Below are 57671 nucleotides of genomic sequence, written 5' to 3' on the forward strand. Positions count from 1 at the left end.
TCGAAGCGGTGTTGCTTGGATGGGAAGAGGTCATCATGGAGGTGATGAAGACTCGAAGCGGTGTTGCTTGGATGGGAAGAGGTCATCATGGAGGTGATGAAGACCTGAAGCGGTGTTACTTGGACGGAAAGAGGTCATCATGGAGGTGATGAAGACTCGAGGCTGTGTTGTTTGGTAGTGAAGAGGTCATCATGGAAGTGATGAAGACTCGAAGACAGTTAGATTGCTAGAGGTTAGGTCATCATGGAGGTGATGAAGACTCGAGGCTGTGTTGTTTGGTAGTGAAGAGGTCATCATGGAGGTGATGAAGACTCGAAGACAGTTAGATTGCTAGAGGTTAGGTCTTCATCAAAGCGATGAAGAGGAAAACACAGCAAAAGCCGGAAAGAAATCCCCTTCATCAAGGGCATGAAGGGGAAAACACAGCAAAAACCGGATAGAAATCCCCTTCATCAAGGGCATGAAGGGGAAAACACAGCAAAAGCGAGATAGAAATCCCCTTCATCAAGTCTATGAAGGGGAAAACACAGCAAAAGCCGGATAGAAATCCCCTTCATCAAGTCTATGAAGGGGAAAACACAGCAAGCATCAATCCGAAACCCTTCCACTAGTGCCCATTACAAATCAACCCACAAAACACCGCATAACTTACCACACACACTCCCAACCACAAACCAATACAAAAAGACAGATAGGAAGATTCCTTAGAACCTTTCCTATCTGTCTTTTTTGACGTTCTACAACTTTCATAAGTTACTAGTTTCGGCTGATGACCATCATCTTCTACCATTACTAGTCATCCAAAGGACACAGCTTAAAGCTTACCCTTTTACAGAACCAGCTGCCATACCTTCAACGATTTTATCGCTTAAGAATAAGAAGGCAAGTAGGATTGGTACGATACTGATAACGAGTGTTGCACCAATTGCGCCCCAGTCCGTTAGATATTGACCGACGAAGTTATTGATCCCAACTGTTAGTGTTTTCCACTTATCTGAACTGATGAATGTATTTACAAATACGAATTCGTTCCAGTTGTAGATCATGTTGATAATTGCTGTTGTTGATAGCACGGGCACTGTCATTGGAAGTGTAATTTGGAAGAAGATTCGGTGAATCGAACATCCATCCATAACCGCTGCTTCTTCAATTTCCCGTGGGAATGTTTTATAAAAACCGAGTAAAATCATAATTGTTAACGGCAAGTTAAATGCTGTATAGGATAATACAATTGATATCGGGTTATCTATTAAGTTTGCACTATTATACATTTTGAATAGTGGGATAATAGTTGAATGTAACGGAATCATATAAGCGACTAAGAATAATCCAAGTACAAGGCCGCTAAATTTCCAGTGCATTCGTGTTACTGCAAACGTTACAAAACTCGCAAGAATGATTGTTAAAACAACTGATAATACTGTAATCCAAACGCTGTTAAAGAAGTAGACTCCGATATTTCCAGAAGTCCAGGCTTTCGTATAGTTTCCCCATTGTGGGTCTTGTGGTAAAGCGAATGGAGACATACCAAAAACTTCTTTGTTTGATTTTAGAGAAAAGAATAGTAACCAAACCAATGGGTAGATTTGAATGATGGCAAATCCACCTAGGAAGAGATAAAGAAGTCCAAAGCCGATTTTGCTCAATAGGGATTTCTTTGGTTTTTCCATAGAAAGGTTTGGTGTTGACTGTTGTGTACGAACCTCACTCATTTTGATTCACTCCCTCTTATAATTGAACATCGTCTTTAGATTTCGTTAATTGAGATGTAATAAATGTCATGACTAGACAGATAACTAATAGTCCAAATCCGATTGCACTACCATATCCGAAGTTGTTTAATTTAAACGCTTCTTTGTACATGTAAGAGGCCATTACTTCACTTGCTCCGTTTGGTCCTCCACCAGTCATAACGTAGATTAAATCAAAGTATTTCAATGATCCCACAACTGCAAGCATAATCGTTACTTTAAATACACCAGAGATTAGTGGTAATTTAATTTTATAGGCAATTTGAAATGGAGTTGCGCCATCGATTTTTGCAGCTTCAATGACTTCATCAGGTACATTTTTTAATGCTGCATAGTAAATTAAGATGTAAAAACCTGCGTATTGCCAAATGATTGGAATGAAGATTGCATACAGCGCAATTTTCGGATCAGCTAACCAAATCGGTGTGTTTTCAACACCAAAGAACTCAAGCAATTTGTTTGCCATACCGTTAGTTGGGTCGAAAATCTTCATCCAAAGCTGAGCAATTGCAACTGAAGATAATAGCATTGGAATTAAATAAATCTTACGTAAAAGATCAGAGCCTTTGATTTTGCTAGCAAGAATAAGAGAAATCCCTAAGTAAAGAATTAAGCTAGCAGTAGAGAAGATTGCTAATAAAAATGAATGCCAGGTACTAGACCAAAATAATTTATCTTGTACTAAAGTAACGTAGTTGTCTAATCCGATAAACGTCATCTCACCAATTCCGTCCCAATCCATGAGGCCATAGTAGCCAGATAATCCGATAGGGATATAGATGAGGACAAGAATGAGAAGTAAAGCAGGGAGTGTATAAAGGGCGATAACGAATTTATTCGACATCACATTTTTCATAGTTTTGCCCCTTCCTTTCTATAAAGAAGAGGACATATTTACAAGCAATATGCCCTCTCTCTTAAGCCACAATTATTTTTCGGCAGCAAGAGCTTCCTCTTGTGTTTTTGCAAAATCCTCTGGAGTTGTTTGACCGCCAAATAATGCTTGAATTTGATTTAAGTGAACATCAGCTACACCAGCAGACATTTGAACATCTGCATAAAGTGTTAAGTTAGTTGCTTTTCCTAAGTCGTTAAGAATATCAATATACATTGGGTGAAGGTCACCGTTCGATGTATCTACAACTGTTGCTGGAATTACACCAGCGTCTACAACTGAACGCTTGCCCCACTCATCAACTAGGTAAGAAACAAAGTCTTTTGCTTCATCTTTTACTTTTGATTGTTCAGATACGAATAAACCAACACCAGGTCCACCTACATAGCTGTCGATATCACCTTTACCGCCTTCATAGGTAGGGAACTTGAAGTAACCAACTTTGTCTTTGAACGCTTGATCCACATCTGGAGTTGTTGTGTAGTTTGGTAATTCCCAAGTTGCCATTAAGTACATAGCTGCTTGTTCGTTCATGAAATAACCTTTTGCTTCATCATTAGATAGACCATTAAATCCTTTAACGAATGCATCCATTTCAACAAGTTTTTCGATTTCTTCAGCTGCTTTTACAAGTGCTGGGTCTTCGAAGGTACCAGTACGGTTGATTGCATTATTTAATGTTTCAGGACCACCGATTCTGTCAGCAAGGTACATATACCACATAGAACCTGTCCAACGGTCTTTGTTTCCTAAAGTGATTGGAGTGACACCGTTATCAACTAGTGTTTCAACAACATTTAAGAATTCATCATATGTTTCTGGTACTTCTAGGTTGTTTTGTTCAAAGATTTCTTTATTGTAATAAACTGGAGTAATGTTAAGTTCTAATGGTAGAGCATATGTCTGTTCGTCAACTGAGAACGCATCAAGTGTACCAGCTACGAAATTGTCTTCTTGAACAATATCATCAAGTGGTGCAAACATATTTCCGTCAACGAAAGGCTTCATATAACCTGCAGCCCACGTAATACCTACGTCTGGAAGTTCATTTGATGCAGATAATACTTTTACTTTTTCTTTGTATTGCTCGTTACCTAAGATTTCAGTTTGAATGTCTACATCAGGATTCTCTTCTTCGTAAGCTTTAATAATGTCATCCACAATTGTGAACTGAGCATTAGAGCTACCCTCAGGCCATAAATGCATCATTTTCACTACTGTTTTATCGCTGCTAGATCCACCTGAATCTTTAGATGTGTCATCTGATGAGGAACATCCTCCTAAAATTAATCCACCAGCTAATGCCATTGACATCATGGTAGCAAACGCTTTCTTTTTCATTAATCAAAACCCCCTTGTTTTGTTTAGGTCTTTTTACTTACAAATTAAGTCTATCATCGAAGGAATAATCAAAAAAGGGAACTATGATTGGGAAAAGTACTACTATTTTTAGAAAGCCCTTTCATTGCCTGTCTTTCGGTATGTTGTTGGTGTCATATCCTCATATTCTTTAAAGATTTTAATAAAATACTTAGCTGTTTTATACCCAACTTCCTCTGCAATCTCATTGATGGTTAGCTTGGTAGATAGAAGTAATTCTTTGGCGCGTTGAACTCTACGTCTCGTTACATACTCGCTAAAGTTAACATTCATTTCTTCTTTAAAGAGTACGCTAAAATAACTAGGGTTCAGGTGAACGTGAGCCGCAACATCTTTCTGGGTGATTTCATCTTTTAGGTGGAGGTCGATGTAGGCGATTGCGTCACGAATTGCATTAGATGTAGTTTCTATTTTCGTGGTTGCGTCAACAATTTTTTTGTCGACTACTTTTTCGATCATTCCAGCTCTAAACTTTTTCTCTAAGACTTGTAATGCTTCTTCAACCGCTTCAATCAATTTAGTTTTGCTAATGGGCTTTAATAGATAGTTTACTACGCCAAGACGAAGTGCTTCTTGCGCGTACTCAAATTGTGAATAGGCAGATATAACAATGACGACAGGGGACATGCCTCTATCCTTAATCGTTTTTAAGAGCTGAAGGCCTGTCATTTCGGGCATCCGTATATCTGACAGCAAGATATGAATCTTTTGTTTTTCTGCAATTTGTAATACTTCCTCACCGCTTTCAGCAGTGAGGATATTATATTCACCATTATTCCAGCTTTCCAACGTTCTTTGCAAACCTTGTCTTGTTCTTGGTTCATCATCAACAATCACAATATTTTTGATAAACATGTTATTTCCCCCCACTCGGGATTTCAAATGAAATCCGTGTTCCTTTGTTTGGTTCACTTTCAATTAGTAGTTCGGAATGCAAGTTCTCGTTGTAATACAATCGTAAGCGTTTATTTACATTTGAGATGGCAATGCCAGTTCCTCTTGTGGACTCGACACCACCCTTATTCGTTGATTCTGTAATTTGGTGAATGCGTTCTTGATCCATGCCTGGGCCATCGTCCTGAACGATTATTCGTATCCTATCGGTACTTACAGGTTCAACTGTAACCGTGACTAAGCTATCGCCGACCTTATTTCCAGCCCCGTGTAAGATTGCATTTTCCACAAGTGGTTGAATGATTAATTTGGGGATTTGGACTTGCTTGAATTCTTCTGGAACGGATACCCTCCAATGGAGTCGATCTCCAAAACGCATCTTCATAATTTCCATATAGTCGCCGATGTGCTTAATTTCATCTTTTAAGAAGACCCAATCATCATCTGTTTCTTTTGTAATGGTGTATCGAAATAAATCTGACATCGCAATGACCACTTCAGATAGCTCTTCTTCATTTTTTTCCTCCAGTGACCAGTGAAGCGCATCTAAGGTATTGAAGAGAAAATGTGGATTTATTTGAGCTTGAAGGGCTTTTAGCTCACTTCGGCTGCGTAAAATCTCTTTTTGATAGACCATTCGGATTAAATGATTTGTCTCTTTTACTAATTGGTTGTAAGTACTGTTAAGTTCATTAATCTCATTGACTGAAGAAACACTTGGGTTCAGGGTTAAGGCCCCTTGCCCGGCGCGTTGCATGGTCTTAGTAAGTCGAACAATTGGCCTAGTAATAACCGTTGACAAGAATAATGAAAAAATCATAAATATTATCGCTCCAGCAACACCAGATAAGATGATACTTGTCCGTATCCCTGCGAGCCCCTTGGTGAGTTCACTGACCGGAGTTAAAATAAAAACCGTCCATCCGGTGAGGTCCGATGTTTCCTTATTCACAATATAATCGCCTTTATCTAAGTGAACAGTGCCTTTCGGATTAGAAATAATCTCTGCAAGGTCGCCATTGTAATTCTGAACAATTGGCGTATCGTTTTCGTCTAATAGAATTGAATATCGATTATTTGGTGTTGCGAATTGAAAATGCTCGCGATTAATACTGACTAATAGGTAACCGCCATTTATATACTTACGTTCAATTAAACTAACCCTTCGAATGGCCAGAAAGAAATTTTTATCATGTGGGTCTTCTCCAATCCAGACTAATCCACCCTTAGCCACGTCAGCTTTTTTAATCCAATTTCTATTGATACGATTTTTCAGCAAGGCTTCATCAAGTGGTATTACACGCTTCTGGTCCTTTGAGAAAAGTTGAAACTCAAAAATACCATCAGTGTTCCCCATAATCCGGTTAACATGGCCCACTAATTGTTGTCGTTCCTGAAACGAAACTTCTGTACCGTCGTAGGTTTTCCTTAGGACTTCCTGAACGCCTTCGTCCGTAATGACGAGCTTAGATGACATATTAATTTGCTCGAATAAAGACTCAATTCTACCGTTTGCTTCAATTGCTACCTGATGGATTTGTTCTTCAGCATTAATCTTTAATAGATTAGATACCTGTCTTAAGGTTAATGAACCGACAATCAATAGAACAATAATCATCACAAATAAGAAGATGAGTAAAATTTGGTTACGTAATGTGTTCCATTTTTTTATTTTTTTAAGCATTGGTAGTTCGCCTCTTTAATCAGTCGTTGTTTCAATTATAGCGTGAGAATTTGTAAACGTTGTATTTAAGGCAACTCAATTTATTGGAAAAGTAGGGAATAAGGCCCAGTGTCATTTTATCATTAATAGATCTTTATTGGAATGATTGTATAACGAATAAACAAAGTTTTTAGATGTTTTTAGCGCGATACTGCGATAAAGAAAAAATACTACGAATTCTTCAGGATAGCGTTATAATAAAATAATTATTTTGAAAAATTTTAATTTTGAGGTGCAGCATGACAAAACGCATAAGTATCTATTTAGGAGGACTCGCCCTTACCGCCCTTGGTATTGCCCTTGTTATTTTATCACTTATCGGGGCAGGGCCATGGGACACGGTTGCCGTCGGGCTTAATAAGCATTTAGGGTTAACGATTGGTACTTGGTCAATTTTAACCCAGGTGATTTTCACATTGATTACTTGGGGACTTGAGAAGACGAGGTTGCGAATTGAATCGGTTATTCCGATTTTCATCCGAAGTGTTTTCGTTGATTTTTGGTTTTATATCGTACTAGGAAACATTAATTTTTCTACTTCATGGGAGTTGCAGGTTGTCAGTTTCCTATTGGGGCTCTTTTGCGCTGGAATTGGAATAGGCATTTATATGGAAGTGAATTTGCCTAAGACACCAATTGATGGGATGATGGTGGCAATTAGCAACCGGTTTGAGTGGAGCTTTAACAAAGTTAGAATGGGGATTGAATGTACGGGTGCTATACTTGGTTTTATTTTAGGGGGGCCTGTCGGGATCGGTACTTTGGTGATTGCTTTGTTGATTGGTAAAATCATTCAGGCTGTAAATAATAGAATGAAGAGAGTGATGCAAGTTTCGGATACTACCCATTCTTTTTAACTCTAACAGTCAACTAATAATAGGTACTTTGTGATATTCAAACTAGTATTAATTTGGTAAAATGAACGTGAATCTAAAATAGAGGTAATGCTATGAATCCTTTTGCGAACTACATCGAATTTAACAGAGAAAAATGGGCGACACTGCGCAATAAAACTCCATTGTTGTTGTCTGAGGAAGAGCTAGAGAGTATTCGGGGGATAAATGAGGAAATCTCACTTCAGGAAGTTGAAGAAATTTATCTACCGTTAACACGACTGATTAATTTAAAGGTGAAAGCATCTCAGCAATTGCAAGGTGCAACTAATTCATTTTTAGACTATAAAGCTAAAAAAATTCCGTACATAATTGGGATTGCGGGCAGTGTAGCGGTTGGGAAAAGTACCGCAGCAAGAGTGATTCAGACCTTATTATCACGTTGGGATGAGCATAAAGAAGTAGGTTTGGTTACAACTGACGGCTTCTTATATCCAAATGCAACGTTGGAGAAGAAGGGCCTCATGAGTCGAAAAGGTTTTCCCGAGAGTTATGATACTCAGAAGTTAATCAAGTTTATGATGAAAGTAAAATCTGGAAAACCAAAGGTCGAGGCACCATTATATTCGCATTTAACGTATGATGTACTGACCGATAAAGTTGAAGTTATCCGAAATCCGGATATTTTAATCGTTGAAGGGATCAATGTTTTGCAAGTGAGTAAAACACATTCCGTATTCGTAAGTGACTTTTTTGATTTCTCTATTTATATTGATGGGGATGTTAAAGACATCAAAAAATGGTACATAGAGAGATTCTTAACATTACAGAAGACCGCTTTCCAGGATCCGATGTCCTATTTTCACAGATATAAAACGTTATCCCAAGAAGAAGCCGTTCAAAAAGCAACTAACATCTGGGAAGAAATCAATGCTAAGAACTTGCGTGAGAACATTCTGCCAACCCGACGTCGTGCTGACACCGTATTTAAAAAAGGACAAGACCATCGAATGGAAAAGGTCTATCTTAAGAAATTTTAAATTCTTACTTTGGCCAACTATAATAAAAGGCATGGTTTCGACCATGCCTTTTAAATATGTTTCTTGTATACATTCGAATCGGTTAAATAATAATTACGAGTTAACTCCCTTATCCAATGTTCGATTTGTCGGATGAGGTATTTGCCCTTCAGACTCATGTAATACACTTAATCCTGTCCATTTCAGGTAGGTGCCGACTCGCATGATCTTTTCGAATGGGCCAACTTTCCATATTTTGAGATAGTAGTGACTCGATAGGATTTGGGCTAAGTAGATTACAATTCCTAGTAATATTCCATTTAGTACTCCTAGTTCCCCGAATAATCCGAAACCATATCCATAAAAAATAATAGTACAAATCACACTTTGAGTTAAATAATTCGTCATTGAAAGACGGCCTACGTTTTCAAAGAGTGTGAGAAGGGTGAATGCTTCTTTTGTATAAAAATAGGCAAATAAAAAGATGTAGCCGATAGAAAGAAGAGGAGCACCTATCGTATATATTGATTCTGTCCAACTGTATGCTGGAAACAGATAAGGTAAAGTTTTCAATACTAAACCAATCGGCAGAAAGATCCATACAAACGTAAGATATCTTCCCTTTTCTTCTGATGGATGAGTGAACCAACCACTTTTTGCGGTATACATTCCAAATAAGAACATTGGACAAACCATAAGTGGCATTAGAATTAACATTATCAAGTACACATAACCTGGATAACCATAAGGATCTTCACCACTATTTCTAAAATCATAAGCCTCCCAATAACCTCCATTTGAATAGGCGTCGTATTCCTTTTGAATATAGGAATGTAAATTTGGTGGCTCCTCTACTTCTTCGGTAGCCCCGATAACACCTAATGAAGTAAATAATGCAAAAAGTGAAATAGTCCATATTAAAATTGTCTTTTTCTTTCGTTTAACAAACACAATCATGAACAGGCCAATTAGTCCATAGCTGAATAAAATATCTCCTTCCCACACGAAAAAGGAATGAAGTAGGCCAAATGTTATTAATATAATGAAGCGACGTACTAAGTGCCGTTTTACTTTTTTACCACTTCTTTGGAGTTTATCCGATAGCTTAATCATCGAGTATCCAAATAAAAACATGAAAATTGGCATAAAACTGCCTTCAATAAATACTTTTATCCATATATAGGATGCTTGATCAGTAGCTAATGCTTTATAAGTTTCCATTTGATCTTTTCCAAACATGCCAAATTGAAAAATAAGCATATTAGCTATTAATATACCAATTAAACTGAATCCTCTCAGTCCATCAATTAATCGAACTCTTTTTTTCATACTCGTCTCCCTTTCATTCTTCATTACCTATAGTGTAGAGGGAGGAGTTTTCCATATTTTGACCACTATCTTACAGATATATAAAATTTTAGTTGAATCGTTCAACTGTTCGTAAAGTTGCTTTGGTATGATATCAATGAGGTGAGACCATGAATGAAAATACAACTATTTTAATAGTAGATGATGAGAAAGCTATTGTAAAAATGTTAGAAATGATGCTAAAGAAGGAAGGGTTTCACGCTATATATACGGCCCATACAGGTAAGGATGCACTTGCCATTCTTAATAAGAACCAGATTGATATTATTATCCTAGATGTCATGCTTCCAGATGGTAGTGGGTTTGACTTTTGCCCTAAAATTCGAGAGCTATCCACTGCGTATATTCTATTTTTAACAGCTAGAGTATCAGATTTGGATGTTTTAACCGGATTTGCAACAGGTGGGGATGATTATGTGACGAAACCATTTAATCCATTGGAGGTCGCTGCAAGAATAAAAGCATTCTTGCGAAGAAATTCTAAAGTAGTTATACAAACCAACGAAGCGATATCAAAGAAGTATGATTTTGATCGATTTTTATTAGATGAGAGCGCAGGTGAATTATTTGTAAACGGGGAATCTGTCCCATGTCCTACTCAGGTTTATATGCTATTGCTTTACTTATGCAAGCATCCGAATATTGTTTTTTCTAAGTCCGCACTTCTTGAAGCAGTCTGGGGCTATGACAATTACGTAGACGAGAATACGGTTTCCGTACATATTAGAAGAATAAGAGAAAGAATTGAAGAAGATCCAAGTAATCCACGCTATTTATTAACGGTAAGAGGACTTGGGTATAAACTAGTAAAAGGAACTCGATTATGAAAAAACTAAGATGGCGTTTATTTCTTCATTTTTCATTACAATTCATATCAGTCGCTGCGTTAATGGTAATTGTCATTTTTCTAACTCTGTTTATTGTTATTGGTATTTATGCAAAGGATGTTTCTTCATTTAATTACTATCAGGCAAAACTAGAGATGATTTCAGTAAATACAGGAGCTTCATTTACGAAGTTCAAGATGAACGAGGATTGGGATCGTGAGTTTGAAAAGGAAAAGATTTGGGTGCAAATACTTGACCATGAAGGTAATGTGATTGAATCAGGGAATGTTCCGGATGAACTTCCAAAGAAATATACGTATCAAACTTTAGAGAATATGAAGGAAACAAAGCAATTACAAGATTATTCTCTAGCCTTTTACTTAGAGACTTTTTATGAGACCCCGTACTTATTTATTCTAGGCTATCATGATGAAGAATTTTTATTTCTGAAACAACTTGTTGAGGATTTTGGGACGAGGGGCACAATAGTAGAAAAAGATTTACCTAAGGTAGAGGCGCTTCTTACCAATCAAAATGGAGCATTAAAAGTATATGGTTCTGATAAAGTAGTTCGCCAAACGATTGGTAGAGCTAATAATCTAGAGGAAAAAGCATTGGATGTTTTTGTAAGAGATGCAGCCCCTGATATTTTCTCGACTAAAAAAACAACCTATGTAGATACAGATAATGGGTTCGTATGGGAGTTGTATACACCAGATGAAAATAAAGAGGTTTTGAAACTAGATGCTTACATTGATCTTGCAAAAGGATTTATCATTACTGGAGCGATTATCCTCTTTATTACAATCGTAATATCCATATGGAACGGGTTTCGTTATGGGAATCCACTTTTTGTCTTTGCGAACTGGCTAGGACGAATGGGGAATGAAAATTACAGTGAAGTTCTTACAGAACGCGAAAGGAAGAAGATTTATCGGAAGAATGGGAAGATACGATTGAAATTTAAATTGTATCAAGAGGTATTTGAGGCCTTTCACGATATGGCTGGTAAACTTGATGCTTCTAGAAAAGAACGTGAACAATTAGAAAAAACTCGAACTGAATGGATGACTGGAATCTCTCATGATTTACGAACACCTTTGACTACTATGCAGGGGTATGGAAACCTATTAGAAAGTGGACAATATGATTGGACCATTGAAGAGATAGAAGAAATAGGAAAAACGATCCGTGAGAAAAGTGATTATATGTTACATCTTATCGAGGACTTCTCACTAAGTTTTCAATTGAAGCATGGCGGTAACCAGATTCAAATGGAGACAGTGGAGATTAATCAATTATTGGATGGTATGGTAGAAAAATATAAAAGAGACATAACATTTAAAGACTATATACTTTCCTTTGTCCCTATACAGTCCCATCATTTCCTATATGTAAACAAACGATTGTTTGAAAGATTGTTAGATAACCTTATCTATAATGCATTGAAACACAACCCACCTGGAACAAAAATTTCGGTTATCTTAGTGGAAGATTATAAAAGGAAAGAGATACAAATAGTTGTAAAAGATAACGGGGTTGGTATGGATGAATCGACAATCGAACATTTATTTGACCGCTATTATCGAGGAACAAACACGGAAGAACATGTAGAAGGAACAGGTCTTGGTATGAGTATAGCCATGCAAATTGCTAAATTGCACGGTGGTGAGATGGCGGTTGCATCAACTAAAAACATTGGAACAGAAATTACAGTGAATCTTCCGGCAAAAGGAGCAGAGGTAAAATCTATAAGTGTGTAGGGCTTCACGTGTTTGAGTAACCAGGTTACCTCACTTAACTGGACAGCTCCTTCTTTCTTTTTTATCCTAATAGATAGAAGATGCAGATGAGAATGGGGGATGATGATGGAACGAAATAAGGCATATTTATCAAGGGAAAATGGAGATCTTTGGCTTACTGAGGATGAATATGACAATCTCAAAGTAAGCTACCGAATTAAAGATGTGATTGTTGACCAACAATCACCATATCAGGATGTCATGATTTTAGATTCCTATCATTTTGGAAGAATGCTAGTGTTAGATGGTATTGTTCAAACAACATCAGTTGATGGCCATATCTATAATGAAATGATTTCACATGTGCCTTTGTCTATTCATCCAAATCCGCAAAAGGTGCTGATCATTGGCGGTGGAGATTGTGGTGTAGCGAGGGAAGTAGCTAAGTACGATGAAATTAATCAGATTGATATGGTGGAAATAGACGAACTTGTCGTAAAAGCTTGCATCGAGCATTTACCTGAAGTATCTGGTGGTCTCTCAGACTCGCGTGTTCAGTTTATTTTTGACGATGGCGTTAAATTTGCAGCAGGAAAGAAGAACGAATATGACGTAATTATCATAGATTCATCAGATCCAATTGGACCCGCACAGGACCTCTTCGAAAAAGAGTTTTACCAAAGCTTACATAGTGCTCTTAAAGAGGATGGAATTATGGTGTGCCAGAGTCAATCGCCAATTTTTCATCCTGAAGTAATGAAAAAATCGTATACAAGAATTTCAGAACTATTCCAAGCGGTTAACCTGTATACGGCAGTAGTTCCCACATATCCTGGTGGGCTATGGAGCTTCACGATTGGGTCAAAGAAATACACCAAAGCAAATCCAAATAGGCTAAGTAGTAAGGACACAAAATATGTGAATGAACAAATAGTAGAGAGCTGCTTTTCGTTACCGCAGTTTATAGGAAATCTACTGAAATAAATGAGACAGGTACATTTTATTTACTGCACTTCGGATAGTGCAGTTTTTTTATGCAATAAATAATTGGAAAAATTGTGAAACCGGTAGGCGTGTAAAATCGTAGTACTAAGGAGAGCTTAATTTTGGAATGTAATAAAGGGGAATTTAAAGGAAAAGAGGAATACAGATGGAGCCAAAAGAAATTCGAAAGTTACGGATTAATCAGTTACTTTTAACTAACGTGATGTTGTTAATTATACTAGTACTCTTTTTCACATTGAGTAGTTTATTTACGATTACATTTTATCATTTTTTCTTTACAATAGGAGTCATTATCCTCATTCAGACAATTTACGGCTTCTTGAAGAGGGATTCCACAAAATCTATTATTCCGTTTCTCGAAAAAGTATCAATCTATGAAAAACAAAAAATGGGTATTGAATGGCTTAAATCAAGGAGAGCAAACACCGGATGGAGCATTGTACTAAGTGGATTAATGTTCATTCAAGGATATATGAGCCTTGGATACGAGGACAATGTTTTTTATTTTGAGCCGATTTTCATGATAATCCTGACTAGCTTGATTTTGCTTGTCATTAATATCAGTATGCTCATCCATTTCAGGAAAGTTGACAACTCAACCTCTGAATCAGAACTGAAGGGCTATACATGGAAGTATAACGCAATTGCAGTAGTTATTGGAGTCATCTTAGCATTTGTAATCTCTATCATTACTGTTTACATGGTTATATCGTAATTACAACACAAACAACACATAAGACAAAGAACTTGGAAGGGGTCAGGTTCTTTGTCCTAATAAAGGAGTGTCTAGTGTGGATAAAAGAACACAGGAAATCATCGATTTTACAAGAGAAAAGTTTGGCTTATGGGACTATTACCTAGAAAGACATAGCTTTGATCGTACTGTAACGATTTTTAATGAGACTGTTTATACAATGACAATGGAGTGGTTTCCTAATGAGGCTAAGGACCAAGTGATTGAGGATGAAAATCCAGATGGCACGGCCGTCATTACACTAGATATACATAGTAATAGATTTGAAAGTGTTATTTTTGTAATGGGTCAGACATTCGCAAAGGATGGAGTCACTTTCAAAGATAAGAATGATAGTATGAAATGGATTGAAAAGGAAACAGGTTTGACTTACGGACAACAATTTGAGCTTCATAAGGAAGAGGAAGGAGAGTTGCATTTTCGAGAATGTATCGAAGGTGTTGCCCTTTCACCTTCTGGCCTGATAGAGGTGAAGTATGATCCTGAAGGTAGACTCACCTTGTTTACGGTTCATGGTCATTATCCTGCTCATGATATGGTTAAGAAGGAACCATACTCATTGACTTTTAATCGAATTGAGGACATCGCAAAACATCAATTGAAGTTGCTTGAATTTCCAAACTTTGATGAAAAGCGGCTTGTGAGTGCTTATGCAATTGAAGAGGTTTATGTTAGGAATGACAAATTGTCCACAATACCATTTGAAGTCATTGTGGATGTAAGGGGATATCTAAAAATTGATCAACCATTATATTGGAATCAACCTCTTACTGCATCAGTAGAACGCAAACAAATTAAGTGGCGTGATGAGGTCACTGCGGAGCAAGCATTCTCAGGAGAACCTTCACCCGACTCAGTTCCAATTACAGAAGCGGAGCAAGAACAAATTATACACGGGGTTCGGGACTTTTTACGGAAGGAATATCCAAACGAATCTGGAATTTGGATCTTAAAATCACTTCATCGTGAATCGGGCTATATTCATGCAATCTTGAGGGCGAGCAAACAGGACAAACGTGTCTTTCAACGAAAAATAAATGTCATAATGGATCCAGAGAGCCTACAAGTTGTAAATTATATGGACAACCAGATGATGCTGGAGATGTTTGATAATTTCAAAGCTAGTGAAGCTAAAACAATTAGTAGAGAAGAGGCTTACGAAAGACTCAAAGAACACTTTGAGTTATCACCATATTACGTTTATGATTTTGAACAAAAACAATATGTACTTTGTGGTAAAATAGACTGCCAATTTGCAGTCCATGCAACAACAGGAGAAATTGTATCATTAGATGAACTATAAATAAGATATAGGTGGGGTTGACCCGTGTCCAAACCAGACGAGGGCCAATCCCACTTAAAACTCTATCCTATCAATGATCGGTATTTCTCAACGATGACTTCTGAGAGAACTCCATTTTGGTAGAAGTGATTGACATAAACGGTAACGAGCATTTCATTTTCTTCCGTAATCTCCAGCTTTGAAAAGATATGATTTATAATATCTGTTAATTCTTCGGGATTAGCGTACATCGTATTCCAAGCACGTACTTGTAACTCAAGGTCTTTGCCTAGAGCTGCAACTTCAATTTTTTCAAATGGTAGTGGCTCATTCAATTGAGCATACGGATCTTCATATTTATCCGTATAAATAAAGCTAATAGGATTATTCTCTTCCATTTCATATGTAAACAGCTGATCTCCTAAACTTACAACGATCTTATCTGGATTAAATTCAACCTTACCGTTTTCTAGTGTAATAGTATCCGAAAAAGACTTAATAGGTCGGATAAAGTGTGGTGTGCACAACCAATAGCGAAGGTCTGGGTTTAATTGTTGGGTATACTCCTCAAACGTTGTTTGTGCCAATTTATCTTCGATATTCAATATAGTATAGAGGGCCGGACGATAGTAGTATTGAGCATCCATGTTCCTCATAGCAATTGTCCATTGGGCATCAGGACATTCAAACAATACTCGAAACGCAAACCCCTCTTCGGTTTTCTGCAATTCATTATAAATAATCCATTGGCCAACTTCTAATGGTTCATCAGATTCTTCAGAGATCACATCTTCAAACATAAGATGAATGAGTGCTTTTGATGAGAAACCACTATCGGTATTGATGTAAAGATGAAGAGAATTGCCGTCTCGTTTAATGCGCTCAATGATTGAATCATGAAGGCTTTCCGCGAACATATCTTGAATCTCCGTTGATAAGAAAGATATTGCTTTTTCCGTTTGCTCATATGCAGCATCTAAAACCTGTTCGAATTCCTTGTCTGCTTCTCGCATCCATTGTAAGTAGTCATCACGAACTGATTTAGGTAATGATGGTTGATTTAATGTGCCATTTTCAATATATGGAATGAACCTGGTCGGTACAATTTGAAGCAATGCCGCTTTTACTTCCTCTAGCTCCTCTTGTAACTGAGATAGAAGATCTGCTCCCTCTTCCTTTGCTTCGTTTAATGTCATTTCCCATTCTTCATCTGTTTCAGGAATAGGAAGTGTATTACATTTTGCGAATTTCTCCTTGGCCTGTTTGGATAGATTCCACATAACCTCACCTCAAAATAGTTGATGAAATTAGTATAGCAGTAATTTCCTAAATTAATAGATATGTTTTTTGTGGATGTAATGGGTTACATTCACGATTATTTCTGCATAGGATACTTTATCAATCTGTGGAGGGATTTAGAGAATGTATTATCCAACATATCAATACCATTATCATTATCCGTATTATATGAACTATTTGAATGCGCCGATGTATGGCTGGAACTATTGGGGCTATAATCAATCACCGATGTTTAGAGAAATGGAATTAAAAGATCAAGGTAAAAACCCATTTGTAATTGATATTAATGAAGCGACAAAACAAAATCGTACGTTCCGGACAGCGATTTGGACAGGCGACCACTTTCAGGTTACATTAATGAGCCTACTTCCTGGTGAAGATATTGGCTTAGAAATGCATTCAGATGTTGACCAATTCTTACGTCTTGAACAAGGCTATGGAGTTGTGCAAATGGGAAATAGTAAAAATCAATTAGATTTTGTACGAGAAGTTAGAGATGATTATGCGATTGTGATTCCAGCTGGCACTTGGCATAACCTCACAAATGTAGGAAACGTTCCGTTAAAGCTATACTCGATTTATGCGCCACCAAATCACCCATTCGGAACTGTCCATAAAACGAAAAAGATAGCAATGGAAGCAGAAGAACACCACTAACCAACACTAAAATTGTTAAAATTAGTGTAGATTAAATGGGACTTCAATTATGTTATGAATTAGACAAAAAGGGCAGACCCTAGAGAGTTCTGCCCATATCTTATTTATCCTTTTCATTTTCAAAATGAGCGTCAATTGGCCCTTTCTGCTTCTCTGCTTGTTGGTCTTTTGCTTTCTTCTTTCGGCGTAAACGCTCTAGGATTTTCCGATAATTCAACTCGATCTTCTTTGATTCATAATAGTCAGATGCCTTGATGTCCCTGGTCGATGCCTTCATGAAGGACCACCCAAGCATAACCATAATAAATAAAAGCGGAAATCCTCCAACAATACTAGCAGTCTGTAGAGTATCTAGACCACCGATAAACATTAATGTTAACGGCATTATACAAAGAGCAAACGCCCAAAACAACCGGTTCCATCGGATCGGTTCATCCTTGACCTCCTTTTGAACGACTGCCGCTAGCACGTACGAACTAGAATCGAATGTTGTAGCTAGAAAAACAATTGCAAGTACAGTAAAAACCAAAATGATAAACCAAGACATTGGAAGGCTTCCAATTACATCAAGGATTGCGACTGGTGCACCTTCCGTATTTAATGTATTGATTATGTCCATTTCTCCAGTTAATTGCAGATGCATTGCGTAATTCCCTAATACACCGAAGAACAGTATACTTCCGATTGTTCCATAAATCATGGTCCCGAGCACCATTTGTTTAATTGTTCGTCCACGGGATATCTTGGCAACAAACAAACCTACGAACGGTGCATAGACTAACCACCACGCCCAGTAGAAAACGGTCCAGGTTTCAGGAAAGGACGTTGAATCAAATGGTCCTAAGGAATTAAAAGGCTCTGTCCATGTACTCATGTGAAAGAAGTTATCTAATAAGAGTCCAATGCTATTTACAGTTGTTTCTAGAATAAATCGGGTTGGACCAAAGAGAAAAACAAATGCCAAAAGAAAGAATGCCAGATATAGATTTACATCCGAAAGGATCTTAATACCCTTTTTTAAGCCGGTATACGAGCTAACAGCAAAGATGACGGTTACGAACAATAAAATAATGGTTTTAACTGTCATATTTACATTAAGACCAGTAAGGCGATTAATCCCTTCAGCAATCATTGGTGTACCCAAGGCAAGGGTAGTCCCAGCACCACCAATAAGACCAAACATAAATAAAATATCTATGATGGTGCCAAGAGGACCGTCTGCAAGTTTACCTATTAATGGTCGTGTTGCTTCACTAATTTTTAGGACAGGCTTTTTCCTTACATAATAGAAATAAGCAATAGGTAAAGCTGGTAATGTATAAATGGCCCAGGCAATCGGTCCCCAATGGAAAATACCATAGGTTGTTGCCCAAGCGATAGCTTCCTTGGTGCCAGGTTGAACTCCAAAGGGAGGTCCTTGAAGGTAATAAGCCCATTCTATGGTTCCCCAGTACAAGATGCTTGAGCCAATCCCTGCGCAAAACAGCATCCCAGCCCAAGAAAAGTCATTGTATTCTGGTTTTTCACCTTTATCTCCGAGCAAAACCTGCCCGTTCGAACTAAATGCCACATAGATAAGAAAAAAGAAAATCATAAGTCCGACCAACAAATATAAAACACCAAAATTTGTGGTAATGTAGGTATTCGCAACACTAACCATCTCTTCGCCTTTTTCAGGGAAAATAACGAGAGGGATGGTAACCAATAGTAACAATGTAAAGGCACCAATAAAAGTCGGCCAGTCAATTAACCTGTTCCTCATTACAAAAACCACCTTATCTAAACTGTATGTGGTAGTTTTTGCAAATTGAAAGGAAATATACGGGTAGGTTGATATGTGTTCCGCTTATTGATTATTCTTGAACCCATCGATTTTAGTATTCTCAATTATGGTTATGAAACGTCTCACTATATAACATGAAGTCCTCAATTTTTTCATGGTTCGGTTCGAAACCAATTCCTGGGGTTGTTGGCACCTCTATATATCCGTCCTTCATTGTTACCTCAGGCGTTATAATATCCTCTCTCCAGTAATGGGAGGATGGAGCTGTATCTCCTGGTAGAGTGAAGTTTGCTAGAGAAGTAATGGCAATATTATGTGCACGACCGATACCGGCCTCGAGCATTCCTCCACACCACATCGGGATATTGTTTTCCGTGCAGAGTTTATGAATCTTTAACGATTCCGTAATTCCGCCAACACGGCCGATTTTTAGATTAATAATTTTTCCACTTGTAATCTCAATGGCTTTTCGAACGTCTTCAACTGTGTGGATGGATTCGTCCAGGCAGATAGGGGTGTTCAATTCTTTTTGAAGTCTCGCATGATCAATTAAATCGTCATAGGCGAAAGGTTGTTCAACCATCATTAAATCAAAGTCGTCTAATTTCTTAAGGTAAGGTATATCATCGATGGTATATGCACAGTTCGCATCTGCCATTAGCGGAATCCTAGGAAACTCTTTGCGAATCGCTTTTAAAATATTTATATCCCAACCCGGCATTATTTTTACCTTGATTCGTTTATACCCTTTGGTTACAAATCCTTCGATTTTTTGTAGGAGCTCTTTTTCAGACTTTTGAATACCAACGCTTACACCTACTTCAATTCTATCCTTCACACCGCCAATAGCCTTTGCTAGAGAAATTCCCTTTTCTTTCGCATATAAGTCCCAAATCGCACCATCTAATGCAGCCTTCGCATTGTAGTTTCCTCGTAAATCCTTGAATGCTTTTGATACATCATCAGGGTGTTGAATCTCCGTGTTCATAAGCTTAGGAATTAAAATATCCTTTAATAGATGCCAATTGGTTTTAACCGTTTCTTCATGATAGATGGGAATTGGATCAGAGACGGTTTCGCCCCAACCTGAAAGACCGTTCTTCGATTTCACTTCAACTAATATAAAGTCTTTATCTGTTAAGGTTCCGACACTTGTTTTAAAAGGGTGAAGCAAGCTCATTCTCATAAAACGTAGCTTAATACTTTTTATCTCCATGATTAATTCTCCTCGTAAAAGTTGTTATTTTTCTAGTACGTAAAAGTACTGATTGTTGCACTCAGGAGCTTTAATTAAGTCTGTGACGATCCAGCCTTGGTTCAAATAATGTCTAAACACTCTCTTCGTTTTTTCTCTCCACATTAAGGCAGTTTCAAAGTTATTAGTCTTAATCTCTTGAAAATTTCCTGGTACAGGAACAAATAAATATTTTCCCGACTCTTCCAAATAGATATCACCAGGTTGTAAACAGCCATTTTTTATTTCGGTATTAATTAAGACAGGAGAACCATTTAAATCATTGTGTTTTATGGCTCGTCCAATTTCGTTAACAGACCACTCTACTACAAACCGATCCGTAGAAATACCATCGTTCATGCCATCATTCATATCTCCATATGCATTTTCAATATACGAAGTGCAAACTGCACCTAATTTATGTAGATTCAAATTTCCATTCACTGTTTCTAGCGGATCATAGGTCCATGATATTAAGTCATAGCCTTTTTCAGACGCTACCTTACGTTGTTCTAGCTTTAATTTTTCACCGATTCCCAGCTTCCGGAAATCAGGGTGAATCCCTAGGCTATGAGAAACTAGGTAAGGTTTTGTACCATCAAAGCCTGGAAAACTATATTGAAAGCCAATTAATTGATCCTTATAAAAGGCTCCTAAAATAAACCCACCGTTTTTTACCGTAGCAGCTGTATGGCTGATAGGGACCGTATCTTCAGGACTCCATACCAGAGATTCTAATTTGTGAACTTGCTGTAATTCCTCTATGGATTTTATGTTTTTTATAATAACGGATGATACTATCTCTTGTTGCATCATTTGCCTCCTACATATTCTGACTACATTTCATTATAGAATGATAAATAAAGTGGGACAAGGAAGGTCCATTGTCCCAACTCAATTAGATAATATTTGATTCAGGTGTACCTACATCTACAATATGAGCAGGCCAATAATGGTAGACACAATAAGCCCTATTGTGACGGGTATGAAGCTTCTTCGGACTAGTTCCATGACCGGCACTTTTGCAAAGCCTGCAACGGCTATGAGTGATGACCAGGCAATTAACGTTCCGCCACCTACCCAAATGGAGCCCATTTGCCCTATGGCAGATAATGTTTCGACGTCGACACCAACACTCCCGCCTAATGCCCCAGATAATGAACCAACGAGTGGGAGGCCTGAGAACCCGGAACCGTCTAATCCTGTAATAACCCCGATTAAGAGGATTCCAAACCCAGCTATAAACGCATTTTCAGGTATAAAATGCTGACCTGAAACCACTAAATCAAATAAGAAAGAAGGAGACTCCTCAGGATTCAAACCAAATATTTTACTTGTTAATTCTCCGCTACCTAAGAAAAAGAAACCTGCAATCGGTATGACAGGACCCATCGCTTTAAAAGCGAATAGGAATCCTTTTACAATATTGTCGCTTACAGCGGTTAGGGCCAAACGTGGACTTTTAAAGGTTGAAGCAGCTATAAGGAGTATTGCTGAAGCCCCACCAATTAAGGCTGCGCCGGTTCCACCTTCGACTGAAGGGATGAAATTGGAAAACTTAGCAAGAAACATATATCCGATAATAATTAAAAATGTAACAGGAACAAGGATTGAAAACAGAAGACTATATTTACTTTTCTTCGTCTCTTCAATAGTGATTTCACCGTTTTCTTGGTCAAAATCAGCATTACTGTTCTCCCATGTATGCAAATGATCTTCTGATGGAGGTGAAATATACTTTCGTAAGGTTAGGTAAGCAATAACAATTGCTGTAACACCAGTAATAACGGATAGTATCATGGCTCGATCCGCTACAATACTTACATCTGCTCCTGCCGCTGTTGCTGTTAGAGTTGGAGCAATTTGAATGATATAGTCAGAAGATAATGCCATTCCCTGACCAGCTAGTGAAATCGCAATTGCTGCCCCAATAGGTGGTAGCCCGGCACGAATCGCCACTGGGATAAGTAACGCCCCAACTAATGGAACGGCAGGTGTTGGCCAAAAGAATAATGAAATAACATAGGTGACAAAAATGAGGACCCAGAAGGAGATATGCCCGTTTTTCATCAACTTCTGAAACGGTGTGATCATTTGTTTGTCAGAACCGAGTGACTTTAAAGAATGCAAGAGTGCGGTCATAATGGCTATGATTAGAAAGATGTTAAATAATTCTCCAGCTGCAACTAAACTCGCATTGAAAATGGTCTGTAGACCTGATGAAAACGACCCTGTAAAAATCCAACCAACTAAAAAAGTGACAATAATGGAAGGGACGACAACATTTTGCCGAAATAACATTGTTACGATAATGATACCGGTCCCCACTAAATACATCCAATGAGCCGCAGTAAGTTCCATTTATATAAAACCCCCTTAGAAGTGAACGAACAGCATAAGTTATTCGTGAATTTATTTTATGCATCCGTATGGGCTTCGGTGAAAGGGGGAGGGGACTTGATTAAAATAAAGGTAACGGAGAGCTTATCTCGTAAAAAAGTGCCTGCATCTCACAAGTGATGCAAGCACTTTTTAATGTATAACATTTATTTATCTAAGAAAAACAGTGAAAGCTCAGGAATAAAGCTGATAATGATAATGTCAACAATTAATATGATGAGAAATGGGATGATGGCCCGAACGATTTTTTCTAATCGCAGGTTTGCAATATTGGACGCTACAAAAAGATTAATCCCAACTGGTGGTGTGATGAAACCAATCGCAAGGTTAACAACCATGATAATACCAAAGTGAACAGGATCAATACCAACCGCTGTTGTTACTGGAAGCAAGATTGGCGCCATGATAATAATTGCAGCCGATGTTTCCAAAAATGTACCTACAATTAATAAAATGACATTAATAATCAGTAATACGATAATTGGGTTTTCCGAAATAGCAAGTAATGCATTTGTGATTGAAAGTGGGATTTGCTCTCTTGTTAAGATAAATCCAAAAATCGATGCACAAGAAATAATAAACATAATTACCGCAGAAGTAACGGCTGATTGAATAAAGATTTCCGGTAGGTCTTTCCACTTAATTTCACGATAGATGAATAGACCAACAATTAATCCATAAACAGCAGCTACGACGGAAGCTTCTGTAGGAGTAAAAATCCCACCGTAAATTCCACCAAGAATGATAACAGGCATTAAAATTGCCAGAATCGCTCTGTTAAAAGATGTGAAAACATCTTTAAGGGAGCTCTTTTCTCCTTTTCCATAACCGCGTTTTCTAGAAATGAAGTAGGCAACTGCGATTAAAGAAAGACCAACAAAAATTCCAGGTACGATACCTGCAATGAATAAATCGCTAATTGATGCTCCAGCAATAACACCAAATAAGATCATTGGTACACTTGGTGGAATCATTACACCGATTGTTCCACCTGCGGCTTGGATAGCAGTAGAAAAGCTTTTATCATAGCCTTTTTGTACCATTGCTGGTATCATGATGGCCCCAACCGCTGCTGTTGTCGCCGCACCAGATCCAGAGATAGCAGCAAAGAACATACATGTTACTACCGAGACCATTGCCAAACCTCCGTGCATTCTTCCTACAATCGTCATGGCAAAATCTACGAGTCTTTTAGAAATACCTCCAACCTCCATTAACTTTCCAGCAAGGATGAAGAAGGGGACAGCCATTAATGTAAACGAATCTGTGGATGTAAACATTTTTTGGACAATAACCATCAGTGGAACATTATCTTGAATCATCAGTACAATCATAGAAGCGAGTCCGAGAGCAACAGCTATTGGGATGTTAATTAAAAATAGTACGATTAATAAACCAAATAATAACCAAGCCATTAGTTCTTCGCCTCCTTTTTCCATTCAGTTATTACGACATAAAGTAGATTGATAATAAATAAGACACTTGATATCGGAATTACTGTATAGATGTATCCCATCGGTATTTGTAGGACAGGAGACTTTTGGATCATGCTACGTTCAATAAAGTCAAAGCTGTGGACGATAACCTGCCAAAAGAAGAATGTTACTAGAAGCGCAATAATTACATTAAGTATTTTCTTTAAGGTTGGTCCCGAAGTATCATAAATAATCTCGACACCGGGATGAGCCTTTACACTCATTCCATAACCAGCACCAAGGAATGTAGTCCACACAAGTAAGTAGCGACCTAATTCCTCTGTCCAAGCCAACGGCTGTTCGAATACAAAGCGGAAGAGGACCTGCAAAAAGACAACGACAACTAATGCAAAAAATAAAATGATGAGTACCCATTTGAAAAATCCATTTATACTATCTACTATCTTTTTAATCACCTGTATTTCCCCTTTTGATGGTAAAAAAACTTGGATTGTGCTAGGCACTCACCAAGTTTTTTTATTTAGATTAATTTCCGTTTAAAATGGCTTCAATATTTTCCTTACCAAAGTCTTCTTCATATTTTTCAAAAACTGATTGGATTGCGTCACGGAATGGTTGTACATCTACATCTTCAATAACTTCCATACCTGCATCTTTGACAACCTGTAGTGATTCTGTGTCAGCTTTTGTGCTCAGTTCGCGAACTTTGTCACCAGCTGTTTTAGCTTCTTCTTTAAGGATATCTTGGTATTCAGCAGGAAGTGTATCGAAAACAGATTTACTAAACATAACAACAGCAGGTGAATAAATATGACCTGTTAATGTCATGTACTGTTGATTTGCATCATATAGCTTGTACGTATCAGCAATGATTAATGGATTTTCCTGTGCATCAACTACTCCTTGTTGAAGGGCAGTTAAGGCTTCGTTCCATGCCATTGGTGTTGGTTGAGCACCAAGTGCGTTGAAAGCGTCAAGGTGAATTTGGTTTTCTTGAGTTCGGATTTTTAATCCTTTTAAGTCTTCTGGTTTGGTAATTGGATGCTTGCTATTTGTAATATGACGGAAACCATTTTCAGCCCAAGCTAGACCAACAAGTCCAACTTCTTCCATGCCAGTTAAAAGATCTTGACCAACTTGTCCATCAAGTACGCTGTATGCATGCTCTCTTGATTCAAATAAGAATGGTAGATCAACAATTCCAATCTGTGGATAGAAGTTAGCAATTGGTGCTGTAGATGAAATAGACATATCAGCCGTTCCAAGTGTAAGAGCTTCTGTTAATTCTCTCTCTGCTCCTAATTGGTTTAGTGGAAAAATTTCAATCGTCACTTTTCCATCTGTACGTTCTTTCACATTTTCAGCTAAATCTAGTAATGCAAGATGGTAAGGGTGTTCCTCTGTTTGAGAATGCCCTGCTTTAAAAGTATACGTTTTTCCTTCGTCTTTAGCGCCATCAGATGCTGATGATTCGCCCTCGTTACTGGATTCTTTACCTCCACATGCTGCTAAAACTAATGCAAACACTAAGAAAAGTACCATCCAGGAAAGTTTTTTTCCCTTCATGTTGAAGCCCCCTATTGTGTGTAAAATTTAGATGATATTGAACATTATAACAGCTTTTAATTATTTTTCTACAATATTTAATCTTTTTCGATAATTTTTTTCTTAAAAGCGTTAAAGTGTGACAGGATTTTCGTACTGATTGAAATAGATTTAAAGTTGATGCCACAAAAAGGAGGTTAAACTGAAGAGAAAACTTCGATAGAACTCCATGATAGTAGTACCGAAAACTAAGCGGAAATTTTAAAAAAATGTAAGCATGATTCTTGTCATGTTACACAATCTATGCTAATTTTATGTTATGTAACATTAGTTGAGGTAAGTGGAATTTTTGGGGTGCAAAAAAACCTCCGCAATAAGCGGAGGTGTTATAAAAAGTTATCATCGTCTAAGTTTGTATTCATATCTACATTCGTTAAATCAGTTACGATATCCTCGTTAACCTGGACCTGTAAAGTTTTCTGGTCTTTCATGAATTTAAAGATTCCGTTGTTAAAGTCTGTACCGAATTCCTTAAAAAAGATTCCTTCGAATATAACATTTTTAGTGTGTTTAAAGTTGAGACGATAGTGATCTCCCTCTTCTACTAAATAAGCACGAACTCCTTTATCAAAATGCCCCTCTGTGTTTTTTAGGAAGCGGGCAACTGAAATAATATGGAGGTCAACAAAAGGAATTTCCTTTAATAACGAATTAATAATTGAACCTTTCGTCATTTGCTCCCAACGACTTTGTGCGGTTTGGCCAAGAACAATTTGCGTAACGCCTTTATCCCTGGCAACATCTGCAATTACCTTTGAAATGGGTCTTTTTTCATTGTCCTTAATAATAAAGGCATCTGCGCTATGTTGGTCAGCTAATTCTTTCCACCTCGTAATGTAGTTAACCTTTTCTGGGTCAAGATCATCAAAAGGCTTCGGATCAACAGTTAGAATGTATAGTGGACAATCAAGCATTGTTGCAATTTTGCAACCACGTTGGATGAGACGCTCACCATTTGGACCATAATATACACAGACAAGAATACTCTCGTCCATTCTTTCTTTTTTCATTTTCATAGTTACTCACCCCAAAATTTGATGTGAACTCGTAGGCCAAAACCAGATTTATTTATAAATATCCTGAAAATAAGGAACCATTATAGATAGTTCTTTATTTAGCTGGGGGCTCGCATGTACACACCACCTATAAAAAATAATTGTAAATGAATCTTTTCTTTAAACTATGTCTGACTATAGCGCATGCTACAAAATGAGTCAATCTATTAAACTAAATTGTAAAAAATACCTTTCAAGAAGGAGGCGATTCCAGTGTATTGGTTTCATCTGTTAATTATGTTGCCATTTATATTTGCTGTATTTGTTCCTATATTATATAAAAAGTTTTCCTTTCGCATACATACGGGCTGGTTCGTATTCATCGTACCACTCGTGGTATTCGCCTATCTACTTACATTTATTCCCACAGTTGCAGATGGGAATACCATCATCTCTAGCTTACCTTGGATACCTGCCTATGATATTAATTTCTCAACCTATATCGACGGTTTAAGTTTGACGTTTGGTTTATTAATTTCTGGTATTGGTGCATTAGTTATCTTGTATTCCATCTTTTATTTATCAAAGGAACGTGAAGCACTTCATAATTTTTACGTGTATTTACTTTTATTCATGGGAGCAATGCTCGGTTTAGTTTTTTCTGATAACGTCTTTGTACTGTATGTATTCTGGGAAATCACAAGTGTGTCTTCCTTCTTATTAATTGCGTATTGGTATGAGCGTGAAAAATCACGTTATGGAGCACAAAAATCGATGCTAATTACGATTTTTGGAGGACTTGCAATGCTCGCAGGTCTCATTATGATTGCTAGTAGCTCGGGAACGTACAGTATACGTGAAATGCTTCTTAATGTAGAGGCAATCACTTCGAGTTCATTGTTCATTCCAGCCATGGTATTGATTTTGCTGGGGGCTTTTACAAAGTCAGCGCAGTTCCCATTTAGCATATGGTTGCCAGATGCGATGGAAGCTCCTACTCCTATCAGTGCTTATTTGCATTCAGCAACAATGGTTAAGGCGGGAATTTATTTAGTTGCTCGATTAACCCCTATTTTTGGAGGTACTTCTACATGGTTTTGGCTCGTTACAGGCGTCGGAATCATCACGTTGTTGTATGGATCTGTAAATGCAATTAGGCAGACTGATTTGAAAGCACTATTAGCATACTCAACAATCAGTCAGTTAGGTCTAATAATGAGCCTTTTGGGTCTAGGTTCTGCTGCTCTGTATTTTGATTTAGGGAATGAGACGACTATTTATGGTACAGCCGTCTTTGCAGCTATTTTTCATCTGGTCAACCATTCTACCTTTAAAGGAAGCCTCTTCATGGTGGTCGGTATTATTGACCATGAAACAGGAACCCGTGATATACGTAGACTAGGTGGGTTAATGAGTCTGATGCCTGTTTCCTTTACACTTACTGTAATCGGGAGTTTTTCTATGGCAGGACTACCTCCATTTAATGGTTTTTTAAGTAAAGAAATGTTTTTTACGGCAGTTAATAATGCCTCAAGCATGAACTTCTTCCACATGGAGACAATTGGGATACTGATTCCTATTGTCGCCTGGATAGCCAGTGTATTTACGTTTATTTATAGTATGATACTCGTATTTAAGACGTTTAGAGGGAAGTATAAGCTTGACAATACCCGTGTTGTTCATGAAGCGCCAATTGGAATGTTGATTTCACCCATTATACTAGGAGCGCTTGTCATTATTGGTTTCTTTTTCCCGAATGTACTTGCGACCTATTTATTAAAGCCGGCGTTAACATCAATACTGCCGGTGCTTTCAGAGGCAGCTGTTTTAGAACTTAAAATATCAGCCTGGCATGGCTGGAATCTAGAACTTTGGATGACAGTTGGTGTTGTCGTACTTGGTACCATCCTATATCTCAATTTAAGGAAATGGTATAAAGTCTATCAGTACTATCCACAGTCGTTAACAATAAACAATATATATAATCGTGCTCTTGATAAAATGGAGCAGTTTTCTGGAACAATTACAAACTCTTACATGACAGGGTTTATACGTGATTACCTCGTTTATATTTTTGGTTTCATGATTCTAGCTGTCGGTGGGGCCATTTGGTTACTCGATGGAATTTCATTTGACTCCCGTGATGACGCATTAGTCACCCCCTTTGAAATAGCAATAATGATTGTTGCTGTTGTAACTGCAGTCACGGTTCTTTTTGCGAGGACAAGAATTACAGCAATTGTTGCGGTAGGTGCACTTGGTTTCATAGTTGCATTTTTCTTTGTGATTTTCCGTGCGCCTGATTTAGCACTGACACAATTAGTTGTGGAAACTGTAACGACGGCACTATTCTTATTGTGTTTTTATCACTTACCGCAATTACGCAAAGAAATTAGTCGAATTCCGTTCAAGTTAACCAATGCAATTATTGCTATTGGGGCAGGGAGTGTTGTCACAATCGTTGCTTTATCAGTGAATGGAAATCGCCTATTTGATTCGATATCCGATTACTATGAAAATTCGTATGAACTAGCGGGAGCAAAAAATATAGTTAATGCAATTCTAGTGGACTTTCGTGGGATTGATACGATGTTGGAGATTCTTGTCTTGAGTATTGCAGGTCTGGGTGTTTATTCATTAATCAAGTTACGTTTAGCGAAGGAGGGTTCAGATGAAAGAGCCGAATGATGTCATTATACGAAGTGTCACAAAGGTTGCTGTCATTATTATCTTCACCTTTGCCATCAACTTGTTTATATCTGGTCACCATCATCCGGGCGGCGGTTTCATTGGAGGCTTAGCCTTCTCGGCGGGATTGGTTCTTCTGTTTCTTAGTTACGATATAGAAACGGTTCGAAAAAATTTACCGCTCGATTTTAAAGTAGTAGCTGCAATTGGTGTATTAATTGCTGTTGGTACTGGAGTGGGCAGCCTGTTATTTGATGCTCCGTTTTTAACACAAACATTTGGGTATTTTGAGATTCCTGTTTTCGGAAAAACAGAACTGGCTACTGCGGTATTATTTGATGTAGGTGTTGCTCTGGCAGTCATCGGGACATCGCTCACAATTATTATGAGTATAGGTGATGATCGATAATGGAAACATTAATGTCTATTCTTGTAGGAATCCTATTTGCAATTGGGATTTATCTCATATTAACGAAAACTCTATTACGAATCATTCTAGGAACCTCTGTACTCGGCCATAGTGTGAACCTGCTTATTATTACCATGGGGGGGCTTGAAAAAGGGGGACCTCCCTTATTAGGATTAAAGGGTTTATCCTATGTAGATTCATTACCACAGGCGCTGCTGTTAACAGCGATTGTAATTAACTTTGCGACAACGGCATTATTTTTAGTGCTAAGTTACCGTGCATATAAGGTCTTAGGCACGGACGATACTCAGGCATTGAGAGGTAAAAGCGATGGGTAATTTAGTTATATTTCCAATCATTATCCCGATTATTCTTGGGATGATCATGGTTATTTTTCGAAAAAATATAAGGCTGCAAAAAGTACTTAGCATAGCGGCAGTTCTGAGTATATTTGTGGTTTCTTTGGTACTTATGCACCGAATTAAAATAGAAGGGATTCAAGTTCTTCAATTGGGGGGCTGGGAAGCACCTTTTGGTGTAAGTATGGTTGCCGATATGTTAGCGGCCATATTAGTGATGGTAACAAGTGTCGTTACGTTTTGTTGTCTACTATATGCCTTTAATAGTATTGGGAAGGATAGGGAGTCATTTTATTTTTATCCACTTGTCCTGTTTTTAATTACGGGTGTTAATGGTTCCTTCTTAACTGGGGATATTTTTAATTTGTTCGTCTGTTTTGAAGTAATGCTTGTATCATCCTATGTCTTGATTTCACTTGGCGGAACGAAAATACAGCTTAGGGAATCAATCAAGTATATTTTGGTAAATCTTATTTCTTCCTTCCTATTTTTAGTGGCAATTGCGTATTTATATGCGATGACTGGGACATTGAACCTTGCTCATCTGTCTGTCCGTATTGCTGAAGTTGGTCAGGATGCTGTCATGACAACAGTAGCAATTTTATTCTTAATTGTATTTAGCTTAAAGGCAGGTTTATTTTTATTTTATTGGTTGCCAGGATCATATAGTGCACCACCCACGGCAATTGCAGCTATTTTTGCAGCACTATTAACAAAGGTTGGTATCTATTCGATTATGCGCGTATTCACGCTTGTGTTTTACCATGAACCAGAGGTAACGCATTTATTAATCGGAATCTTAGCAGCAGCTACAATGCTTCTAGGATCAATTGGTGCCGTGGCGTTCTGGGATATAAAAAGAATTATTACTTACAACGTGGTCGTGGGGATTGGATTTGTAATTGCGGGGATTGCCTCGTTTAACGAAGCAGGTATTACAGGTTCTATCTATTATTTAATCCACGATATGGTCGTAAAAGGACTTCTCTTTCTTTTAGGTGGAACCATTATTTATCTTACAGGTACAAGTAATATAAGAGAATTCAGTGGACTCATGAGGCTGCATCCTAAATTCGGTTGGATGTTTTTTATAGCAGGTCTCTCACTAGCTGGATTACCACCCCTAAGTGGCTTTTTAGGGAAAATATTTATCACTGAGGGTACATTCGATTCCGGTTATTTATGGCTAGGTGGCATTGGTTTGTTCACGAGTTTACTGGTGCTCTTCTCGATTATGAAAATCTTTATGAATGGATTTTGGGGTTATACAGATGTACCAGAAGATACTGAAACCAAATCATTAAAAGGTTTACTATTACCTATGGGAATTCTAACTGCCTTAATGTTTGCACTCGGGCTGGGATCGCAGGGAATTAGTGAATATGTGGATATTGCGGTTGAGGTTATTCTGGATCCTACCATTTATATCGAGGCTGTTTTAGGAAGTACCTTTATAGATTAAGTGTAAAAGTTTACTTATGTGATACAGAAAAAATACCGAGGTTGCGTATAGTAGAAAGGGGTGGTTTCAATGCCCATGCAGGTTCTAATCAATTTATTAATCGGATTTATCTGGATGTTCCTACAAGATAGCTGGTCTGTTTTAACTTTTTTTAGTGGTTATTTATTTGGTTTAATCGTGCTATTTATCTTGCGTAGGTATTTCCCGCATAAATTTTATGTAGTGACATTACTTGCTATTTTAAAGTTATTTATTGTTTTTATCCATGAATTATTTACTTCAAGTGTGCTAGTAGTCAAGCAGGTTATGCGTCCTAAAATCAATATCACACCAGGTATATTTACCTTAGAGACAGAACTGGAAGGTGACCTTGAAATAACCTTACTTGCGATGTTATTAACATTAACTCCGGGTTCGGTAGTTGTTGAAGTTTCGCATGATCAGAAAAGGTTCTATATCCATGCCATGGATATTCCAGAATCAAGTGATGCCGTGCTGCGCTCAACAGCGAAATTTGAAGAGGCAATAAAGAAGGTGACACGAAAATGATAAAGACAATTTTACTTATTTCGTTGGGGTTTCTAACTTTCGCTATTTTTGCGACAATCTATCGTTTAGTAAAAGGACCATCTGCCTCTGATCGAATTCAGGCTCTTGATGTATTAGGGATTAATATTATCTCAGCAGTTGCTATTTTTTCTGTGTTCTTAAAGAACACCGGATTTTTTGAGGTTATTTTATTAATTGGAATTCTATCTTTCATTGGAACGATTGCCTTTGCAAGGTTTATTGAAAGGGGTGTTGTTATTGAGCGGCGTAAGTAACCCAGTTGAGGCAATTGAAGTCTTTGCGGTTTTATCTATATTAGTGGGAGCTATCTTTAGTTTCTTTTGTGCAGTGGGGTTAATTCGGTTACCAGATGTATATTCTCGTACACATGCAGGATCAAAAGCATCTACAATGGGAGTCCTTTTTATATTAGTAGGAACCTTTTTATTCTTCATAATGGAAGGTACTTTTAGCATTCGCTTATTTCTAGGAATCTTCTTCGTATTCCTTACCGCCCCAGTCGCAGCACACGCCATCGCTCGTTCCGCCTATCGAGCTAAAGTTCCTCTCGCCGAACAAAGTGTAAAAGACGATTTAAAAGGAGTCTTTGAGGGGGAACACGAGGAGGAACACGGGGACGGTTCTGGTGTTTCAAGTGACGAGGTTTCGAGTAAGATGTGATGAAGGACCAAATCAAAATAACAATGGTGCGGTAAAGTCCTTCAAGAGCCTTTAAATTGGAACTGATTAAACTTTTATGTACTTTACAAAAGGAAACTCACTGAGAGTTTCCTTTTGCATTATTCTGGTGCTTAAGAATAACCTGATACGCATCTTCTGCACTTAACTGAGCTTTTTCAGCATCCGATTTCGAGATTTCGATGGTTGTTATGTTAACAACAAGTTCCCCCTTATCATATGTCAGATAGAAATGACCTTTCGAATCATATATTTCAATCCCATAGTCTGAAAATATTTGTTTCATCTCGTGCTCCTTTCTTAAAAGTAAAGTCAGTCTAATTAAAGAAAGACGAGAAGAGGGACTATTTAATAAATAATTCAATGTCCTCATCCTCAAAATTCTCGTCTAAAAGATTTTGTTTGATGAGCTTAATTTCAAGTTCTTTCAAGACAGTTAAGGAATATGTTAATCGATACATGACAAATAGACCTCTTTCACTACTTAATGGTATTGTTGTAAAGCTTTTTTTGTTGCTTGAATTAATATAACTGATTACCATTTTATTACTACTATCAACCTCATAGCAGATGGTCTGTGGTTGTATCGTGTTAAAACTTGAGTAGCTGATAGGGACACCAAGTTTTAGAAAATAGTCAGTTAGCTCATTAACATTTTTAAAATCGTGGACAGGGTTATCAGCAGGGAAAATAGTAGGAAAATAGAATTTCTTAAGCAGTTTGATCAAGAAATATTTGGTAGCCTTTGCTTCATTAGTAAACGTTATGATGTTCTCTTTGTCTGAATTAGGCTGTCTTTCAAAGTTAATTTCGGCATACTCATATGCACCATTGTTAAACTCAAGTTGAGCATAATTTTCATATAATGACCTATTTTCCTTCAAAATTTGATGATCAAAAAGAATATCAATACCTACATATTTGCATATTTGTATTAGTTGGTTTTTGTCCATATGCTTCATTCCTTTTTTTATCTGATATAACCTTTATGGTAACATTATACAGTTTAGGGGCGGGGAAAAGCAGCTAATAAAGTAGTGGGAGAATGGGCATGTTTATCATGTTTATATCCATTTTTTGTACCAAATCATCAAATAGTACACATTATTTAATTTCCGGTCATAAAATGTATAAAAGACTGGGAAAGTTGTGATATGAATTTATGAGAAACAATTCAAACAATCACTACTTATTTAAAAATCTAATGGAAAAACGGATGTCATTTGAACGTGTTTTCGAACATATAAAAGAGTTCATGCGTTCTCAACCTAATGGGAGATTCAGGCTTATCATAGGTACAGATTCTCAAGTGCATCCAAGGCAAACCACCTTTATTACAGGGGTTGTCATACTTAATGAAGGAAAAGGTGTGTGGGCTTGTATCCGAAAAGTGGTTGTTCCAAGGAGAATGAATCATTTGCATGAGCGTATATCTTATGAGTTATCATTATCGGAGGAAGTTGTTTCATTATTTACTGAAGAGAAGAAAAATCAACTCATTGATATTGTGTTACCACATATTTACGATGGTGCCTCATTTACAATGGAGGGGCATATTGACATCGGAGCAGGAAAAAGAAACAAGACACGTGAATTTGTGAAGGAAATGGTCACACGCATGGAAGCAATCGGCGTAGAACCGAAAATTAAACCAAATGCATTCGTGGCCTCAAGCTACGCAAACCGTTATACTAAATAATTAGTATAGCAAACTACCAATATTAGTTTTCAATCGGTGCCTGGAGCCTAGTAAATTCGTACACTCACTGGAATTAGGCGCCGTTTTTTTGTGGGAATGAAGCGAAGAGGAGAAGTGGCGGCGAATCCTCTTCATAAGCGGTATGAAGGGGAAAAGTCGACAGGATGCAGCAGTGAATCCTCTTCATAAGCGGAGTGATGAGGAGAAACAGCAAGAAGAATGTTCGAATTCCTTTTCATTAACGCAAAAATAAACCAAGAAACAAAAACGCATCCACAAAGTCACTGAATCCCGACTTTATGGATGCTAATCATTATCAAACATATTAGTTGTTTATATACTTTTCAAATACATCTCCGAAATCTTTTAGATGGTATTGATCTCGTGCTGACGAAAGCCAGGAGAAACCATACTCGGTTAATTGCTTGTATTCTTCGGCAAGTTGAACTTCGGATAACCTTGAATTGTGCAAGACTGAAGCTGCTTTATCGAGGCTATTGACCGCCATATCGTACATGATGCTATTTTCATGAATAATTTCAGAAATATAAACGAGTGCTTTATATAAATCATTCAATTTATCAATCTGTTTTTTATCCACATCAATACTGTAAGATTGATTTCCTAGGCTGAATTTAATTTCAATATCTAAGTCGACTCTACCAGCTGTTTCAAGAAACACATTTGATATTTTGTACTGTGAATATGGATAACGCTTTAGCATTCTTTTTGAAGAAACAGCATTTGCGCCGTCAACATGGATGAAAGCAATGTTTGTGAAGCAATATTCATCAGCCTTTGTCTTTATTAAAAAGTAAATCTTTTCATTGTCCTCATGTCTTATGTAATCATCTGCATCTGTTTTATCATAGTCCTCAGGACCAATAATTTTTCCGATATCCGATAAACCTAACGCGTCTGCTGCGAACTTTTTTAACAACTTTCATTTCCCCTTTCTAACTTAGACGATAAACTCCAAACTTATTATATCGCGTTTGTCAGGTGAGTATAACCAAAAATATCTAGAATTCTTTGAAGCTTACCTTAAGAAATCACAACACATCGAAAGTTATGACATGGAAATCAATATAGATCACTGCTAACATTTATAGAAAAGAAAGTAATTTTAAGTCTACAAAAATGAAAACGAATTCAAAGCAACTCTATCAATCTCATCCAACATTGAACGAATATGAATAACTGAGAAAAATTTTGTTACTGATAGGGAAAGGAGAAAGAAATGAAAAAAGTAAGATTAGGCATAATCGGAGCGGGTGTACAAGGTAAGAACTATGCAAGATTTGTATCAGAAGGAAAAGTGAAGAATATGGAAATCGGAGCATTCAGCGATGTAGACCCATCACTTCAGGAGTATGTTAACGAACAATACCCAGGTATACCTTTCTATTCGAATTACATCGATATGCTAGAAAGTGGAGAAGTTGATGCAGTTGTAACCACAGTTCCTCATTATCTCCATCCAAAGATTGCGATAGACGCATTAGAGAGAAACATTCACGTACTTGTTGAAAAACCAGCAGGTGTGTACACAAAACAAGTGAAGGAATTGAATGATTTCGCGGCAACAAAGCCAGAACTTACATTTGCTGTATTCTTCAATCAACGAACAAATCCACTCTATCAAAAGGTGAAAGAAATTATTGATGGTGGAGAAATCGGTGAAATACGCAGTACCAACTGGATTATAACAACCTGGTGGAGACCACAAGGATACTATGATCAAAGTGCATGGAGAGCAACTTGGGAAGGTGAAGGTGGCGGAGTTTTAGTAAACCAAGCTCCACACCAAATTGATTTAATCCAGTGGATTTGTGGAATGCCTAAGAAGGTTTTCTCAAATTTAAAATACGGATTCAAACGAGACATTGCTGTTGAAGATGATGTAAAAGCTATATTTGAATATGAAAACGGTGCAACTGGATTTTTCGCAACATGTACACATGATGTCCTAGGTACTGATCGTTTTGAGATTTTAGGAGATAACGGAAAAATCATTGTAGACGATAGTAAGAAACTTACGGTTAGAAGACTGCGCAAGTCTGAGCAAGAGATGAGTGCTACCCTAGGCATGGGAGAACTTAATAAACTTATTAGAAGTAATGGGCCTGAGCAAATCTATGAAGAAGAAGTAATTGAGTTCCAAAGTGTATGGGGAGACCAGCATTGTAATATCCTCACAAATTTTGCAGCCAATATCTTAGATGGAACTCCATTAATCGCACCAGGAAGCGATGGCGTGCACGGTGTTGCATTAGCAAATGCAATTCACCTCTCAAGCTGGTTAGGTAAAGAGGTTGAACTTCCATTTGATGATGAGCTCTACTTAACGGAATTAAATAAGAAAATTGAAGAAGAAATACAATCTAATACGGTAAAACAATAAACTTATTAGTAAACCCCCTTTACTATAGATTTCAATTCAGCGAGGAGGTATTCCCTCCCTTGAGTTGGTACATAATCATTTTTATTACCATCATGCTCGAACAAACGACTAGGAGGTCTTTTGGAGAATGAAAAAAGGCAAAATTGCAGTTCAACTGATGACAGTAAAATCAAAGGTTGCCGAAATCGGCGTCTATGAAACATTTAAAAAGCTTAGTGAACTTGGATATGGTGCAGTTGAGGTTTCTCAAATTCCAATGACACCAGAAAATGTCGCTGAAATTAAAAGAGCGTCAGATTATTTTAATATTGAAATCGCAGCGCTCTCAGCTCCGATAGAAGCAAAACCAGGTACTACAAATGAAAACCTGACGGACCACTTTGAAAAAATCGTAAACGATTGCAAAACACTAAACAGTAAGTATTTACGTATTGGTATGATCCCAGTGCATATTCTTGGTGACAAAGGAAAAATCATGGAGTTTATCGATAAATTAGAAACGTTCACCAATAGACTTGAGGAAGAGGGAATTCATTACTATTACCATAACCATCATATTGAATTCCAGAAATATGATGGAGAATATCTATTGGACATTATTAAAAATAATACGACAAAGCTTGGCTTTGAAATCGATGTACATTGGGTAGCAAGGGCAGGAGTTGAGCCAGTAAGCTACATGAAGCAATATGCCGGAAGACTAGGATTACTTCATTTAAAAGATTACAAGGTCGGAGAAATCGATTTCAGTGCCATAACTGATCGAGCATCCTATGTCCAAAATGTTCATAATAATATAAAGTTTGCTGAACTTGGTGAAGGAAACTTAGATATTAAAGCCATTGTTGATGCTGGGCTAGAGTATGGTTCTGAGTACTTCATTATTGAACAAGACGATACATATGGAAGAGATCCATTTGAAAGCCTTGATATCTCTGCTAAGCATTTACGAAAGCTGGGTTATGGTGATTGGTTTTAATTCAATTTAAATGTAAAATAAAGGGTTGTCCGCTACACTGTGAGCATGTGGGATAACCCTTTTTAGGTATTCTTCTTCTTATTTATGATAGCATTTCGTACAACACTAATAATAAATAAGAAAGGAATATAGCCAAACAAGAATGCGGTACCCATAATGATTACTACCTTCTGAATTAAATGAGTATAGTATAAGTCAACAAGATTGGCATTAACAAGGACGTAAGCAACTAATAAAAATAATAAAATATAGGTTGGTTTTACCTTTGGAAAAGTAAATTTAATGGCTCGAACAGCTGACCATAGATAGATACAAATAACCGGCATAATGGCTAAGAGCCACGTGAAAATAAAGATAAATTCAAATCGCTCAAGAAATGGAAACTGAATGATTTTAATCATGGTTAAGGTTGGCCATGTTAAGTGCTCTAGTTTGCCCTGTATAAAATACATAAATGTGACGAGTGCTATGATTGTATAAGCGAGTGTTGTGACTAATATAGCTAGGTGTCCCCATTTGCTCGCCTTTTTACTATCCTTTATAAAGGGAAAGTAAACAAGCACCGTTTCAAAACCTAAAAATAAAGTGACGGATGCTTTTACTGATATAAAATGGTCTTTTAAACTATGATTGAACAGTGGTTGAAGATAGGAAACGTCCAAATAGCCAGCAATATAGAATATGGTACTAAGTAACAGAGCAGGAATGATGACACCCCAGAATGCAATTCCAGTTATCACTCGAAATCCCCCTGAGACCAGGTAAAAAATAAGGCAACTTAAAAGAATGGCGTATTCCCAGCTCGCGATACCGTCAAACACCCATATTTGAAGCGCGTCAATATAAGAGTATAGAACAGCTAAGCCTGCTATCGAAAAATAGCACGCTAGTATTATATTCAATACCCCTCCTAGTGTCTTTCCTAAAAGGGCTTTATGAAAAGAGAGGATATCACCAGCAGGTGCCTGTTTCATAATATATAACATCATAAAGAACAAAACATGAAGACTTAAGCCCAATGCCAATATGGACATCCATGCTTCACTTCCAGCCCCTTTACTTACCTTTCCCTGAAATGTTAATACAGCAATTCCTGTTTGGGCTCCATGAATTAAAAAAAAGATGAAATAGGGTGAAACGAGTTTATTTTCACTTATCGTACTGTTCATTATGACCATCCTAGTCTAGTTAGCCCTGAAGGCCTGAATGTATGATTTCTAAATTTAGCTTAATATTAATGGGTAATGTAGGGTATGTTTCTTCATAAAAGGATGCTTCATTCCAGTCCTTATCTTGTGAACGAATAATATTTCCAATACCAATAGGATCGACTCCGTTTTCTTGGAACTTCTTAAATAGATTTTCAATCTCCTCTTTCGCACTTTCTTTAATCACTTTTTTTATCGTTTCAAGATCCTCTGGATTTTCTAAATTAAGGTAGTCAGGATGATGGGTTATTGACCAAACGAGGTTTAACGTGAGGTTTAATTGTTGCTCATTTTTTACCCAATCCCATTTACTTTTATTTCGAAAAGCACGAACAAGAATAACATCTTTACGACTTTCCTTATTCATAATTATTTCATACGTTGCTTGAGAACGATAATTCTCGATTGTTGATAATACAAAAGTTTCTTTAGCATTTAGATGAAGTTTGAGCTTATCGTCTTTTAAAATACCGACCTTATCCACCTGTATTTTATCGTTTTTATCAATGGTAAGCATAGGCACGTACGGATCAACTCCTTCACCATAAAAATTATTTAAAAAGGTATGAAGGTTCATCCTTGGGAGGAGTTGTCCCGTCATGTTTTGTTTGATTTGTTCAGCTAACGTTAAGCTGCCCTGTTTTTTAAAAGTAGTAAGAGTTTCCTTAGCAGAATGGGTAGATACGGCAATATGAATATTCGTAGCAATTTGTGGGGTTAATAGAAGTCTTTCTACCACATCATTAATCCCAGCTTCTGCGAATTCTTTACCAAATACTAAAACTCTTATTTTTGATAACTCGACAGGGGTACTTGTACGGGTCGTCATCTTAGGTCGTAGTAGTGCAACTGAAGCTGCCTCATCTTCTAGATAATAAATCTTATCATCACTTTTACTCTCCGTATACTCAGGATATAAGGCAGTTCCAATCACTTGTCCGTTATCATCTAAGTCAAAACCAAATACATGTATAATACTTAATTTATCGACAATCTTAGTTCTGGTACACCCTGTTAGACCTACTGCGCAAACAAAAATCAAGATAATTATTAGGCTGTTTTTCCATTTCCGCATATAAACGATTCTTCCTTTTCCACAAGATTTTATTCTGAGTTCAATCCATCATCTGGATCTTTATTTGTAGCCGGGGTGTACCGCTTTTTGCTTAAAGGTCTCATGAACTGCGGACGTGAGCTCGTTTTTGTAAAATTAGGTCTGATAAAGGAACCGATAGCCCAACTCTTTCTAAATGGATAAAGTGGAACTAAATAAGGGATACCTAATGATTTGAGTCGAGCCAAATGTCCAATTAAAAAGAGAATTCCAACATAGATTCCTAAGCCACCCCAAATTGCAGCTAGTATGATGAACGGGTACCGTAATAGTCTGACAGCATTAGACATTTTATAAATAGGTGTTGTAAATGAGGCTAAGGCAGCAAGTGCAACAAAGATTAATAAAATATTACTTGTAAGTGCTGCTTCGACGGTTGCTTGACCGATTACAATTCCCCCAACAATTCCTAGAGTTTGTCCAATTTTTGTTGGAAGGCGTGCTCCTGCCTCTCTTAGCAAATCAATCGTTATTTCTAAAAATAAAACTTCTACGACCGGTGGAAAGGGCACATTAGCTCTAGAGAAAATGAGTGGACCAAGTAGGTCTTTTGGTATAACTTCGAAATGGAAGGTTAAGATTGCTACATAAAAGGATGTTGCAAATATTGAAAATAACATTCCGAATATCCGAATTAATTTAAAAAAGGATGCAATTAAGGATGGCAGATAAAAATCTTCCGGATTTGAAAAAAAATCCATAAGATTGGCTGGTCCGATTAAGGCATAGGAAGATTTATCAGTAAATATTACAATTTGTCCGAACAAAAGGGATGCGACTGTTCGATCAACTCTTTCGGTAGTAATAAATAACGGAAAGGGCGATCTTGAATGATCAGTAATAAATTGTTCTAGCTGGGTGTTATCAAACACAGAATCAGCATCAATATCATTCAGCCTTTGTTTTGCAGTCTTTACAATCTCAGGATTTGTAACCCCATCAATGAAGGCAATTACAACCTTTGTCCTGGATCTGGTTCCAATAACCATTTCTTCAAGTATAAGGTCCGGCGTATCAAGATGTTCTCTTAGCATATGAAGATTTGTCCCGATATCTTCGATGAACCCAACTTTTGGGCCAATTACGCTAAATTCGTTATCCGTTTCATTGGTTTCCCGTTGACCTAATCTAGCGTTTCCAATTTTAAATAAAGCAAACTCATCCATTTGGTTCTTGAAATAAACAGTAACAGTGCCTTGGTGGAGAGCAGTATCAATTTCTTCAGGATCGTTTGTAAAGATAATTTCTTCAATTGGGATTACATTTTTTAAATCAGAAAGTGTCTCGATGTCCGTAACCTGTTTTTTTAAACTTGGTAATAAAGACTGTTGTAGTACTTTGGAATCAACTAGTGTTTTAAAGTAACTTAAGGTAATATTTTCATTATTTTTAATAGGAGAGATAGTTGAAAAGTCACTAGACTTTTTAGCCTTTTCAAAGATCTCATCCACTGTTTTTTCCTTCGTCTCATAATGATTATTTGTTTGTTCAACTTTCTTCTTTTTCTTCCACAACATACCCTACAATCATCCCCGCACAAAAAATAAATTCTCTTTGTGGTATTATCTAGCAAATTGGAAGGAAATATTCACCATTGTACTTACCATTAAAAGAATGTTAATACTTTCTAGGGTGTAGGGAATTCCAAATTTGTAGTTTGTGCATTATACTTGGTTAGTATGTTGTAAATTGGGATACAAAAGGAATATACTGTATTTTTAATCAACTAGGATAAATGAACTCCAATATAGATTTTCGTTTTTACCAAGGGAGGAACAACAATTGGCAGTAACAAAACCAGAAACGATGATTGTAGAAATTAAAAAGTTAGATGAAAAAGGGTCAGGGCAAGGAGTTGTGTGGCGTGAAAATGAGCACGGCAATAAAAAGAAGTTAAAACTAACAATTCCACAAACCTTAATCGGTGAACAAGTCCGTGTGACCGTTGACCAGCCAGACCGTAAACGAAGAAGAGTGGCGGCTGATGAAATTCTTTCCACAAATGAACAGAGGCTTGCACCTCCTTGTCCGCATTTTGAAAAATGTGGTGGTTGTGTATGGCAACATTGGGATTACAATGGCCAGCTTCAATATAAAACAGAGTATGTGAAACGACAGGTCGAATCTCAAGGCTTTAGTCCAGAACTTGTTAAAGATACCATTGGAATGGACGAGCCTTGGCGTTACCGTAATAAAATGGAATTTACCTTCTCACCTGAAGGCTTACTTGGCTTGCATGAACAAGGAAATTTCCGAAATATCATCTCTCTTGAAACATGTCTAATTGCAGGCGAGGACATGGTCGAGGGTGCAATGGAAGTAGCAGATTGGGCAAAGGAACATCAGTTACCAGGCTATAATAAAGACCGTCATGAGGGACTTCTTCGCCATCTTATGGTGAGACAATCCTTTGTAACAGGTGAAATCATGCTCGGATTATTTGCAACAGAAGCACCAGAAGGTCATCTTCAAGAAGCAGCGGACGACCTAGTTAAACGCATTGAAGAAAAGTTCCCGAAAGTAAAAAGCCTTTTGTGGCTTGAGAATACGGACTGGGCAGATCGAACTCAATCCGAGCAAACACATGTCTTAGCTGGACGTGATTTTATTTACGATGAGATGGACGGATATCGTTTCCGAGTTTGGTTTGATACCTTCTTCCAAACCAATCCTACCCAAGCTCAAAAATTGGTTGACCTAGCCGTTGAAATGGGTGAACCAAAGAAAACTGAAAAAATGATTGATTTATTCTGTGGTGTTGGAACCTTTTCTCTACCTTTCGCAAGCCGTGTAGAGAAGCTTGCCGGTATCGAAATTGTTGAAAGCTCAATTGAATCAGCTAAACGAAATGCAAAAGATAATGGATTATCCAATACGTACTTCTTAGCAAAGGATGCTCGAAAAGGTATAGATGAAGTGCTTGAAAGCTTTGGAAGACCCGAATTGCTTTTACTTGACCCTCCACGCTCGGGTGCTGGTGGCAAAGTGATGAGAAGAATTGGTCGCTCACAGCCGGAAAGAATTGTCTATGTTTCATGTAACCCTGAAACATTTGCAACAGATATTAAAGAACTTGAACCATTTGGATATACCCTAAAAGTCGTTCAACCAGTGGATCTATTCCCGCACACCGTGCATGTTGAAGCAGTTGCGTTACTTGTAAAAGAATAATTCGATGCCTTGCCTCCAGTAATAATGGAGGTGAGGCATTTTTAATTGAAAAGAACCCTTGCATTTGCGAGGGTTCTTTCGTGACAATATCAAATTAACGCTGTGGAGTTTCTGCCTTTTTACGTGGTTTTGGCTTTAAATATAGACCAAGTTCTTTCTTCTCTTTTGTTAAGGCGCGGAACAGCGATACCATCATCAGGACCATGATGATCGAAAATGGAAAAGCTGCCGCTATCAGTGCATTTTGTAATGCCTGTAGACCACCACTGTATAGTAAAATCAATGCTACTGTAGATTGTAAAATACCCCAGGTCAACTTCACAGAGTTAGTTGGTGTAAGTGAGCCGTATGAAGTTTGCATACCTAAAACAAATGTAGCTGAGTCAGCAGAAGTAATAAAGAAAGTACTTACCAGAATAATGGCAACTATGGATAAAATAATTGCTAATGAAGATTCATTGAATATAGCAAATAAGACTTCTTCTGTAGCAAATTGTGAAAGATCCACATTACCTTCCTTTTGAACTTCAACCGCGGAAGTGCCAAATGTTGCAAACCATAGAAAACTTACCAGCGCAGGAGCCAATAGCACTCCTATAATAAATTCACGAATTGTTCTACCTCTAGAGACACGAGCAATAAAAATACCTACAAATGGTGACCATGAAATCCACCATGCCCAATAGAAAATCGTCCAGCCATTAATCCAAGAACGATGTTCCTCGTTGAGGGGAGCAATTCGGAAACTCATTTGTATGAGGTTTTGAATATAACCTCCAACAGAATCGGTAAACATGTCTAGTATTAGGATCGTAGGACCAGCAATGAACATTAGCAGGAATAACGCAAGCGCTAATATCATGTTCGCATTACTTAAGTACTTAATCCCTTTACTTAAACCAGACCATGCTGAGATCATAAATAAGACCGTAACAATAGCAATAATGATAAATTGAACGAAAAAATTAATAGGTATCCCAAACAGGTAAGCGAGTCCTCCATTTATTTGGGCTGCACCAAATCCCAGTGTTGTAGCAACACCAACGACTGTTGCAAATACGGCTAAAACATCGATAATTGTACCAAGTATGCCTTCCATTGCTTTCTTTCCTAAAACAGGCTTTAGTGTAGCTGATATTAAACCAGGTTCACCTTTTCGGAAATTAAAGTACGCTAATGCAAGCGCGACAAGTGCATAAATCCCCCATGCGTGTATTCCCCAATGGAAGAAGGTATAGCGCATCGCCTCTTTTTGTGCCGCATTGGTCGCCCCTTCAGCTAAAGGTGGCGTTATGTAATGTGAAAGGGGTTCTGCTGCCCCCCAAAAGACAAGCCCAATTCCCATCCCTGCACTAAACAACATGGCAAACCAAGAAGTATTTGAATACTCCGGTTTCTCATCTGGTTTTCCTAACCGAATTGCACCAACAGGACTAAAAATAAGAAACAGACAGAAAATCACAATTATGGTAACTAATATGAGGTAATACCAACCAAAGGCTGATGTTATAAAGGATTGAATATTACCTGTAATTTCTTCAAAGCTAGTGGGTGCTGCAACACCAAATATGACAGCCGCAACAACAATAGCAACCGAAATCCAAAATACATTAGAAATATTTTTCATCATAAATTCCTTTCTTTAACTAATATTACTTTTTATTATTTTTATCTTTCCCACTCAACCAAAATTTAGCTATTTAAGGGTATCAAATTTTATTGCCTTTTTACAAGGAATCGATATCGTACACCAAATCATTAATAGTACACTTAACATTCCTAAGGGAAAAAACAACGGAGAAAAAATAGGAAAAATATGTAGAATATATGATATTATTAACATAAACAAGGGGAAAATGTCGTTTACCATAATTAAAAGCTAGGGGATATTTATGATAGGATTTTCGCGAATTAAAAGTATGATACATACAGACAAAATCCTATTGGTAGTCCTGATGGGATTGGTTTTGTTAGCGTCACAATTTAACTTAACGCTACTTTACGGAATTACATTTACTTTTGCGAGCATATTTATGTTCTTGGTCCTCCGCATATATGGCTATCTTGCTGCTATTGTAACCGGAGTCATTGCCATCTTCTATGGTGAATTTTATTCCGGTAGTTCCTATCATACAATCATTATGTTTGTAGAAACCTGTTTTGTTGGTGCATTCTTCTTGCGAAATCGAAAAGCAAAAATGTTCTTCGTTGATGCATTTTTTTGGTTTTTTATTGGAATTACGCTTCTATACTTTACATTCCAAGGGTCATTATCTGGGACTGCACTTTATTTCATCATCTGCAAAGTAGTGGCAAATGGTTTGTTAAATGTGTTAATAGCAGATATGCTTTTAGCTTACTTTCCATTCTATAAATTTGTTAAGAATAATCGAATCAATAAAAATAATGTATCTGTACATCAGTTTCTGTCCCAAATAACCATCTTCACCATTCTTGTACCTTTCTTTATCAGCGTAATTACAAATACGTTAAATACATTTGAAGTGATTAAAAGTGACATAGTTGGTGCAGGTGAAACGAGAGTAAATCGAATTGAGAACGAACTGTTTCAATTGGAGCAAAACCATGGGAATTTGAATGTTTTACAAATAGAAGAGGTTCTATCAAGAAACAAAAATCCTGAAAGCAACATTATCGTTTTGGATCAAGAGAATAATGTAGTTGCAGCGACTGCCTCCCTACAACTCAATCTTAACGATTATGAAATTAAGGAGATAACATCCAATCTATTTGAGGCTTTGCCAATAAAAGAAGATGATCTATCGCCAATGACGAAATGGATGGATGCGTTTTATTTTTATAAGAAGGATACGAACTCATTTCAAATCGTGTTGCAATATCCAATTGTTCAATATCAACAGCAAATTTTTAGAATATCACTTGATCAGCTTAAATATTTACTACTGCTTGCAATCTCGGCTATCTTTTTTGTTACGGCTATCAGTCGATTGCTAACAAACAATTTGAGACAATTGACGAAAATTACTACAGGATTGCCACAAAAGTTGCATTCTTCGGAGGTTATTCAATGGCCACAAGGTTCTATATCAGAGCTTCGATTGTTGAGTAAAAACCTCAAGAAGATGGGGGATAAGCTTAAGGAGCAATTCCAAGAGAGTATCGAAATGAACCACATACTAAGAGAACAAACAGCAAGGTTAAAGGAATCTGAGGACAAGCTCCATAAGCTTGCTTTCTATGATAGCTTGACTTCTTTGCCTAATCGCTATTTCTTTCAAAAATATGTGCGAGAATTGATTCGCAGAGACTTATCTCAAAAGATTGCCATTATCTTTCTTGACCTCAATCAATTTAAACAAATTAATGATACCTTAGGGCATGAGGAAGGGGACAAACTTCTAAAAGTGACAGGTAAAAAGCTAATGAAGCTACAGGAAGAGAATAGGCAGGTTTTTAGACTAGGGGGAGACGAGTTTGTTGTTGTACACTCTATTAATCGTAATGAAGAGTTAGATAAAACATTACAAATGATTGTTAGAGAATTTTCATCCTATTTTACATTAGTTGGCCAAGAGCATTACATCACCGCGAGTATTGGAGTTAGTATGTACCCAGATGATGGAGAAGATTTGGATACTTTAGTGAAGTCAGCGGATATTGCGATGTATAATTCAAAGGAAAAGGGCGGAAATACTGTTCAGTTCTTTGATGAATCGATGAAATATAAATTTGAAGAGCGAATAGCTATTGAAACTGCACTGAGAGTAGCAGTTGATAAGGAAGGCTTTGAACAATACTATCAGCCAAAAACCTTAGCAGGTAAAATAACTGGAATTGAAGCCTTACTTCGTTGGAATGACCCTCAATTGGGCACTGTGAATCCAGGTGTTTTTATTGAGGTTGCAGAGGAAATTGGTCTAATTCCCCAAATCGATGAGTGGTCACTGATAAAGGCTTGTCGACAAAATAAACAATGGCAGCTAGAAAATCTGCTGCATGTGCCAATTTCGGTAAACTTATCAGCAAAGCATTTTCAACAGAATTACTTGGTATCGATGGTGAAGAAAGCATTAAATGACTCGGGATTAAAGCCATCCTATTTAAAGCTTGAAATCACAGAGAGTGTGTTTATCTCTGATCAACATCAGGTTGCAGAACAGATACGGAAATTAAAAGAGTTAGGTGTTCACATCTCAATTGATGACTTTGGAAAAGGTTATTCTTCTCTCTATCAATTATTGCAACTACCGATTGATGAGATAAAAATTGATCGGCAGTTTATCGCGAATATCAACAATAACGATAAAAAGGCGTTGATGGTAAAATCAATCTTTGATATTGCCCATGGTCTTAAGTTAAACGTTGTCGCAGAGGGCGTTGAAACGTGGGAAGAATGTGACATCCTCCTGAATATGGGGTGTGATGAAATACAAGGCTTTCTATTCAGCCGTCCAATCTCCAAAGACGATATGACTGCATTTATACTCAATAATAAAGAGTTACAAACTGAGAAGTCGATAAAAGGGGAATAAGGCATTAGTTGAAAAGGAGGTTCCTGAAAGGAGCCTCCTTTTTCCTATAGAGTAATATTCACATCTCCATCTTCTGTGATTTCAACGGTAGTGTAGCTTTCAAATGTTGACATTTCGGTGATTTCTCGTTTTTCATCGCTTGCGAAACTTTCCATATATCGCTGGTACGTTTCAGGATCCTTAACGATGTGGTAAAAGTAAGACATTTTCCCATCATTATCTGTATGAGTTCGTAAGAAAAATCTGTCTTTAAATTCATTTTTAAACCATTCTCTAGCTTCCATATGATTCGAAAAATCTGGCATGTTGTCGTAGATAGATGTGACATCTATATTCATGTTGATCACCCCTTATGAGATTTTCGCATGTGGTTAGTATGTCCTTCTATTTACAAAAATCATTCATGCTCCAGGTTTTAGATTATTCTCCACTCTAATCTTCTTTTCGAAGTCATTTCTCTCAATTAATAAGGAGACAAGTATACTGCCAACTATCGCCCATAAAGGTGCACCGATATTAAAGAAATTCACACCTGACATTCCAATAACGAATGCGAAAAAAGCGCCCATTTGAAATTTTGTATCTGAGAAAGCAATCTTTAAAGAGTTTAAAAGTACACCAATCATCGCCAACCCTGCTATTGTACTTACAATCACACCTGGCATCGCAATAACAAAAGGAACAACGAAGGCAGCAAACACACCAAAGCTTGCAAAGAGAACACCATTTGTAGTGGAAGCAGCAAATCGTCCCTCTTTTTTTCCTGACTCATCTGATGCACAAATAGCTGTCATTGGTCCGGCTGTGTTGATGGCGTGCGCTCCGAAAAAGGAGGCAATAAACCCTAAAATAGAACCAAAAACGGCCATGGCACTAATGGGAGGTTTATACCCTTTCGCCATTAAGATTCCAGTCGATTGTGCATTCTCCGTACAAATGATCAAAATTGCAAGAGGTATAGATAGGGAGATAATCGCATTAAAACTAAAAGTGGGTAATTCTAGTTGAGGGAGTACAAACGAACTTTGTACATTTGAAAAATTGAATTCATTCATCACGACGGCAAGTAGCACAGAGACGACTAATGCAGTTAGCACTGGTGGTATCTTTTTAATGAATCGTGAAGATAGCAAATATACTAAGATAGCCGAACCTGCTAGGATAGGGGACACTTCAACTGAAGTAATCATCTCAATTGCAAATCGCATCATGACACCAACAATCATTCCCATTATGATGGGAACAGGGATCCAATTCATGACTTTATTAATTAAACCCGTAATGCCAAGTATAAGTACAATTAAATTTGCGATCAGATAGGCACCAACCGCCTCCGATAATGAAAAATGGGACAAAGCACCAGCAACTAACACGGCACCAGCAATAGAATATGCCCCAGCGATGGGTTGTTTATATTTTAAGGATAAAAACAGACCCAATAGTCCGCCAAAGAAGTATACGGCAAATAACCAGCTAATCGTTTGTTCATGTGTCAAACCACCACTTGCTGCACCACCAATAATAATCAGTGCAGGACCTGTACATCCAAAGATGGCCGCAACAATTCCGGAACTAATCGTATGAATATTTAGGTTCTCATATAGATCGTGGAATCTCCTATTTCCCTTCATTGGTACCTCCTTAATAATCATATATTCACGTTTTTAATAGAGAATATGTAATTAATTCCATAATAACACATAATGGAATATTAATTATGTATTTTTTACGTTCGTCTAAAAAACCTCCAAAAACATAGTAAGTAAGAGTATGAAAGAGAAAAGATATGATTTTCCCTAAAAAACGAAGGAAACACAGGTTTGATAATTTAAAAAACATTCAGTATATTTTAAATTAATTACGAAAGTTTAAAAAGCGTAATACATAATTCTAGGAGGTAATGAAGAATGACAACTACAGTAAACGAAACAAAAACATTAACAGTAAAGAAAGCTAATGGTATCGCTGAAGTTCACATTCATGTAAACAAAACAAACTCTTATGACCTCGAATATTATAAGGAATTAAATGCGGCAATTGATGACATTCGTTTTGACAGTGATATTAAAGTAGCTGTACTAATGAGTGATATGCCAAAATTCTTCTCGGCAGGAGCAAACATCAATTTCCTAAAGTCTGCTGAGCCACGCTTTAAAACTCAGTTCTGTTTATTCTGTAATGAAACATTAGATAAAATTGCGCGTTCACCACAAATCTGGATTGCTTGCTTAGAGGGTCACACAGTTGGTGGTGGTTTAGAAATGGCTCTAGCTTGTGATTTACGCTTCATGGGGGACCAAGCAGGTAAAATTGGACTTCCAGAAGTTTCTTTAGGTGTATTAGCAGGTACAGGTGGTACACAGCGTCTTGCTCGCCAAGTAGGGCATTCAAAAGCTCTTGACCTTAATATCACAGGTGAAACTTTAACACCTCAAGAAGCATTAGATATTAAACTAGTTGATCGCATTTTCCCTCAAGAAGAAACAAGAGCGAAAACGTTAGAGTATGCACAGAAGATTGCAAACAGCGCTTCTTACGCAACTTCTAACATTAAGCTTTCAATTATGAATGGTAAAGAAATGCCGCTTAACGTAGCCATCCGTTACGAAGGTGAACTTCAAAATCTATTATTCCGTTCACAAGACGCGCAAGAAGGTTTAAGTGCATTCATTGAAAAGCGTGAAGCAAATTGGAGCGGACAATAAGGTCAATTGAATTGAATTAATATCGACCTCTATTTAAAAAGCATCAAACTTCAAATTAATGTTCTTAAGGCTCGGTGTCCTTTACCGGGCTTTTTTTAACACTAGGGGGAGTACTGTGAGATCAAATGAATTTCAAATCATTGTTAACTGGGGCGATACCGATAAGGCTGGGATTGTGTATTACCCGAACTATTTTAAGTGGTTTGACATTGCGGGACACCAGTTTTTCAGAAGTTGCGGATTATCACCAAATACTCTAGAAGAAGAACGCAAAATTATCCTACCCATGCTTGACGCAAGATGCAGTTTTGAGAAGACATTATTTTATGATGATATTATTACGATTAAAACAGAGGTTGAAGAAATAAAAACAAAGACCATTAAGCTCAGACATGAAGTTTTCAGAGGAGAGACAAGAACGGGACATGGGTATGAAATACGCGGGTGGGTCAAACAAACACCAACTGAAATTAAAGCGGTTCCAATACCTAATGACGTACTTTCCATACTAAAAGAAAATCTCCACACAAATGAAGCAGGAAAAAGACCACTTTTTAATGCATAATTTCCAAAATCCTCTATAATAAAAGGAAAGAATCAATATTCGAAAATAATAAAAAATTATAGGTGTGGTGACTTTTATGAAACCTAGATCCTTAATGTTTACGCTATACGGTGAGTATATTAAATATTATGGAGGAGAAATTTGGGTTGGTAGTTTAATTGAATTAATGAAACAATTTGGTGTATCCGAATCGTCTGTTAGGGGTGCCCTATTTCGGATGGTTCAAAATAACCTACTACAAGTACGGAAAGTGGGGAAGAAAAGTTTTTATTCTGTCACATCAAAAGGGCGTGTAGATGAAGGGGTAAGCAGAGTTTATGCTACCCAAAATCACACATGGGACCAAAAGTGGAGAATACTTACATACTCATTTCCAGAGGAAAAACGAGAAATCCGTAATAAAATCCGTAAAGAGCTGATTTGGACGGGGTTTGGAAATCTGACAAATAGTACACTAGTAACACCAAATCCAGTTGAAAATCAAGTGATAGAAATGATTAAGGAATACGAAATTGAAGATTACGCTTTCTTGTTTACATCATCTTCGATTGTTTCACATGATAACCAGAGCATTCTTGATATCGGTTGGGACTTAGATATGGTAAGGGACGAGTATCAAACGTTCATTGATCGTTTTACACCCAAGTTCGAGGAACTACGTGAAAAGGCATTAAATAATACGTTAAAGGACGAGGAATGTTTTATTGAAAAAACAGTACTTGTTCATGAGTATCGTAAATTCCTCTACCAAGATCCTGGTTTCCCGAGGGATTTATTACCTGAGGGATGGATTGGTATAAAGGCTCGGGAATTATTTTGGAATATTCATCAGCTATTATCTATCCCGTCCATCCGGTACTTTGAGTCTGTCTTTGAGGGTGCACCTGATCGTGAGTTTGAAAGTCAACGTGATAAAGCAATCAATCCATTTGGTGAGATTTATATCTAATTAAGTTTTTAGTGGAGGTGAGCCATGAATATTGAAAAAATTGAATGTGGTGGTTATCGGATAGGGATTCCAGTGCCGTTTCCGATGAAGTATGTCTATTGTTATCTATTTAAGCAAGATGATGGATATGTCATGATTGATGTCGGATTAAACTATCGTGAAGCTCGAGATGCGTGGCTGGAAATTTTTGACCACCTGGGGCTTGTTCCACGTGATATTCATACAATCTATCTCACACACTTTCACCCCGATCACTCCGGGCTTTCTGGCTGGATGCAGCAGTTAACGGGTGCTGCCCTATATATGCATGAGGTAGATGCAGAAATGATTACCCGTGTCTGGGGAGAAGGTAGTTCTCAGGTTGAAAAAATGAAGGAAATGGTACTACAGCATGGTGTTCCTGAAGACTTAGCTGATGGAATTGCTGAGCATATGGAGAAGTTACATAAAAATATGCTCCCATTACCTTTCCCAAACCCGATCGGTGACAAGATCGAGTTAGGCAATAAACAATGGTCTGTCATTCATACTCCTGGGCATAGTGCAGGGCATGTTTGTTTTTATCAGGAAGAGGAAGAACTTTTAATTGGAGGAGACCATATACTCGAACGAATTACGCCGAATATTAGTGTGTGGCCAGGTGCTAGTCAGCATCCATTACATGAGTATATTGATTCACTACGAAAGGTGAAGGCCTACTCCATTCAAAAGATTTACTCTGCGCATCATGCGCCTGTTCTGAATGTGGGCGAACGTATTGCTGAGCTGATATACCATCATGAAGAGCGGCTAGCCTATATTGAAAGCTTGGCTGACCATCAAACGACATATGAGATTGCGAAGGTGTTGTTTTCGCATAGGGAACTGAACCCACATCAATGGCGTTTTGCGATAGCCGAAACAATTGCTCACCTCAACTATCTAGAACGTGAAGGTCGGATACTGAAACATAGGCAAGATCCGATTGTGTATGTTAGGTACGACTCAAACTAGGAAAATATGAATATGTTTATAGAAACCCCAAGATTGCTAGTTAAGTAGCAATCTTGGGGTTTTGTGTTGATGGATGAAAGGGAAGACGAAGCGGGATATTGTACCAAATCCTCTTCAAAAGAGTGATGAAAGGGAAAACGGATTGTTTGGGGGGCGAGAAATCCCGTTCATAAGCTCGATGAAGAGGAAAACGAAGCTCCGGGAAGAGAGAAATCCCGTTCATAGGCTCGATGAAGAGGAAAACGAAGTTCCGGGAAGAGAGAAATCCCGTTCATAGGCTCGATGAAAAGGAAAAAGATGAGGTATCTTGCCCCAAACCCCCTTCATAGCCTCGATGACAGGGAAAAGTGAGTGTCGTTGGGCGCAAACTCCTCTTCAAAGGTTTGATGAAAAGGAAAACGAAGTGTCAACTCGCGCGCAAACTCCTTCATAGCCCCGATGAAGTCCCGAACGCCAAGAATCCCACGTCCGCAAAGTCCTTCATAGCCTCGATGAAATCCCGAATGCATGAATCTCCCGCACAAAAGTCCTTCATAACGAAATATTTCAAAATCCCACATCTAAAAAACCACCAATCTATTACGATTTAAAATTTGACGTCTAAAAAACAATATAAACATGTTGACAAAGAATTTAAAATATTCTATATTACATAATATAAACGATAGTTTAAAAAACGTAATACAAAGAGGTGTTCATTGATGAGTATAAAAGAAGCTGAGGTATTACAGGAGAAAGTTCAAAATGGATTTATGGTTGAGCGCATGGAAGATATGAATGACGAATATTTGAAAGCGCTAAAACAAACACTTGCGATTGTAGGAGATACAGAACTTCTTAGCGTCCCACCACTATTGACAGTCTACGATCAAGCCCCAAACCTAAACTATAAAATTACCGCACTAGCAGTTATGCAAGATGAAATTGGTCATGCCCATATTGCTTACCGCTTACTAGAAGACCTCGGTGAGGATACAGAAGAAATGCTCTATCGCCGACCACCGAACCGCTGGAAAAATCCTTATGCATTCGATTTTAAATTAGATAACTGGGTTGAACTAGGAGTCTTTAACGGTTTGTTTGACCGTTCGGGATATACGCTTTTAGGGGATGCGTATGAACATACTTCATATGGACCTTGGAAACGTGCACTAGTAAAGGTTGATAAAGAGGAATTATTCCATCTCCGTAATGGTGAAATCATTATGAAAAATGCGATGAAGAATCCAGAAACGGCAAAGCAGGTACAGGTCGCAGTTGATTGGATGTTCTTAATGGCACTAGAATTCTTCGGGGTGGCAGATAACTTAAAGAGCCGTTCAGCTCAACTCGATTACAGATTAAAAGGGCGTAGTAATGATGAACTTAGACAAAAATGGTTATCTACAGCTGTTCCATTCTGTGAATCTATCGGAATTAAAGTCCCAGCACATTACGATGAAGAGCAAGGTAAATATGTAATCGACGTACCGTTCCCTTGTAAATTTGATCCTGAAAACAAAAAATGGCTTACAGATCAACCAGACACATGGGAAGGGGCAATCGAACGTTTTAAGCAAAGAGGTCCTCAAAATAAGGAATTTGTTACTCGCATCCAAAAAGGTGCTTGGGAGTTAGAACAAATGAGAGCAGAGGAGGCATAAACATGAGCGGAATCATCCAAAAAGAGCAAATAACAACTAAGTATTGGGATGCTCTTAAGGAAGTGATGGACCCTGAATTTCCAATAAGTGTTGTGGATATGGGTTTAATTTATAACATAACTCAAAATGGAAGTGAATTAGAAGTAGAAATGACGTACACATCTACTGGTTGTGCCTGTATGCAGTGGATTGAAAACGATATCAAAGAGCGTTTGTTAAAGGAAGAAGAGGTTGAGGATGTAAAAATCCAAGTTGTTTGGGACCCACCTTGGACGACTGCAAACCTTAGTGAAGAAGGGAAAAACAAATTAAAGCACTGGGGGGTAAGTTCATGACAAGAGAAGTAGCAAAAAAACATGATTACCTTCTTCTCACTCGAATCAATCGTGGGGATGAACTTATTCATGTGGGAACATTCAAAGCGGTTAATGATGACTTAGCTAAAATTTATGCACAGCATATTTACGATGAAGAAGACTGGGTTGAAATGTATGTGGTGAAAAAAGATGCACTTGTTAGTGTTCGAAGTCCCGAACCATTATTTGCGAAGGAGTGAGACAGATGACTAAGGAACATATTTCGTTAATCGAACTTGGCGAAACAATTGCTGATAACAAGTTTATTTTAGGGGATCGATTAGTTGAAGTTGGTATTAGTGGTCCTAATTTGGAAGCAACGCTTTCATCAATTGCGATGGCTCAGCAGGAACTTGGCCATTCAAGACTTCTTTACCGCTGGGTATCAGATTTAACGGGGGTCAAACAAGAAGTTAAGCATCAGACTGGTAAAGCCTTCCGACAGAACGTTGAAATTGGAAACTGGATTGAACTTATTGCGGGACTATACGTAACGAATGTAGCTGTTGATCTTGTGATGAGAGCGATGATTGAAGCAAACAATCCAAATGTGAATCCTCCTTTTACAAAGTTGCTTAAAGAACAGCAAGAGCATCTAATTTATTCTGAGAATTGGTGTGAGCAGCTTTTACTTGATAAGGGTTCCATTCCAAGAAGATGCCGTGAAGCCATTACAAAAACGGCACAAGAAGCCAAGGAATGGTTGATTAAGGTAGAAAATGATATGTATCTCGTCACAGAAAACATCATCCCAAAGGATGCGAGATTAGTAGAGAAATTCGATACCGCAGTTGAAGGTTTCTCAAAGGATGTGGCGAAACAAAATGTCGGCTAATCAAGAGAATGTTGAATGTTCATTTTGTTCATCTGAGAATGTTAAGAAGATTTCCTCCTTTGGTACAGCCCAATTAGTTAGGCAATACTATTGTAATGAGTGTAAAAGTGTATTCGAATACATTCGCTGGCAAAAGGAACAAGGTGCTAAGTAGAATGCGTGTTCAAAAAGGATGATGAAAGAACGATGTTAGAGTTTTTGAACATCCTCTAGAAAGGATCGAAAATACATGCAGCATATCCAAAAAGTAGGAGTCATCGGTTCAGGAACCATGGGTGCAGGGATTGCTCAACTACTCGTTCAAAATGGCTACCCTGTCATTCTCTTCGATATCGATGAAAAAGCAGTAACACGTGCAAAAGAAACAATAGAATCAAAGTTAGATAGATTGGTAGCTAAAGGAAAGATTAGTACTACTTCCTCTGAACAAGCAAAAAAGGATTTGGATGTGACAACGGATATGGCCTCTTTTGCACAATGCCAATTGGTAATTGAGGCTGCGCCCGAAAGGCTTGAAATTAAACGGTCAATCTTTTCACAACTAGAAGAAATCTGTACGAAAGATTCGATTTTGGCATCGAATACTTCCTCACTTTCGATAACAGAAATCTCTGGTCAAAGCGCGAATCCTGAGCGAATCGCAGGTTTACATTTTTTCAATCCGGCGCCAATTATGCCGCTTGTAGAAGTGGTAAAAGGGTTAAAAACAGCTTCCTCAACTGTTGAAACTCTTGTACAATTTGCCAATGAAATCAATAAGAACCCAGTAGTGTGTAAGGATACTCCAGGTTTTATCGTGAATCGAGTAGCACGACCTTTTTACAATGAAGCTCTTCGGATTATGAATGATAAAATCGCGTCAGTTGAACAAATTGACCGAATCATGAAACGAGCAGGTAATTTTAAAATGGGTCCGTTTGAATTACAGGATTTGATTGGGATCGATATCAATTTTGCTACCACAAAATCGGTATATGAAGGCTTTCATGGAGAGAGTAGATTCCGCCCACATTATTACCAGGAACGCATGGTGCAATCAGGGAGTCTCGGAAGAAAAACGAAAGGAGGGTTCTACGAATATGACAACTAAATCGGTCATCATTGCAGGCGATAATTTACTCGCAAAGGAACTCTCCAAATCCTTTCGAGACCATCCGCATGTTCAAGTAGTAGATGAGCAGTTACGAAATGTCCAAGTAGATGTTGTGATTGAAACGACTAATCTTGACAAGGAAGAAAAGAAACGTAGACTCCAAGAAATTGAGGCAAGTGTATCACCAACTACCTTAATTTTATCAACGACTCTTAGTGTCACTGCGACTGAGGTTGCTTCGTGGTTAACCACCCCTGAAAGAGTAGTAGGGTTTGGAACCTTTGCGAATTTTAAAGAAGGTAGTCTGATCGAGGTATCATTGCCATTACAAGCTGATCGAGATTATATAAATCAGGCTGCGACAATTTTTTCATTGATCAATCAGGAAGTAGAGC

General features: G+C 37.6%; 56 protein-coding genes (1 of these 56 cut by a window edge). 32 read left to right on the top strand and 24 right to left on the bottom strand.

Annotated features, from left to right (window positions below; all coding sequences use genetic code 11):
- Positions 1-821 precede the first annotated feature (821 nt).
- From CZ490_RS21200 to CZ490_RS21220, 5 genes are all read right to left on the bottom strand, one after another.
- A complete protein-coding gene (locus CZ490_RS21200) occupies positions 822-1670 on the bottom strand; it encodes a carbohydrate ABC transporter permease (protein WP_077621133.1) in 849 nt (282 codons plus the stop codon).
- 58 nt (positions 1671-1728) lie between these two features.
- On the bottom strand, positions 1729-2607 hold the full coding sequence (locus tag CZ490_RS21205) for a carbohydrate ABC transporter permease (protein ID WP_077620723.1): 879 nt from the start codon (positions 2605-2607) through the stop codon (positions 1729-1731).
- 72 nt (positions 2608-2679) lie between these two features.
- The gene (locus CZ490_RS21210) at positions 2680-3987 is read right to left on the bottom strand and encodes an extracellular solute-binding protein (protein WP_077620724.1); all 1308 of its coding nucleotides are present in this window, start codon (positions 3985-3987) and stop codon (positions 2680-2682) included.
- Between the two features lie 108 nt (positions 3988-4095).
- Positions 4096-4881 carry a response regulator transcription factor gene (locus CZ490_RS21215; protein ID WP_077620725.1) on the bottom strand — a complete coding sequence of 262 codons (786 nt, stop codon included), beginning with the start codon at positions 4879-4881 and terminating at the stop codon, positions 4096-4098.
- A gap of 1 nt (position 4882) precedes the next feature.
- Entirely contained in the window at positions 4883-6604 is a 1722-nt protein-coding gene (locus CZ490_RS21220) for a histidine kinase (protein WP_077620726.1), read from the bottom strand.
- A 278-nt stretch (positions 6605-6882) separates the two neighbouring features.
- Between CZ490_RS21220 and CZ490_RS21225 the strand changes: the two genes are divergently transcribed.
- Together CZ490_RS21225 and coaA are read left to right on the top strand one after the other, a co-directional pair.
- Positions 6883-7500: a YczE/YyaS/YitT family protein gene (locus tag CZ490_RS21225; RefSeq protein ID WP_077620727.1), complete on the top strand. Its 618-nt coding sequence runs from the start codon at positions 6883-6885 to the stop codon at positions 7498-7500.
- Positions 7501-7592: 92 nt separating this feature from the next.
- Positions 7593-8516 (top strand): type I pantothenate kinase, encoded by a 924-nt coding sequence (coaA, locus tag CZ490_RS21230; protein ID WP_077620728.1) that lies wholly within the window; start codon positions 7593-7595, stop codon positions 8514-8516.
- A 93-nt stretch (positions 8517-8609) separates the two neighbouring features.
- Here coaA and CZ490_RS21235 read toward each other — a convergent pair whose 3' ends face one another.
- The gene (locus tag CZ490_RS21235) at positions 8610-9824 is read right to left on the bottom strand and encodes a DUF418 domain-containing protein (RefSeq protein WP_077620729.1); all 1215 of its coding nucleotides are present in this window, start codon (positions 9822-9824) and stop codon (positions 8610-8612) included.
- A gap of 149 nt (positions 9825-9973) precedes the next feature.
- Here CZ490_RS21235 and CZ490_RS21240 point away from each other — a divergent pair, with 149 nt between their 5' ends.
- The 5 genes from CZ490_RS21240 (at position 9974) to CZ490_RS21260 (ending at position 15494) form a co-directional block, all read left to right on the top strand.
- The gene (locus CZ490_RS21240; protein WP_077620730.1) at positions 9974-10690 is read left to right on the top strand and encodes a response regulator transcription factor; all 717 of its coding nucleotides are present in this window, start codon (positions 9974-9976) and stop codon (positions 10688-10690) included.
- Positions 10687-12453 (top strand): sensor histidine kinase, encoded by a 1767-nt coding sequence (locus CZ490_RS21245; RefSeq protein WP_077620731.1) that lies wholly within the window; start codon positions 10687-10689, stop codon positions 12451-12453. The genes CZ490_RS21240 and CZ490_RS21245 overlap by 4 nt, the downstream gene beginning before the upstream one ends.
- Positions 12454-12558: 105 nt before the next feature.
- Entirely contained in the window at positions 12559-13416 is an 858-nt protein-coding gene (speE, locus tag CZ490_RS21250; RefSeq protein WP_234987274.1) for a polyamine aminopropyltransferase, read from the top strand.
- Positions 13417-13582: 166 nt separating this feature from the next.
- A complete protein-coding gene (locus tag CZ490_RS21255) occupies positions 13583-14152 on the top strand; it encodes a hypothetical protein (RefSeq protein WP_077620733.1) in 570 nt (189 codons plus the stop codon).
- Between the two features lie 76 nt (positions 14153-14228).
- Positions 14229-15494, top strand: a complete 1266-nt coding sequence (locus tag CZ490_RS21260; RefSeq protein ID WP_077620734.1) for a hypothetical protein — start codon at positions 14229-14231, stop codon at positions 15492-15494.
- Positions 15495-15556: 62 nt separating this feature from the next.
- Here the strand turns inward: CZ490_RS21260 and CZ490_RS21265 are convergent, their stop codons facing one another.
- Positions 15557-16753 (bottom strand): DUF4085 family protein, encoded by a 1197-nt coding sequence (locus CZ490_RS21265; protein WP_077620735.1) that lies wholly within the window; start codon positions 16751-16753, stop codon positions 15557-15559.
- 142 nt (positions 16754-16895) lie between these two features.
- On the opposite strand from CZ490_RS21265, the gene CZ490_RS21270 reads away from it, so the two are divergent.
- Positions 16896-17429, top strand: coding sequence for a cupin domain-containing protein (locus CZ490_RS21270; RefSeq protein ID WP_077620736.1), 534 nt, complete (start codon positions 16896-16898; stop codon positions 17427-17429).
- A gap of 100 nt (positions 17430-17529) precedes the next feature.
- On the opposite strand, the gene CZ490_RS21275 is transcribed toward CZ490_RS21270, so the two are convergent.
- The 8 genes from CZ490_RS21275 to CZ490_RS21310 form a co-directional block, all read right to left on the bottom strand.
- Positions 17530-19191, bottom strand: a complete 1662-nt coding sequence (locus CZ490_RS21275) for a BCCT family transporter (RefSeq protein ID WP_077620737.1) — start codon at positions 19189-19191, stop codon at positions 17530-17532.
- Between the two features lie 121 nt (positions 19192-19312).
- Complete coding sequence (gene menC / locus CZ490_RS21280; protein ID WP_077620738.1) at positions 19313-20428, bottom strand: o-succinylbenzoate synthase; 1116 nt, start codon at positions 20426-20428, stop codon at positions 19313-19315.
- A gap of 24 nt (positions 20429-20452) precedes the next feature.
- A complete protein-coding gene (locus CZ490_RS21285) occupies positions 20453-21259 on the bottom strand; it encodes a GNAT family N-acetyltransferase (protein WP_077620739.1) in 807 nt (268 codons plus the stop codon).
- Between the two features lie 117 nt (positions 21260-21376).
- Entirely contained in the window at positions 21377-22807 is a 1431-nt protein-coding gene (locus tag CZ490_RS21290; protein ID WP_077620740.1) for a hypothetical protein, read from the bottom strand.
- Positions 22808-22992: 185 nt separating this feature from the next.
- Positions 22993-24261 carry a TRAP transporter large permease gene (locus tag CZ490_RS21295; protein ID WP_077620741.1) on the bottom strand — a complete coding sequence of 423 codons (1269 nt, stop codon included), beginning with the start codon at positions 24259-24261 and terminating at the stop codon, positions 22993-22995.
- Positions 24261-24737, bottom strand: coding sequence for a TRAP transporter small permease (locus CZ490_RS21300; protein ID WP_234987275.1), 477 nt, complete (start codon positions 24735-24737; stop codon positions 24261-24263). Before CZ490_RS21300 ends, CZ490_RS21295 begins: the two co-directional genes overlap by 1 nt.
- A 70-nt stretch (positions 24738-24807) precedes the next feature.
- On the bottom strand, positions 24808-25848 hold the full coding sequence (locus CZ490_RS21305; protein ID WP_077620742.1) for a TRAP transporter substrate-binding protein: 1041 nt from the start codon (positions 25846-25848) through the stop codon (positions 24808-24810).
- A gap of 365 nt (positions 25849-26213) precedes the next feature.
- Positions 26214-26903, bottom strand: coding sequence for a universal stress protein (locus CZ490_RS21310; protein WP_077620743.1), 690 nt, complete (start codon positions 26901-26903; stop codon positions 26214-26216).
- Positions 26904-27155: 252 nt separating this feature from the next.
- On the opposite strand from CZ490_RS21310, the gene CZ490_RS21315 reads away from it, so the two are divergent.
- The 7 genes from CZ490_RS21315 to mnhG all read left to right on the top strand — a co-directional run bounded on the left by CZ490_RS21315 (position 27156) and on the right by mnhG (position 33030).
- The gene (locus CZ490_RS21315) at positions 27156-29570 is read left to right on the top strand and encodes a Na+/H+ antiporter subunit A (protein ID WP_077620744.1); all 2415 of its coding nucleotides are present in this window, start codon (positions 27156-27158) and stop codon (positions 29568-29570) included.
- Positions 29554-29979, top strand: coding sequence for a Na(+)/H(+) antiporter subunit B (locus tag CZ490_RS21320; RefSeq protein WP_077620745.1), 426 nt, complete (start codon positions 29554-29556; stop codon positions 29977-29979). Before CZ490_RS21315 ends, CZ490_RS21320 begins: the two co-directional genes overlap by 17 nt.
- Positions 29979-30317, top strand: a complete 339-nt coding sequence (locus CZ490_RS21325) for a Na(+)/H(+) antiporter subunit C (RefSeq protein WP_077620746.1) — start codon at positions 29979-29981, stop codon at positions 30315-30317. The genes CZ490_RS21320 and CZ490_RS21325 overlap by 1 nt, the downstream gene beginning before the upstream one ends.
- Positions 30310-31800, top strand: coding sequence for a Na+/H+ antiporter subunit D (locus CZ490_RS21330; RefSeq protein ID WP_077620747.1), 1491 nt, complete (start codon positions 30310-30312; stop codon positions 31798-31800). The genes CZ490_RS21325 and CZ490_RS21330 overlap by 8 nt, the downstream gene beginning before the upstream one ends.
- Positions 31801-31869: 69 nt before the next feature.
- On the top strand, positions 31870-32349 hold the full coding sequence (locus CZ490_RS21335; protein WP_077620748.1) for a Na+/H+ antiporter subunit E: 480 nt from the start codon (positions 31870-31872) through the stop codon (positions 32347-32349).
- Positions 32346-32624: a Na(+)/H(+) antiporter subunit F1 gene (locus CZ490_RS21340; RefSeq protein ID WP_077620749.1), complete on the top strand. Its 279-nt coding sequence runs from the start codon at positions 32346-32348 to the stop codon at positions 32622-32624. The genes CZ490_RS21335 and CZ490_RS21340 overlap by 4 nt, the downstream gene beginning before the upstream one ends.
- Positions 32608-33030, top strand: coding sequence for a monovalent cation/H(+) antiporter subunit G (gene mnhG, locus CZ490_RS21345; protein WP_077620750.1), 423 nt, complete (start codon positions 32608-32610; stop codon positions 33028-33030). The genes CZ490_RS21340 and mnhG overlap by 17 nt, the downstream gene beginning before the upstream one ends.
- A 97-nt stretch (positions 33031-33127) precedes the next feature.
- Here the strand turns inward: mnhG and CZ490_RS21350 are convergent, their stop codons facing one another.
- Together CZ490_RS21350 and CZ490_RS21355 are read right to left on the bottom strand one after the other, a co-directional pair.
- On the bottom strand, positions 33128-33334 hold the full coding sequence (locus tag CZ490_RS21350) for a hypothetical protein (protein WP_142255414.1): 207 nt from the start codon (positions 33332-33334) through the stop codon (positions 33128-33130).
- 58 nt (positions 33335-33392) lie between these two features.
- Positions 33393-34001 carry a hypothetical protein gene (locus tag CZ490_RS21355; RefSeq protein WP_077620752.1) on the bottom strand — a complete coding sequence of 203 codons (609 nt, stop codon included), beginning with the start codon at positions 33999-34001 and terminating at the stop codon, positions 33393-33395.
- Between the two features lie 251 nt (positions 34002-34252).
- Here CZ490_RS21355 and CZ490_RS21360 point away from each other — a divergent pair, with 251 nt between their 5' ends.
- Positions 34253-34747, top strand: a complete 495-nt coding sequence (locus CZ490_RS21360) for a ribonuclease H-like YkuK family protein (RefSeq protein ID WP_407639794.1) — start codon at positions 34253-34255, stop codon at positions 34745-34747.
- 325 nt (positions 34748-35072) lie between these two features.
- On the opposite strand, the gene CZ490_RS21365 is transcribed toward CZ490_RS21360, so the two are convergent.
- Entirely contained in the window at positions 35073-35687 is a 615-nt protein-coding gene (locus CZ490_RS21365) for a PH domain-containing protein (protein ID WP_077620754.1), read from the bottom strand.
- 300 nt (positions 35688-35987) lie between these two features.
- Here CZ490_RS21365 and CZ490_RS21370 point away from each other — a divergent pair, with 300 nt between their 5' ends.
- Entirely contained in the window at positions 35988-37151 is a 1164-nt protein-coding gene (locus CZ490_RS21370; RefSeq protein ID WP_077620755.1) for a Gfo/Idh/MocA family protein, read from the top strand.
- Between the two features lie 127 nt (positions 37152-37278).
- Positions 37279-38130 (top strand): sugar phosphate isomerase/epimerase family protein, encoded by an 852-nt coding sequence (locus CZ490_RS21375; protein ID WP_077620756.1) that lies wholly within the window; start codon positions 37279-37281, stop codon positions 38128-38130.
- A 62-nt stretch (positions 38131-38192) separates the two neighbouring features.
- Here CZ490_RS21375 and CZ490_RS21380 read toward each other — a convergent pair whose 3' ends face one another.
- The 3 genes from CZ490_RS21380 to CZ490_RS21390 are packed head-to-tail and all read right to left on the bottom strand — an operon-like array spanning position 38193 to position 41969.
- Positions 38193-39299 carry a GerAB/ArcD/ProY family transporter gene (locus tag CZ490_RS21380; RefSeq protein WP_159440001.1) on the bottom strand — a complete coding sequence of 369 codons (1107 nt, stop codon included), beginning with the start codon at positions 39297-39299 and terminating at the stop codon, positions 38193-38195.
- Between the two features lie 19 nt (positions 39300-39318).
- On the bottom strand, positions 39319-40413 hold the full coding sequence (locus CZ490_RS21385; protein WP_077620758.1) for a Ger(x)C family spore germination protein: 1095 nt from the start codon (positions 40411-40413) through the stop codon (positions 39319-39321).
- 29 nt (positions 40414-40442) lie between these two features.
- Positions 40443-41969, bottom strand: a complete 1527-nt coding sequence (locus tag CZ490_RS21390) for a spore germination protein (protein ID WP_077620759.1) — start codon at positions 41967-41969, stop codon at positions 40443-40445.
- Between the two features lie 289 nt (positions 41970-42258).
- Here CZ490_RS21390 and rlmD point away from each other — a divergent pair, with 289 nt between their 5' ends.
- Positions 42259-43623, top strand: coding sequence for a 23S rRNA (uracil(1939)-C(5))-methyltransferase RlmD (gene rlmD / locus CZ490_RS21395; RefSeq protein ID WP_407639819.1), 1365 nt, complete (start codon positions 42259-42261; stop codon positions 43621-43623).
- 94 nt (positions 43624-43717) lie between these two features.
- On the opposite strand, the gene CZ490_RS21400 is transcribed toward rlmD, so the two are convergent.
- A complete protein-coding gene (locus CZ490_RS21400; protein WP_077620761.1) occupies positions 43718-45250 on the bottom strand; it encodes a glycine betaine uptake BCCT transporter in 1533 nt (510 codons plus the stop codon).
- Positions 45251-45515: 265 nt separating this feature from the next.
- On the opposite strand from CZ490_RS21400, the gene CZ490_RS21405 reads away from it, so the two are divergent.
- Complete coding sequence (locus tag CZ490_RS21405; protein WP_077620762.1) at positions 45516-48137, top strand: putative bifunctional diguanylate cyclase/phosphodiesterase; 2622 nt, start codon at positions 45516-45518, stop codon at positions 48135-48137.
- Positions 48138-48181: 44 nt separating this feature from the next.
- Here the strand turns inward: CZ490_RS21405 and CZ490_RS21410 are convergent, their stop codons facing one another.
- Together CZ490_RS21410 and CZ490_RS21415 are read right to left on the bottom strand one after the other, a co-directional pair.
- The gene (locus CZ490_RS21410; RefSeq protein WP_077620763.1) at positions 48182-48475 is read right to left on the bottom strand and encodes a hypothetical protein; all 294 of its coding nucleotides are present in this window, start codon (positions 48473-48475) and stop codon (positions 48182-48184) included.
- 63 nt (positions 48476-48538) lie between these two features.
- Positions 48539-49768 (bottom strand): benzoate/H(+) symporter BenE family transporter, encoded by a 1230-nt coding sequence (locus CZ490_RS21415; RefSeq protein ID WP_077620764.1) that lies wholly within the window; start codon positions 49766-49768, stop codon positions 48539-48541.
- 276 nt (positions 49769-50044) lie between these two features.
- Between CZ490_RS21415 and CZ490_RS21420 the strand changes: the two genes are divergently transcribed.
- The 12 genes from CZ490_RS21420 to CZ490_RS21475 form a co-directional block, all read left to right on the top strand.
- Complete coding sequence (locus tag CZ490_RS21420) at positions 50045-50842, top strand: enoyl-CoA hydratase/isomerase family protein (protein WP_077620765.1); 798 nt, start codon at positions 50045-50047, stop codon at positions 50840-50842.
- Positions 50843-50957: 115 nt separating this feature from the next.
- Positions 50958-51407 carry an acyl-CoA thioesterase gene (locus CZ490_RS21425; RefSeq protein WP_077620766.1) on the top strand — a complete coding sequence of 150 codons (450 nt, stop codon included), beginning with the start codon at positions 50958-50960 and terminating at the stop codon, positions 51405-51407.
- Positions 51408-51483: 76 nt separating this feature from the next.
- On the top strand, positions 51484-52356 hold the full coding sequence (locus tag CZ490_RS21430) for a PaaX family transcriptional regulator (protein ID WP_077620767.1): 873 nt from the start codon (positions 51484-51486) through the stop codon (positions 52354-52356).
- 24 nt (positions 52357-52380) lie between these two features.
- Positions 52381-53349 (top strand): MBL fold metallo-hydrolase, encoded by a 969-nt coding sequence (locus tag CZ490_RS21435; protein ID WP_077620768.1) that lies wholly within the window; start codon positions 52381-52383, stop codon positions 53347-53349.
- A 73-nt stretch (positions 53350-53422) separates the two neighbouring features.
- On the top strand, positions 53423-53626 hold the full coding sequence (locus CZ490_RS21440; RefSeq protein WP_077620769.1) for a hypothetical protein: 204 nt from the start codon (positions 53423-53425) through the stop codon (positions 53624-53626).
- Positions 53627-54050: 424 nt separating this feature from the next.
- Entirely contained in the window at positions 54051-54992 is a 942-nt protein-coding gene (locus tag CZ490_RS21450; protein WP_407639795.1) for a Phenylacetic acid catabolic protein, read from the top strand.
- Positions 54993-54994: 2 nt separating this feature from the next.
- The gene (locus CZ490_RS21455; protein WP_077620771.1) at positions 54995-55327 is read left to right on the top strand and encodes a metal-sulfur cluster assembly factor; all 333 of its coding nucleotides are present in this window, start codon (positions 54995-54997) and stop codon (positions 55325-55327) included.
- On the top strand, positions 55324-55548 hold the full coding sequence (locus tag CZ490_RS21460; protein WP_077620772.1) for a hypothetical protein: 225 nt from the start codon (positions 55324-55326) through the stop codon (positions 55546-55548). The genes CZ490_RS21455 and CZ490_RS21460 overlap by 4 nt, the downstream gene beginning before the upstream one ends.
- Positions 55549-55553: 5 nt before the next feature.
- Positions 55554-56183 (top strand): Phenylacetic acid catabolic protein, encoded by a 630-nt coding sequence (locus tag CZ490_RS21465; protein WP_077620773.1) that lies wholly within the window; start codon positions 55554-55556, stop codon positions 56181-56183.
- Complete coding sequence (locus CZ490_RS23135; RefSeq protein ID WP_419095753.1) at positions 56173-56337, top strand: PaaD-like zinc ribbon domain-containing protein; 165 nt, start codon at positions 56173-56175, stop codon at positions 56335-56337. Before CZ490_RS21465 ends, CZ490_RS23135 begins: the two co-directional genes overlap by 11 nt.
- A gap of 75 nt (positions 56338-56412) precedes the next feature.
- Positions 56413-57273 carry a 3-hydroxyacyl-CoA dehydrogenase NAD-binding domain-containing protein gene (locus CZ490_RS21470; RefSeq protein ID WP_077620774.1) on the top strand — a complete coding sequence of 287 codons (861 nt, stop codon included), beginning with the start codon at positions 56413-56415 and terminating at the stop codon, positions 57271-57273.
- Positions 57263-57671, top strand: partial view of a 3-hydroxyacyl-CoA dehydrogenase family protein gene (locus CZ490_RS21475; protein WP_077620775.1) — the 5' portion only. 341 nt of this gene lie beyond the right edge of the window; the window shows 409 of its 750 coding nt (coding positions 1-409); the start codon lies at positions 57263-57265; its stop codon lies beyond the right edge, outside the window. Before CZ490_RS21470 ends, CZ490_RS21475 begins: the two co-directional genes overlap by 11 nt.

This window comes from Litchfieldia sinesaloumensis (genome assembly GCF_900156865.1).
In the GTDB taxonomy this organism is placed as follows: domain Bacteria; phylum Bacillota; class Bacilli; order Bacillales; family Bacillaceae_L; genus Ferdinandcohnia; species Ferdinandcohnia sinesaloumensis.

Bases quoted from the DNA above. Each gene is read 5' to 3' on its own strand.
- CZ490_RS21320 (WP_077620745.1), top strand. From the start codon at position 29,554: ATGAAAGAGCCGAATGATGTCATTATACGAAGTGTCACAAAGGTTGCT.
- CZ490_RS21295 (WP_077620741.1), bottom strand. From the start codon at position 24,261: ATGGCTTGGTTATTATTTGGTTTATTAATCGTACTATTTTTAATTAAC.
- CZ490_RS21325 (WP_077620746.1), top strand. From the start codon at position 29,979: ATGGAAACATTAATGTCTATTCTTGTAGGAATCCTATTTGCAATTGGG.
- CZ490_RS21245 (WP_077620731.1), top strand. From the start codon at position 10,687: ATGAAAAAACTAAGATGGCGTTTATTTCTTCATTTTTCATTACAATTC.
- CZ490_RS21355 (WP_077620752.1), bottom strand. From the start codon at position 34,001: ATGGACAAAAACCAACTAATACAAATATGCAAATATGTAGGTATTGAT.
- CZ490_RS21205 (WP_077620723.1), bottom strand. From the start codon at position 2,607: ATGAAAAATGTGATGTCGAATAAATTCGTTATCGCCCTTTATACACTC.
- CZ490_RS21275 (WP_077620737.1), bottom strand. From the start codon at position 19,191: ATGAGGAACAGGTTAATTGACTGGCCGACTTTTATTGGTGCCTTTACA.
- CZ490_RS21265 (WP_077620735.1), bottom strand. From the start codon at position 16,753: ATGTGGAATCTATCCAAACAGGCCAAGGAGAAATTCGCAAAATGTAAT.
- CZ490_RS21400 (WP_077620761.1), bottom strand. From the start codon at position 45,250: ATGAAAAATATTTCTAATGTATTTTGGATTTCGGTTGCTATTGTTGTT.
- CZ490_RS21340 (WP_077620749.1), top strand. From the start codon at position 32,346: ATGATAAAGACAATTTTACTTATTTCGTTGGGGTTTCTAACTTTCGCT.
- CZ490_RS21225 (WP_077620727.1), top strand. From the start codon at position 6,883: ATGACAAAACGCATAAGTATCTATTTAGGAGGACTCGCCCTTACCGCC.
- CZ490_RS21285 (WP_077620739.1), bottom strand. From the start codon at position 21,259: ATGCAACAAGAGATAGTATCATCCGTTATTATAAAAAACATAAAATCC.
- CZ490_RS21255 (WP_077620733.1), top strand. From the start codon at position 13,583: ATGGAGCCAAAAGAAATTCGAAAGTTACGGATTAATCAGTTACTTTTA.
- CZ490_RS21360 (WP_407639794.1), top strand. From the start codon at position 34,253: ATGGAAAAACGGATGTCATTTGAACGTGTTTTCGAACATATAAAAGAG.
- CZ490_RS21290 (WP_077620740.1), bottom strand. From the start codon at position 22,807: ATGGAACTTACTGCGGCTCATTGGATGTATTTAGTGGGGACCGGTATC.
- CZ490_RS21380 (WP_159440001.1), bottom strand. From the start codon at position 39,299: ATGAACAGTACGATAAGTGAAAATAAACTCGTTTCACCCTATTTCATC.
- CZ490_RS21450 (WP_407639795.1), top strand. From the start codon at position 54,051: ATGAGTATAAAAGAAGCTGAGGTATTACAGGAGAAAGTTCAAAATGGA.
- CZ490_RS21415 (WP_077620764.1), bottom strand. From the start codon at position 49,768: ATGAAGGGAAATAGGAGATTCCACGATCTATATGAGAACCTAAATATT.
- CZ490_RS23135 (WP_419095753.1), top strand. From the start codon at position 56,173: ATGTCGGCTAATCAAGAGAATGTTGAATGTTCATTTTGTTCATCTGAG.
- CZ490_RS21215 (WP_077620725.1), bottom strand. From the start codon at position 4,881: ATGTTTATCAAAAATATTGTGATTGTTGATGATGAACCAAGAACAAGA.
- CZ490_RS21420 (WP_077620765.1), top strand. From the start codon at position 50,045: ATGACAACTACAGTAAACGAAACAAAAACATTAACAGTAAAGAAAGCT.
- CZ490_RS21335 (WP_077620748.1), top strand. From the start codon at position 31,870: ATGCCCATGCAGGTTCTAATCAATTTATTAATCGGATTTATCTGGATG.
- CZ490_RS21435 (WP_077620768.1), top strand. From the start codon at position 52,381: ATGAATATTGAAAAAATTGAATGTGGTGGTTATCGGATAGGGATTCCA.
- CZ490_RS21305 (WP_077620742.1), bottom strand. From the start codon at position 25,848: ATGAAGGGAAAAAAACTTTCCTGGATGGTACTTTTCTTAGTGTTTGCA.
- CZ490_RS21390 (WP_077620759.1), bottom strand. From the start codon at position 41,969: ATGTTGTGGAAGAAAAAGAAGAAAGTTGAACAAACAAATAATCATTAT.
- CZ490_RS21410 (WP_077620763.1), bottom strand. From the start codon at position 48,475: ATGAATATAGATGTCACATCTATCTACGACAACATGCCAGATTTTTCG.
- CZ490_RS21235 (WP_077620729.1), bottom strand. From the start codon at position 9,824: ATGAAAAAAAGAGTTCGATTAATTGATGGACTGAGAGGATTCAGTTTA.
- CZ490_RS21330 (WP_077620747.1), top strand. From the start codon at position 30,310: ATGGGTAATTTAGTTATATTTCCAATCATTATCCCGATTATTCTTGGG.
- CZ490_RS21465 (WP_077620773.1), top strand. From the start codon at position 55,554: ATGACTAAGGAACATATTTCGTTAATCGAACTTGGCGAAACAATTGCT.
- rlmD (WP_407639819.1), top strand. From the start codon at position 42,259: ATGATTGTAGAAATTAAAAAGTTAGATGAAAAAGGGTCAGGGCAAGGA.
- CZ490_RS21270 (WP_077620736.1), top strand. From the start codon at position 16,896: ATGTATTATCCAACATATCAATACCATTATCATTATCCGTATTATATG.
- CZ490_RS21470 (WP_077620774.1), top strand. From the start codon at position 56,413: ATGCAGCATATCCAAAAAGTAGGAGTCATCGGTTCAGGAACCATGGGT.
- CZ490_RS21350 (WP_142255414.1), bottom strand. From the start codon at position 33,334: ATGAAACAAATATTTTCAGACTATGGGATTGAAATATATGATTCGAAA.
- CZ490_RS21385 (WP_077620758.1), bottom strand. From the start codon at position 40,413: ATGCGGAAATGGAAAAACAGCCTAATAATTATCTTGATTTTTGTTTGC.
- CZ490_RS21375 (WP_077620756.1), top strand. From the start codon at position 37,279: ATGAAAAAAGGCAAAATTGCAGTTCAACTGATGACAGTAAAATCAAAG.
- CZ490_RS21405 (WP_077620762.1), top strand. From the start codon at position 45,516: ATGATAGGATTTTCGCGAATTAAAAGTATGATACATACAGACAAAATC.
- CZ490_RS21455 (WP_077620771.1), top strand. From the start codon at position 54,995: ATGAGCGGAATCATCCAAAAAGAGCAAATAACAACTAAGTATTGGGAT.
- CZ490_RS21210 (WP_077620724.1), bottom strand. From the start codon at position 3,987: ATGAAAAAGAAAGCGTTTGCTACCATGATGTCAATGGCATTAGCTGGT.
- CZ490_RS21370 (WP_077620755.1), top strand. From the start codon at position 35,988: ATGAAAAAAGTAAGATTAGGCATAATCGGAGCGGGTGTACAAGGTAAG.
- menC (WP_077620738.1), bottom strand. From the start codon at position 20,428: ATGGAGATAAAAAGTATTAAGCTACGTTTTATGAGAATGAGCTTGCTT.
- CZ490_RS21310 (WP_077620743.1), bottom strand. From the start codon at position 26,903: ATGAAAATGAAAAAAGAAAGAATGGACGAGAGTATTCTTGTCTGTGTA.
- CZ490_RS21240 (WP_077620730.1), top strand. From the start codon at position 9,974: ATGAATGAAAATACAACTATTTTAATAGTAGATGATGAGAAAGCTATT.
- CZ490_RS21200 (WP_077621133.1), bottom strand. From the start codon at position 1,670: ATGGAAAAACCAAAGAAATCCCTATTGAGCAAAATCGGCTTTGGACTT.
- speE (WP_234987274.1), top strand. From the start codon at position 12,559: ATGGAACGAAATAAGGCATATTTATCAAGGGAAAATGGAGATCTTTGG.
- CZ490_RS21430 (WP_077620767.1), top strand. From the start codon at position 51,484: ATGAAACCTAGATCCTTAATGTTTACGCTATACGGTGAGTATATTAAA.
- coaA (WP_077620728.1), top strand. From the start codon at position 7,593: ATGAATCCTTTTGCGAACTACATCGAATTTAACAGAGAAAAATGGGCG.
- CZ490_RS21440 (WP_077620769.1), top strand. From the start codon at position 53,423: ATGAAAGGGAAGACGAAGCGGGATATTGTACCAAATCCTCTTCAAAAG.
- CZ490_RS21220 (WP_077620726.1), bottom strand. From the start codon at position 6,604: ATGCTTAAAAAAATAAAAAAATGGAACACATTACGTAACCAAATTTTA.
- CZ490_RS21460 (WP_077620772.1), top strand. From the start codon at position 55,324: ATGACAAGAGAAGTAGCAAAAAAACATGATTACCTTCTTCTCACTCGA.